This is a genomic window from Novosphingobium lentum NBRC 107847 (assembly GCF_001590965.1).
GTDB classification, from domain to species: domain Bacteria; phylum Pseudomonadota; class Alphaproteobacteria; order Sphingomonadales; family Sphingomonadaceae; genus Novosphingobium; species Novosphingobium lentum.
In genome coordinates, this window is record NZ_BCTW01000006.1 from 1 (window position 1) to 56551 (window position 56551).

Here is a 56551-nt window from a genome sequence, read left to right on the forward strand (position 1 = left end):
CGGGCCGGTGCCGTGCCAAGTCGAACGCCAGTTCGACCGGCAACGCATCCCTAAGCGATCGCGCCACGCAACAACCTGAGTCCCCGCGCAGGCGGGGACCTCAGGCGGGTAAGCGCCAATACGCGGGTAAGCGTCACTTGGCACGAGTCCCCGCTTGCGCGGGGATGCACGAACAATGCGGCGTTCAGGCTTTCGCGACCGGCGCGCCTTCGCCCAGATCCTCGAACCATGCTTCGACCGGACCGCTGAGCTTGATCGTCAGCGGCTGCCCGCGCCGGTCGAGGCTTTTGCCCGCCTGCACGCGGATCCAGCCTTCGGAGATCGAGTATTCCTCGACATTGGTGCGCACGGTGCCCTTGAAGCGGATGCCGATGCCGCGCTGCAGCTTGTCGCCATCGAAGAACGGGCTGCGCGGCTGGATCGCCAGCCGGTCGGGCGGAACGTCAGCGCCGGTGGTGATTGCGGCGCTGGTAGTGATTGCGGCTGGGGCGGCCGGGGTCTCGCCTTCGGGCGGGGGAGCGTCGTTCTGGTCGGTCATGCCTGCCGCCCTTAGATCGCTGCCACCACTTGTCAATTCGCCGCGACCCCCGCTGAACACTTGTCAACGCCCCGGCAGCATGGCAAAGGCGCGCCCCTGTCAGGTTCGGACTACGACCGAACACCGACGGGCGCGTAGCTCAGTGGTAGAGCACACCCTTCACACGGGTGGGGTCGCAGGTTCAATCCCTGCCGCGCCCACCATAAATCCCTTTGAAATATAGGGAATTTATGGATGGACCCACTTCCATTCCTCGGGCGCTTACGCCGTTTGACGGCAAAAAATGGGTCGATGCGACCCTCTCTCGTACAAAATCCGTACAACGTCAGGGCTCCTTTCTGAGCTTGAGCTTTGTCTTGATCTCAGCCTTCACCAGACCTCGCCTGAGGGCCTCGTTGATCTTGGTCTCGGTGTCCTCGGCGTGGGTGTAAGTGTTGCGCATCAGGTTCAGGTCGGACCAACCACCAAACGCGCCGGCGGCTTTTTCATCGACCTTCTCGCGGACATTCATCTCCTGACCAAAGCCATGTCGGCCCGCCGGATGGAACGGAATCTGCTCGATGCCTGCAGCCTTGCATGCCTTGGCCCAGAGTTTCCGTGGGCCGCCACGGTCAGCATAGCCAAATAGTCGAAGGTTCTCGGGCTTCCGCGGCCAATCGCGTGGGCAGATCTCGGGAAGCGCCGTGAGCTCTGCCATCACTTCGTCGGGCACCCGCAGCCAGCGGTCTCCGTGGCCCTTGGCTCCGGGAATGCAGACCATGCCCTTGCCTTTGTTGATGTGCTTGCGGGGATGCATGGAGACGGCTTGGCTGATCCGCGCGCCGGTAACGAACATCAGCAAAGCCAAGGCTCCGAGGCGGGGCGAGGCCTTCTGCCGAAACTTCAGCAGCCATTCCCAGCTGCCCGGAGGGTACTTCTTCCGGCCCGTGCTCTTGCGCTTGATGTCCTGCGCGACTTTCTCTTTTTGAGTGTAGCCCCGGACACGGAATGCGATCCCGCTCTCGCTGTCGTTGATGTTGTTTAGAACAGCCCGAACCGGCGTCACGACCTGACGGGTCCAGGTGTCTGTCGAGCAATCCGGATAAATCTTTGGTCCAAGCTCGCGGACAAGTCTTGGGCTGATGTCCTGGATCGCCGTGGAGCCGATCTCTTCCGTTATCGGGACGAGGTAAGCAGCCTCTTTGGGCTTGGCATCATATTGGAGGACAGCATCGGCGAAGGTGATGGTCTTTTCTTCCGGATCCTCGCCTAGCAGGTGGATGCGGATGACCCTTTGCTCTTCCTTCCGGCACCAGTCCCAAGCGCCCGGTTCCTCAGATGCGCCAGTGCTGCATCGGTAGTATTCGGTGATCGGCGCGCCATTGTATTCGACACGGCCGCGCGCCCACCAGACCGCGCCGCGGGGATAAGGTTCGAGGGGCATTTCTTCTGGCTTTCGATGATGTGATCAAGCTGCTCGGGGGTGATCAGCATGACCCGGCCCATTTTGTGGCAAGCGCCCCAGCGGTGTGCCAAGTCGCGGAGTGTGCGCGGTGAGAGGATGATGCCTTTCTCAGCAAGCAACTCGATCCAGGCTTCCGGCGTTTTCGCGCGGTCGAGGATTGGTGTCAGGTTGGTCACAGCAGGAATCCTTCCGCTTCAACGGCACATCGAACTTCACCGCCAGACTCCGGCTCCACCATGTTTGCGTCGAGAAATTCGTCGATCGCATTTTGGGGGATCAGGTAGCGATTGCCGCGCTTCAGGTGCCTGATACGGCGTTCGGCCAGCAATTTGCGGATCGACTTGACCGACCAGCCTGACTGATGAGCCATCTGGCGGGGCGTCAGCAGGTTAACGGACGTACTTCTCATTGCAGAAAACTCCCGCGAACGAGTCCAATGGGGTAAGAAGTGGTAACCGACTCGCCATATAGGGAACGTTTGAACACTTTTGGGGAACGATTGTCAACATGACAGATGTAGTCGGCATCGGCGCGCGCATGGCGGCTGCACGAGCGAAAAAGCAGGCATCGCAGGTTAAGGCCGCGGCGATGCTCGAAATTTCCGACAAGTCGTACAAGAACTACGAAGCCGAAAAGCGGGAACTCCCCCTCGCGGTCGCTGTCGGCTTTTGCGAGGCATTTGATGTCGAACTCGAATGGCTAGTCTACGGGACACAGGCCAATGCGGGGGAGAAGACGATTGCGGTCGTCTCAGAAACCATCGAGGCGCTTGTCTCAGAGGCTCAGGCTCGCAAACTGGTCCTGACCCCCAATCGAGCCGCCAGGATTGGCAGCTTTATCTTCCGCAATTGCACCCAGAAGGGAACGAGCCCCAAAACCGAGGCAGGGCCGATCTTCGACATATTTCTCGACGACTGAGGGGATGATTTGACATGGGCCAGCGACCGACACTCGAAGCCAAACTTGCGGAACTGGCCAACAGGTTTCGCTTCGTCGGCATCTGCCTCATGGCTCTGGGTGCAATCGCGTTTCTGTTCAGCCCCCAAGGGGCTGACTGGCCCTTCGATCCCCTTTCAGACATATTCGCCGTGATCTTCGCTGTGGGATGCACACTGCTTGTTTGCGGCCAGCTCGTGGTGCGCAAGGTCGTCGGGTTCGGCTCGATAGAACCACCCCCCGTCACGATACCGCAGACCAAGGGTTGAACCTTCGGGCGCTTTCCAACCCGTTTTGCTCACTGCGGCCGGCTGCAGCCTGAAACCATTCGCATCGCCGCACGCATGGCAGCGCTTCAGGCGTTGCCGCACCCCACGAAACGTCATTCGCTCGCCAAAGCGCCGCGCCAATGAACTGGGCTGAACCGTGATCGATTGGCAGCCACCGCGACACCTGACCTGAAGGCCAAGCCCAACCCGGTCGGCCTCGTCTAAAGTCAGCGCGAACAGCCCCACGCGCTGCATGCGCCGAACGCTCGATCGGGTCAGGATGCGAGACTGGTCGGGAGAGGTGTTGAGCAGCTGCGCCTTCGACCTCAACAGACGCTGCGCCCATGTCGTTTCGGCGACGAGGCACTGCGCGCGCGTCCGATGGACCTGCAATATCCGGAAGATCGGCATGGACCCGGCATGGATGAGCGCCGCCATCCTGGCATAGAGCTGACCGCGATCAGGCGGGACGACCGCCGCATGCCGCAGATGCGCCAGGATGCGCTGTGCGATATCGGCCGACTGCCCGGTGTAGATCGGCACGCCAGGGAACACGCCTTCCGGATCGGGCACGGTCGGATCGATGATGACGTAATTAGCGTGAGATCCCTTCGGCACGAGCGCCATGACATCGACGACAATAGCCTTGAACTGCGCCCTGAGGCTTTCGGAGATGAACGGTGGTTTTCTGCGCATGCGATGATCCTATTCGAGTTGCTGAACTCGACCTCATCATCGCCCCCTCCACTCTCTCACGGTCCAGATGGTCCGCGCAAATTGGAGGGCAGGATTGCCCCGGTTATTCTGCAGTCTTTACTTAGGAGTGTGAAATTTTCATGTTTGCAGAAAGAAGGTTCTGCTTATAAATCAACATAAAGGCAATGCCTGCATTCGGGTGCGACGTCGCGCGGCCCCGCTCCTTCCGCCATTTTTCACAGCGAAGTTTAGGGGTGCATCACATTTCGTCGCCCAAGGCTCTGCACACGAATCTGTCAACGACGCGCAAAAAAGGAGAGAAGTCCCGACTTTCCAACTTCGGGAGTCCGACCACAGGCTGATTCCAACCATAAGTGGCCATATACGGCCCCTTATCTTGACATTTTATGGACTATGGGCCATATATGGCCTATGATTTTCACCCTCCATGATCAGATGACAGGCTTGGGAAAAAGGATCAAAGCGCGACGCTTGGCCTTCGATCTTAGTCAGGAAGCTGCTTCTGCCAAAGCTGGCGTAGCCCATCGAACCTGGCGACGGATGGAGGCCGAAGGAAAGGCCTCCATCGAGGATTTGATCCGCGCTGCCATTGCCCTCCGATGTGATGATGGCATTGTCGGGCTGTTCCCGGAGATGGCTGCAAACAGCATGGACCAGCTGCTTGCGCAGCAACGCAAGGCAACCAAAACGCAACGGCAGCGCGCTGGGGGGGCGAGGCCATGAAGCTTGTTCCGGGCACTCCACTGGCTGTCGGACTTCTGAGCGATGAGAAGTCCAAACCGCGCTCGGTTGGCAGGCTCGCAATGGCCAGCGGATTAGCACAGCTCGAATGGTCGGCAGAAGTTATCGCCGAGGGCCTGACGATTTCCCCTCTGAGCTACCCAGTAGAGCCCGGCCTGCATCCTGCTCGCAGCCGGACGTTCGACGGCCTTCATGGCTTCCTCTCGGACTGCCTGCCTGATGCTTGGGGCATGCTGTTGTTGAAGCGAAGGCTCCAGCGTTTGGGGTACCGGTTCGAAGATCTGGATGCAGTTGACCGGCTCGCCCTGGTTGGCACGAAAGGCCGTGGTGCCCTCGTCTTCCAACCGGAAACACTCGCAGGCGAAGCATCGGGCAGTATCGATCTCGATCTTCTTGCCGATGAGGCCCGCCATGTGTTGCTGGGAGAGGAAACCGAATTAGACGCACTTTTGGTTCGCTTGGGGGGAGGTTCAGGAGGCGCGCGGCCGAAAGTCCATGTCGCGATCACAGCGGACGGTCGACTGCGCGCCGGAGATGAACTGGCTATAGACGGTGAGGCGCTCACCTCCGAGGAATGGATCGTCAAGTTTGCGGCGAACAATGACCCGGTTGATATCGGGCCGCTGGAAGAAGCTTACGCCAGAATGGCCCGCGCCGCATATGTCGAAATGGCGGAGACGAGGCTGATCCCATCGGCAACCGGCTCAGGCCATTTCGCTACCAGACGGTTCGACCGACCTGCTCCGGGCAAACGGCTTCACATGGTCAGCTTGGGCGGCGCACTCGAGGCGTCACCGCATACTCCGAGCGTCGACTACAACGGCTTCCTGAAAGCGACGCTGGCGATAACACGCAGCCTGGCAGACGTTGAGCAGGCCTTCCGCCGCATGGTCTTCAACGTACTGTCGCGAAATCGCGACGATCATGTCCGGCAGCATGCCTACCTGATGGACGATCGCGGGAACTGGCGTCTCGCACCAGCCTTCGACCTTACCTATTCCAGTGGTCCCGGTGGCGAACACTACATGGCAGTTCAAGGCGAAGGCCGTACCATCACGCGTGCGCACGTCGAAAGTCTTGGAAAGAACCACGGTATTCCGGCCAAAAGCATGGCCGCAATCATCGAAGAAGTTCGGTCCTCCTTGGCCGATTGGCCGCTACATGCGCGGGAAACCGGGGTTAGGCAGTCGCTGCCTTTAGTGAGCGAAGGTCTGGACGAAGTCGCGCGCCAATTCGGCTGAGTTAGCTGTCCAGAACATCATATTCGTTGCGCAATGTGGCAACCTCGTCTTGGCCGAGAAAAATTTGCTGCATTAACTGATGAATTGCCCATTATGCCCTATTGAAAATAACCATACGTTGGCTGGGATAGTCGGAAATTCCTCATGGAACTCAATCAGTCATCGTTTCTTCAACATCTGGCACAAAAAGCCGTCGGCGTGCGCGCTTCATGACGCCAGCCAGAACCCGATCACTCGAATTGATGACCGAAGAAGAGAGAGCTTTCCACACTTGTCGCGATCGCGAGATGCTGTCGGCGACGGATGAGGCGGGGCGCACCTTGCTTCATATTGCAGCGCAAGGTGGAAAGGCCGCAATTTGCCGACTGTATCTTAATGCCGGGATAGACCCATCAAAAGTCGACAATGCCGGGCGCACCGCAGCCGACGCGGCCAAGCTTGCTGGATATGCATCCCTGTCCCGTTCGCTGGAAAATGCCATTGCCGACCAAACTGCGGCGGCAGATCCAGCGCCTAACACGGGATACGATCACCCACTCGACGTCCGTGAGCAAAGAGCGCTGATTGCTGGAGATGCTGAAGTCCTGGTCGGATTGATCACTGCCAAGCGGCTGGACTCCCGGAACGCAAAGGGAGATGCGCCGCTGCACCTCGCGGCAGCCGGAGGTCATTTGCTTCTATGCAGCCAGCTATTCGAGGCTGGTGCCGACACTTCGAGCCGAAACAACAATGGGCAGACTGCGGCAGACATGGCCTCCGAAGCAGGTCATCGGCAATTGGCGGAGATGCTTCGTGGTCTGAACCACGAAAGGCTTGAACCGGGAGCTCAGGCCGAACCACCTGTTGCCGGAGCAGAGGGCGAATATACCGATGCCCCCAATCCGGAAATCGATGCGCTTGGCGAGCTTGATTTCGACACGGAAGAGGAGCCAGTCGCATTTCATGCTCGGCAGGGCATCGATGCTGTGTCCGCTACCTTCGTCGCCATTCCCTCAGGTTCGGGGTTGCGGGCAGGAGATTCTGCGGACAGCGAAGATTGGGAACTTCCGAGCAGCCTTGTGAAGGTCCGGGCGACTGATCATGTGGCCGATAGTGCGACGGAAAAGCTTGCCGGTGCGACCGCAGGGCTACCAGATTTCTCGTCCCCCAATGGCCGCTCCAGCCGGCGGCCGCGCAAACTCAAAAGCACGCGCTTTGCGATCGACGAATCTGCATGCCGCCGTTGGGTTCGCGATACGCTTGCCACCGGCGAAGCTGATGACCAAGCCATACGAGACTTGGTTGGCGAGTGTCGCGGGAACCAATCTCCCGATGAGCTTACTGTGAATGTCCACAAGGCTCTTGCGGCTGCCGGTATCCGTACTGAGGAATCGGCCGAGCCTTTCCTGCAGCTTCCTTCGCCTTCGACGATCTTCGTAGACGAGGATGATCTCGTTGAAGCAATCGTAGCTGCTTGCACGAGAAATACGGTAGTTCCAGGGCGCCAGGTCTTCAGCGTTGATCGAGCGACCGAAGAACGCCTCGTTCGGGAAATTTCGAACGCCCGGCACGAATTGCTGAACGCGATCCTCGACGATCCAGCATTACTTGCCGCGATCGTCCTGCGCGGCGAACAAGTACTCGAGGGTGAAGTCGTAGTAGATGCGTTTACCGATCTTGAGATCGAGGTTGCCGACGACGAAGACGTTGACGAGAGATTCTTCGCCAACCTGGAAACATTGCGGGAAGCGGGAAAAACGGGGATAGCCATCGGCGGGCGCGCACGTAGAAAGGCCATGGAGGCGCTCGACGGGCTGGAGCTGGCCAGATCCTGCCTGAACGATCTGGCACAGGGAGCCGGAGAGAAAACCGGAAACGCGATTGGCCACCTTCTCGTTGCCTGCGATCGTTCAACCGAGACGTTTCTGCTGGCCCATCTTCCATTCGCGAGACGCGAAACAGCCAAGATGGCATTGCCAGACGAAGATCCGGAAGAGCTGTTTCAAGAAGCTTACTTCGCACTCAGACGTGCAGTTGAGCGGTTCGATCCTGATCGCGGCGTACGCTTCTATCTCTATGCTCTCTTCTGGATCCGGCAGCAGATCAGCCGATGGCGTATGAATAATATGTCATTGATTCGGGTGCCCGTTCACCGTTACGAACTTAACTCAAAGATCAGCGCCTTCAGGGAGGAATTTTCAGGCCAATACTATCGCGACCCTACCGATCTTGAAATATCGGAACATCTTGAATGCGAAGTGAAAGCTATCAAGTCGCTGGCACTAGCGCTGTCAAAGCCTTTGGACTTCCATCAAGTCATGTCGGTCCGCGCGGACACTGCAGATTCACCTGAAGAACTGGCGAGACAACACCAATCGGAAAGATTGATCAGGCATGAGCTGGAGGAACTCGATGAACGTCAGAATAAAATTCTCCGAATGAGGTTTGGTATCGGGCGTGATGATGACATGACCCTGGAAGAAATCGGACAAATTTACGGAGTCACCCGGGAGCGAATTCGCCAAATTGAAGCAAAAGCTTTGAAAAGGCTCGGCCACCCCGGACGTGTGCGTTTCCTCCGAGAGTTGCTGTGATGGGTCATCCAAGAAATGTGCCTCCCGCCGCCGGGGCGATGCTCGAGTCTCTGCGCGGTCTTGGATATACGACAGCGACAGCCATCGCAGACTTGATTGACAACTCGATCAGTGCGGAAGCAACGCTGGTCGATATCCATTTTGCATGGGCCGGTGCCGACAGCTGGATCAGAATAGCTGACAACGGCAAGGGCATGGCCGACGCCGATCTGGAGTCCGCCATGCGGCTCGGCGCTCGTGACCCGAGAGAAGCTCGAACCCCGGGTGATCTTGGCAGGTTCGGAATGGGGCTGAAAACCGCCTCGTTTTCGCAGGCAAGAATTCTGACTGTTGCAAGCCGCGCACAAGGCCAGGACAAGGTCTGCCTTAGATGGGACTTGGACAACCTTGGGGGCGAAGCGGGCCATTGGTTGCTGCACGAAGGATGCAGGCCTGGCTCGGAGGAGCGTCTCGCAATCGAATGCGCCTCTGGCAACGGTACAGTCGTGCTTTGGGAAAATCTCGACCGCATTGTGACAGATGGATTTTCGGCTCAGGACATGATCGATCTCGCTGATGAGGTCGAAGCTCACCTGGCCATGACATTCCATCGGCTGCTCGATAGCGGATTGACACTCCAGCTCAACGCGCGACGAATTCGAGGGTGGGACCCTTTCCTTACCGGACACCCAGGAAAGGCCTTGGAAAGTGTGGAGTACAAGTTCCTCCATGCCTCGGGCGTCGTCGCGCAGTGTCATGTTCTCCCGCACAAGGATCTGCTCAAGCCGGGCGAACACGAGGCAGCCGCCGGTCCAGGCGGTTGGGCTGCACAGCAGGGGTTCTACATCTATCGGAACAAGCGGCTGCTACTCGCTGGTGGCTGGCTTGGATTGGGGGAGCGTGGTCGGCGCTGGACTCGCGATGAGCCTCATCGACTTGCCAGAATTCGCTTGGACATTCCGAACAGCGCGGATTCGGATTGGAAGATCAATATCCTGAAGTCGACGGCGAGCGTTCCTGTCCGGCTACGAAGCCAGTTCGTGAAGCTGGGTTCCGAGACCCGCGACGTTGCAAGACGTGTTTTTGCGCATCGCGGCCGGCTCATCACAACAGGCGGCCAACCCGGCGGAAGCTTGCCCGATGTATGGGCAGCCCGGCATTCGACCAAAGGTATCTCATACCGCATCTCAAGGGACCATGATCTTGTAGCCGCACTTCTTGAACGAGCAGGCCCGATGAAAGCTGACCTGCTATCGCTGCTGCGCCTGATTGAAGAAACCGTGCCCGTACAACGCATCTGGTTGGATACAGCCGAGCAGAATGACACCCCGAAGGGCGGTTTCGTTGCAGCTCCGACAGCAGAAATCGTGGACACACTGACCAGCATGTTCGAGGCGCTGGTCGAATTCAGAGGCATGGATCCGGACGAGGCGCGACAACGGTTGGCAAGAACACCGCCGTTCGATCAGTACCCGGAAATCGTCGCCGAAATTGGCAGGAAGAATTGATGTCGACAAATGACCAGCGCGCGTTTGATGCGATCCTCAGCATGGCGCAAAATCTCCTGCGCCGCACATCGACCAAGACTGGCTTGGCGATCACTCCAGAAATGATCGATGCGGAGCTGAACAAGCTCGAGATGCTGATGGAGGACGACTTTGCGGTCGTTGACCGCGAGCAGCTCGTCGACGAGTTGATCCGGCGCTACAGCCATACGGTTGGCCGGAACGCCACCCTGTCGGACGACTCCGATCACGTCCCTTGGCTTACAGCCGAACGGAAGAGGGATTGGTTATATTGGCGCCGCTACTCGGAATACATGGAAGCCAAGATACCTCTCGTAGCCCTCGACGCTCTCGACGAGGCGACGGATGAGGTACTGGGACACTTGGAAGACCCGAACCGTGAAGGCGACTGGGATAGGCGCGGCCTCGTCGTCGGTCACGTCCAGTCAGGCAAGACCGGGAACTACACCGGGCTGATCTGCAAAGCGGCAGACGCCGGCTACAAGATCGTCATTGTTCTTGCGGGGTTGCACAACAACCTCAGAGCCCAGACCCAGATCCGCCTAGACGAAGGATTCCTTGGATTTGCAACGCTGGCGAATGTGGAAGACCTGCCAGCGGTTGGGGTTGGATTGATCGACGCGGATCATTCGATCCGGCCAAATTACGCCACAAACCGCACGGAAAATGGCGACTTCACCAAAGCGGCGGCGGCCAAGCTTGGGGTGACCCCCGAACAGCGCCCTTGGCTGTTCGTGGTCAAGAAGAACAAGACTGTACTGGAGCGGCTGCTAGGCTGGATCCGCAACCGTGTGGCCGATTACACGGATCCTGTGACCGGGCGGAAGATTGTTACCAATCTGCCGATTCTGGTCATCGACGACGAGTCCGATCACGGATCTGTCGATACTGGGGAAGATGTCGTCGATGAAAACGGCAAGCCTGATCTCGAACATCAGCCGACCACGATCAATCGGCTCATCAGGTCCATCCTGAACCACTTCGCCCGTTCAGCCTACGTTGGCTATACCGCCACGCCCTTCGCCAACATCTTCATCCACGACAAGGGGACGACAGAGGAACACGGACCGGATCTCTTCCCGGCCGCGTTCATCACGAACCTGGCAGCGCCATCAAACTACATCGGCCCTGGCCGGGTGTTTGGTTCAGCATCATCGACTGCCGCAGACCTGCCACTGACCCGCCCCCTGGCCGAGGCAGAATACGCACCCTGGGTTCCTCCGAAGCACCGCAATGGCTTTCGGCCAAAGTGGAATGGCAGCGCAAAGATTCCTGTTTCGCTCGAGGAAGCCATCAGGTCCTTCATCTACGCCTGCGCCGTTCGGAAGCTGCGTGGCCAAGGCAATCGTCATTCGTCGATGCTTGTGCATGTGACCCGATTTACGTCGGTGCAAAACGAAGTGGTGGGCCAAATCGCCGAGTATGTCCGCGAACTCAGGGGCCGCTACCAGCGCGGGATAGATTTGGCCGAGACCGAAAGCCTGATGCATTCGGAGTACGAAGAAAAGTTCAGGCCAGGAATGGCCCGAATCCGCACTGAGCTGGTCGAGGACGAAAAGCTGGCCGATTTCGCCTGGGCTCAAATCCGCGAGGTGCTTCCTGACGTCATCGCCGACATCAAGGTCCGGGAAATCAACGGATCGGCAAAAGACGCACTGGATTATGTAGACAACGAGGGGACCGGCCTCAAAGTCATTGCTGTCGGCGGAGACAAACTTGCTCGCGGACTGACGCTCGAGGGCCTTTGCACCAGCTATTTTCTGCGCACAGCCCGAATGTACGACACTCTCATGCAGATGGGCCGGTGGTTCGGGTATAGGGACGGCTATCTCGATGTCTGCAGACTCTACACCACGCATGAGTTGATAGAGTGGTTCGGCCATATCGCCGACGCTGCCGAAGAGCTGAGGCAGGAGTTCGACAACATGGTCGCTGCGGGCGCAACTCCGAAGGATTTCGGGTTGCGGGTCAAGTCACATTCGGTGTTGACCGTCACCTCGCGCGCAAAGATGCGCAATGCGCGTCCCATGTCGTTCACCTATTCCGGGGATCTGCTGCAGACGATCGTCTTCCCAAATCGAGCCGACGAGATCGGACTCAACTTCAAGGCCGCCGACCGCTTCATTTCAGGGCTGGGGACAGCGCATGACCTGAACGAGCAGCAGCACCTTGTCGAAGGTCAGAAATGGTCAGGCCACCTGTGGCGCAACATTCCGGCACAGCAGGTAACGACCTTCTTGAGAGCCTACAGGACCCACCCTGCGAGCTTCCGGATCATGAGCCCGTTGATCGCCGATTTCATCGACGAAATGAACAAGGACGGGGAGCTGACCAGCTGGACAGTGGCCCTGATTGGCAAGGACTCTGCCTCTGCTGAGGATGAGGCCGTTATTGCAGGTCTCAAGCTGGCGATGCTGACCCGCCGCAAGACCGTCGATCATGATGACCGGTATTCGATCAAGACCCTGATTTCGCCTCGCGATCAGGCCATTGACCTCACCGAAGGACAATGGAAGGCGGCTCTCGAACTTAGCAGGGAGACTTGGCGACGGGATACCGAACGAAACGAGGGCAAGGAACCTCCGACGGAACCTCGCGGCCCTGCCACCCGCAAGGTGCTTGGCGAAGGATGGTCCAAATCAGGAGTGCCCGCTGTGCCCAAGCGAGGCCTGCTGATGCTCTACCTGCTTGATCCCGCAGCCAGCGAAATCCCGGCACTGAAAGGTGCCGATCCGATAGTCGCATTCGCCATCAGTTTTCCGGGGAGCAGCTCCGAGCGACGTGTAAGCAACGCAGCCTATATGGCCAACAGCGTAATGTGGGGGGCGTTGAATGACTGGGTGGACTGAGGAAGGGCTGATCAGCTCTTGGCGCGCTCTTGCTGCGCGGCAAGGCGACGAAGAATGGCGCCTTGTCAATTTGGCCGCGATCGATCTAGTGACAGTTCAGGCCGGGCGGCATTTTCCTGACAGCCGTGAGGCGCTCGTTGTGGCGTTTCCGGCCGGATGGTTGGGCAAAGTCTCGGGCCTTCCAGATGGCAAAGGGTTTGAAGCAACTCTGATTGAGGGAAATCCAGCCTTTCCGGGAAAGGATGTCATCGCCTTGATCAGGCGGCTTGAAGGCGCATTCGACATCTTCGCCATCATGGTCGTCGATCTGCTTCGCTTTCTTGAAGATAGCCGATCCAAGGACGCAAGAGCGCTTGTTGCTGGTTTTCTCGAGCGCGTCAGGGAATGGCAGAGCTTCATGTCCCGTGGGATCAGGCCGCTCTCTCAGGAGGCGCAAGCGGGACTCTATGGCGAGCTTGCCGCACTCCAGGTACTCCTCGACGTGATGCCCGGGGGGTCGGCGTTCGATGCGTGGAAGGGGCCGATGCATGCCGCACAGGATTTCCATCTCGGATCGGGCGCCTTGGAAGTTAAGAGCACCACCACGACCGACGTTTTCAAGGCTCGCATAAACAGTATCGAGCAACTGGATTCAGAGCGGCAGCCGATGTTCTTGGGTGCAATCCGTCTCAAGGAGGATACTGGCGGCTCCAGCCTCAATAACTTGATCAGGATGCTGCGTGACCTTGCAGATGATCGCGGCCGCAGGCGAGGATTCGACGCACTCCTGATCATGGCCGGTTATTACGACGAGCACGCGGCCCATTATGAACGTCCTCTGTCTCTCGACGAGTTCAGATGTTTCAAAGTGGATGATGAGTTTCCGGTCCTTCGTCGGGCGCAGTTGCCGGCTCAGGTGACAGCAGCAACCTATACACTTGATCTGAGCTCGATCCCGCAGCCTGACTTGGGCATCGACGGGGCATTGTCGGCACTGGGGATTTCTGAATGAGTATCGAAGAATTTCACCGGGGTATCCGTTCGGAAATTCAGGCAATCGTAGCCGAACGAATATTGAGCGATGACGGCACGTTTCCGTCGGAAGAACTCATTTACGCCGAACTCGCCATGGAGCAGGTCGCAAATGCGAACATTTGCGATTCGCCGACCATTTGTCACTGGACAGGCACCATTGGAAACGCTCGCCTCCGGATCACTGGTTACGCGCTATCGAACGATGAAACCTGCCTCGATCTGTTTGTGACCCGCTATTTCGGGACGGATGAGATCGAGAACCTCCGCGACTCCGAGGCGACCTCGACTGCGAAGGAAGGCATAAAGTTTCTGTTCGAAGCCGCCGGTGGCCGCCTCGCATCCCGGATGGAGGCCAGCGGCGATATCTATGAGCTGGTCCTGTTCATCAAAGAACACTGGTCCAGCTTGGAGCAATTGCGTGTTTTCGTCGTCACCGATGGTCAGACGAAATCAAAGCGGTTCGCCCCTAAGGAAGTTCAAGGCAAGATCGTCGCAATCGAGGCTATGGATATCGAGAGGCTCTATCGTCACACGACGGGCAAGCCTCGTGACGAAGTATCGATCAGCTTCGAACAGACACTGGGGCGCCCACTCCCGTGCATTCACGTGCCCGACCCGGATGCGGACTATGAATACGCACTTACAGCAATTCCTGGCGAGGTAATCCGGGAGCTTTACCTGCGATACAATTCCAGATTGCTCGAAGCCAACGTGCGGACCTTCCTTGGCTACCGGAGCAGAGTGAACTCCGGCATCGCAGAAACCTTGTTGAAGGAGCCCGAGCATTTCATGGCCTTCAACAACGGGTTGGTCATCGTCTGCGACAGTGCCGAACTCAGCCGGTGCGAGGATGGCGGCTTGGGATTCTCGTTGATCAAGGGGCTGCAGATCGTCAACGGCGGCCAGACCACGTCATCCATCTTCTTTGCGTCGCGCGACCGGAAGGAAATCGACCTCAGTCATGTGATGGTACCGGCAAAGGTCATCATCTTGAAAGGTGACGACGACGATGCCCGCGAGCGGTTGATTTCCAACATTTCAAAGTTCGCAAACAGCCAGAATGTCGTGAAGACCTCCGATCTTTCGGCAAACCGCCCCTTCCACGTTCAGTTTGAGAAACTGTCAGAGGAAGTCTGGTGCGCTGACGGGGCAAGCAGATGGTTTTACGAGCGCGCGGCCGGCGCCTACCAGGTGAGGCTGCTCCGCGAGCGTACCGACGCCAAGCGGCGTGAATTCCAGAAAATCGCTCCCACAAAGCACAAGCTTTCGAAGAACGACGTTGCGAAGTTTCACGAAGCATGGCGCGGAAAGCCTGCCCAGGTTGCCTTGGCGGGTGAAAAGAATTTCGCCGCCTTCATGGCAGCACTGGATGAAAACCCCGAACTGGTGCCCAATCCGCTTACACCGGAGTGGTACCGGGCGCTGATTGCGAAAGTGGTTATCTTCCGGGCCATCGAAGGTATGATCAAGAAGAAGGATGCGAAGGAGACGTTCCGGCAGGGCTGGGTCAATATTGCAACCTACACGGTCGCCGCACTGGCTCAGAAGATGCCGGGGCGGATCGATTTCGAACTGGTCTGGCAGCAGCAGGACATCTCCGAAAGCTTCGGAAAGCTGCTCTGGGAATGGGCCAAGGTTGTGAACGCCACGTTTGACCGGATTGCCCCGGGGCGGCAGTTTTCGGAAGTCGCCAAGCGCTCCGATACTTGGAAGGCTGTCCAGAATGCCGACTTCCCTGAACCGAAGGATCGCATTCCCGAAATCAAGGCATGATGGCGTTGGGCCGGATATTGGCCCGGCACGGCCGTCGGCTCCCACTCGGTCTTTTCAAGTGATGAGATCGTGCACGATGTGCGCAATCTGCTTGGCGAGGAAGCAGGGAACGGCATTGCCCACCTGTTTGTACTGTTCAGTACGCGGGCCGCAGAAGTAGTAGTTATCAGGAAATGTCTGCAAGCGTGCGGCCTCCCGGACGGTCAGCGATCGGCACTGCTCCGGGTCGGGGTGGATGAAGTAGTGGCCATCCTTCGAAATATGGCTGGTCACAGTCGTTGATGGAGAGTCTGCAAGCTGCACCCTGAAGCGATCGGCAAATGCCCCGCTCTCCCGGTTCGCGTGATTTGGCTGTAAGATGGCCGGAAATTCGTTCAATTTTGGAGAGTAACCATACGTGTGAGCAAAAGCCGCTGCGTAAAGGTAACGTCCCAGATCTCCTTTGATGTGACCCCGCGTTTCGTGTTGCACAGAGACTTTCAGTCGGGGATCTTCAAGCCAGTCGGCAAGCACCTTCGATGAAATCGGCATTGCTACGTCCGCCGAGATTCGCGGTCGACTGCCCAGCACATTGAGTTTCGAAATATGCCTCAATGCAGGGATGACCGAACGTGGCAGCGTACTATCGGCCGCTAGTTTCGCAGCCCAATCCGTAACGGCTTCCTGCCAATTCGTGGTAGCATCATTCTTACTGAGTCCGCTGCGCAACTTGGGCATGCCGCCGATCACGGCGATGACAGAGTTGGATTGCGATGGTTCTGATTTGACCAGTAACGGCCCTGTGAGCTTCCTTTCTTTCGCCACATCCGACCTGAGGCCAACAATGAAGACCCGGTGCCGGGCCTGTGGAACCCCGTGCTCCTCAGCACGGACCACGAATTCCTTCGCCTTGCGGTCGACCAACAGGTCACCCTCCGCCGTAAGCGGAATGAGGACATATCCGTCGCCTGCCGACCGGAGGTCTTCGAAAACCCGTTCAAAGATAGGACCTCCGTGTACGTGACTGGACAGCATGCCCTTCACGTTTTCCATCACGAAGGCCGCCGGCTTCAGCCGATCAAGGATTGCGACATATTCCCGGTACAGAAAATGACGCCCATCGCTCTCCGCCACGTAGTCCTTTTTTCCCGCGTTCCGCGACCGACCAGCCAGCGAGTATGCTTGGCAAGGAGGGCCCCCAATCAAAACGGTACGTCCGCCGCAACGTTCGCGGGCACTATCAAGAATGGGGGCTATATGCTCGAAAACACCAGCAGTCCCGAGCTCAAGTTGCTGCGCCTCCTCAACCGCTACTTTCCAGTTGGCTGGATAGGACAAGGCCCAGTCGGGCAGCGAGCGGGAATGATTCAACGTCTCGTAATACGCCGCGGGGAACCCGCCCTCAAAGCTGCGGAGAAAAGCGCGAAGACGAAGTGTCTGGATGGCAAAATCATCCTTCTCCACCGAGAGCCTGATCGACATGGGCGTGGTGGTTTCCCCGCCAGCGGCAGAGAATCCCTCACCCAGCCCGCCAGGTCCGGCGAACAAATCGACAATTTCAATCTTGCTGCTCAAGTGGCCTCCGTCAGAACCATTCCTATATGGTCTCTGACGATTTTGACCAGGCCGAAACCTGACAAGGAACCGATTGATTGACCGACGTCGTATCGCCTGAGGTCCGTTCACGGATGATGTCCGGTATACGAGGCAAGAACACGCGACCTGAACTCATGCTACGGCAGGCCCTTCACGCGCTCGGCTTCCGATATCGCCTTCATGCGCCAGAATTGCCAGGCAAGCCCGACCTCGCGTTCCCGAAACATCAAGCCATCATACAAGTCCACGGCTGCTTCTGGCATCGCCACGGCTGCGACAAGACATCAATACCGTCGAGCAATTCCGAATTCTGGCAGAAGAAGTTTGAGCGCAATATCGAACGCGATCGCGAGGTAGAGCTGCAGCTTCGTGAACTTGGCTGGCGCGTTGGCGTGGTCTGGGAATGCGAAATCGGAAGGAGGCTGGATCCACTGTTGATAGACAAAGTCAGTCATTTTCTAGTCAATCATACAGTAGATCACATACGGTAGATCTCGGTCTCACTTTGACCCACGCCTTCGGGATCCAGAACGCTGACGTTTCGGCGATTCACAATTTGATTTGAGTCGCCTGTGACGTGCCCCCCTGATTTTCCTCCAAGCATGATTAGAGTCCGGCCTGATGGAAGGACGGACGATGAAGCGATTGAGGTTCACGGAAGAGCAGATCATTGGCGTGCTGAAGGAGGCCGAGGCTGGGGCCAAGACGGGCGAGCTGGCCCGGCGCCACGGCGTATCGGAAGCGACGATCTACAACTGGAAGGCCAAGTACGGCGGCCTGGAGGTCTCGGAGGCGAAGCGTCTGCGAGCGCTCGAGGATGAGAACGCCAAACTGAAGCGCCTGCTGGCCGAGACGATGCTGGACAACGCCGGCCTGAAGGATCTTCTCGCAAAAAATTGGTGACGCCCGCTGCTAAGCGAGAGGCGGTCGCTCGTCTCCAGGCGGTCCTGGGGATGAGCGAGCGGCGGGCGTGCCGTGTTATCGGTGCCGATCGGAAGAGCATGCGCTACCGGTCGCAGCGGGAGGATGATGCCGAGCTTCGGTCGAAGCTGCGCGAGCTTGCGCAGCAGCGCCGCCGGTTCGGCTATCGTCGGCTGCACATCCTGCTGCGGCGGGAGGGCGTGGTGATCAACCGGAAGAAGACGCAGCGGCTTTACCGCGAGGAGAAGCTGGCGGTCCGGTGCCGACGGAACCGGCGCCGTGCCATCGGTGCACGCGCGCCGGCGCCCGTTCTGGCGCTACCCAACCAGCGGTGGAGCCTGGACTTCGTCCATGATCAGATGGCGTCGGGACGCCGGTTCCGGGTGCTCAACATCGTCGACGATGTGACCCGCGAGTGCCTGCGTGCGGTGCCGGACACATCGATATCGGGGCGCAGGGTCGTGCGCGAGCTAACCGACCTCATCGCCGAGCGTGGCAAGCCAGGCATGATCGTCAGCGACAACGGCACCGAGCTGACCTCGAACGCGGTCCTCGCCTGGTGCGGAGAGATCGGCATCGAGTGGCATTACATCGCGCCGGGCAAGCCGATGCAGAACGGCTACGTTGAGAGCTTCAACGGCCGCATGCGCGACGAGCTGCTCAACGAGACCCTCTTCCTCAGCCTTGATCATGCCCGCGTCGTGATCGCCGCCTGGGCCCAGGACTACAACCAGGAAAGGCCGCACTCATCCCTTGGATACGAGACCCCAGCGGCGTTCGCCGCTGAATTGGATAAGCAATGGCCCGCTTCGCTACGCCCTACGGGCTCCGCTACGCAGGCCATTGCTCAACCCGCGCTCATGCGCAACAAAGCTGCCGGGCTCTAATCCGTGCTGGTGGAAACCAGGGGGTCACGTCAGTGCCGATGGGCGTCGGCACCTGAAACCACGCTGGTAACTTCACATACAGCTTGATCCGGGCATCGTTTTCCAAGGCTTCGGCAAAGGACCGCTCGATGGTTTCGGAGTCAACGACAACACCCTCATAAATGTGAGTGCCCCCAGACAGTCCGTTGAACTGGCTCTTGACCACGTTCGCCTCGAAAGCGTCGATCAGGTCATCAAACTGGCGCTGCTCATAACAAGTGCCGTCGCGCTCATATTTGATGCCATCAACAAGCTGATCGGCCAGCCGCGTCTTGATCGCCGTCACCAGCGCCGCCGCAAATTCCTGCGGGTTGGCAAGTGCACGTTCCGGGGCAGCGAGCTTCTTCAGGATGGCCAATATGGTCTTGCGCCCAATCCGCATCGGAGGCGTGGTCGCCTCCATCAGGTTTTCGACAACTGCCTCGATATTTGGCAGGGCGAAGCGAGGGGATCAGTTCGGTCATCACTTGATCGTATGGCGGATTAGCCCCATCCGCTTCCTGTAGTTCCCTTCCGGAGTGTCCCCACACAAAGTCGATCCAAGACGGATTTTGCCCGGTCGTTAGACGTCCGCTTTCAGGCATCACTTACCTGCCGCCGTGCTCGCCCGACCTGAACCCGATCGAGCAGATTGATCAGCTCGGCGCGCCTCGACAGACCAGTCTTCCGCATATGTCGAGTATCGTCGCAGAAATTAGCATGGAAGCGAGGACGCCAGCCAACTTCCAACCGCTGGAAACGTCCATGTTGAGGACGGTATAAGCCGGCAGCGATCCGAGCGCGTGGAACATCAGCACTTGTGCGGCCATGAAGGGCACCAGCAGCCACTGTCGGCTTCCGACCAGCCAGTCGCGCGCGAGGTGGATGGTGGTTGCGGCAGGTACGAAGACGAGCAGATTTGCCGGCACCCACCATATCGGGAAACGTGCAATGGTCAGCGGTGTATCGCCATAGTAGCGCCAGAGGCCCAGGCTGATGCCGAGATAATCGTAGCCAATGACGAACAGCCCGAGCGTGCCCACGAGTACGCGATAGCCACGCACGGTCATGCCGTTGCCGAAGCGATCGACCAGGAACACGATCCCCGGCGCAAAATAGAAGCAGTAGGCGAACCCGACGAACAGCGGGATCGTGCGACCTTGCGCGGTGAACAGCGTGAGCTGGCCAACGGGCGGGTAAAAGCAGTGGCCCAGCATCGTGACGATAGGCTCGCAAACCATCGACAGCGCGCTGCCGAGGAAGATCGCAAGCGGAATGGCTGAACGGGTCGTTCGCGCAGCAACAATCGCGAACAGCGCCGCGCTCAGCGCCAGGAGCCCGAAAACGATCGTCACAGGATACTGTGCGGCGGGCATTACTGCGTCGAATGGTGGTTGCGGAACGCCCTGGCCCAAATCGAAAGCGGTCGGCTGCCCGGTCATCGGGCGATCATCGGCAGCGCGACGACGGCCAGCACGAACACCAGCCAGCTGTAGGCCGCCACTCGCAGACCGCGTGGTTCTTCGCGGGCTTCCATGAATTGATCGAGGATGATCGCCGCCTTCATGCCCGCGATGGCCAGCACGGCGACACCGCCCCAGCGCCAAGATATTCCCCCATGGCCGATGCCGTAGGACAGCACGCTGGCCGCAACGAGCAAGCCAACGAGCACGACTGGATGGCGTAGCGCGCTCATGCCGCACTGCCGAGGTACAGGGTGGCGAACAGAATCACCCACAGCAGATCGACCATGTGCCAGAAAATTGCCGCGCTGCCGAACATGCGCAGCAGCGCGGACGATGCATCGCCCCGCCGGTAGCGCCAGGCGATCCAGCCGACCGCCAGAATCGATAGCACCACATGGCTGAGATGGAGCCCGGTCATCGCAAAGTAGTGCGAAAAGAACAGCTGGCTGTCCGGCCCTTGGCCCGCCGCGAACCGTTCGCGATATTCCAAGGCCTTCAGCCCGCAGAACGCGAGCGAGGTTGCCAGCGCTCCACCCAGCAAGGGGACGACGCGCACGATCGCGCCGCTGCGTGCCGCCGACAGGGCCACAACGACGAGGCCCGAACCAAGCAGCAGCAGCACCGTCTCCGCCAGCCCGCGTGTCGCATCGAGCGCTGCGTGGCCCGCCTGGAACGCCACAGGATCGCGCCAGCGGTCGATGCTGAAGGCGGTGAACAGTACCGCAAAGACGATCATGTCGGCAAAGATGAAGGCCCAGAAGCCCCGGTCCCGATCGGTCGTCGCGGCAAGTCGCTCGGGCACCGGCCCGGTAGTTCCCGCCAATGCTTCGCGTTCGAGCCGGTTCAGCGCCTTCAGGCCATAGAACGACAGCAGCACGATCCAGAAGAAGTAGATGTTCGCCTCGACCCAGAAGTTCACGAGGCCGTCGCGCGCAAACACGCCAATGCGGAAGAACGGCATCGCAAACTCGATCAGCGACCCGAACCCGATCCAGATCGAATACCAGCACACCCAGCGCGGCATCAGCGGCTCTGCGCGCCGGTCCGACAGGAGCAGCACACCGAAGGGAATTTGCTGGATCAGAACGCCGGCATAGGGAACCAGCAACATCACCCACCCGGTGTCGTACATGAATTGCAACGTGAGGGGATCGAGCGCCTCTGCTCGATAGGCCCCGAATACCATGATCATGAACGCGATCATGAACGCGACCGCCGTCAGCCCGGCACCCCACATCTGGAATTGCGACAGCACGCGGTTGCCGCCCTCCAGCGTCTCCATCAACTTGGACAGTCCGACGCCCCAGATGATGTAGAACGGCACGAAGGTCATCGCGCCGAGCATGCCGATGCGGATGCTGTTGCCGTCACTGACGAACCACGCAGCGACAACCGTCGCCGGTATGGTGGGGGCGAACGGCGGAAAGCTGTGCGCGATCACCCCCCAGAACAACGCCAGCGCCACCAGGAAGATCGGCCCGGACCACAGGCAGAAGCGCCAATAGCGATAGGGAGCGAGCGCCGCGTCCACGGTCCGGTCGTCGGTCAGAACTTGAAGCCGAACGAGGCACCGAACGTCCGACCTACCCCCGGCACCACTGTGTTGCCCACCTGGCCCTGCAACCCGGAGAACAGATATTTGGCGGCAAACAGGTTCCGTGCCCAGACGCGCACGTTGTAACGCTCATCGGGCGCAAACCAGGTCAGCTGGGTGTTGACCAGGCTGTACGACGGCTGGCGCACGCTGTTGTCGGGCGTGAAGAAGAAACCGTCGTTGTAGGCATAGCTCACGTTGGCGACGACCTTCGAAGCTCCGATCGGCACGGTATAGTCCGCCGAGATGCTGGCGGTGACTTCGGGCGTGAACACGGTGGTGTTGCCCTTGCCCTGGCCCGCCGTGACGGTGTTGCCGAACGGTGGCGCAAAGTTGGGCGTATAGAACGGCGCCAGCGGAAAATCGCCATAACGTCCGTGGGTGTAGGACAGTCCGCCGCGCAGCGACAGTTGATCGCCGATCTTGGCGTCGAACTCGATCTCCGCGCCGTAGATTTTCGCAGCGGCGGCATTCAACAGCAGCTGCTTGGCTCCGACTTGGGAGATCAGCTGGATGTTCTTGTAGTTGTAGTAGAATGCGGCACCGTTGAGATGCGCGCGGCCATTGGCAAGCGTGGTCTTGAGCCCGACTTCGTAGGCATCGAGTTGTTCGGGCAACACAGGTGCGTCGCCGGGCGAAGTGACGTTGTAGATGCCGCTCTTGAACCCGCGATTGTAGCTGACATAGCCCATCACATCGCGACTGAAATCGTGATCGAGCGACAGTCGCCAGCTGGGCTTGGAAAACGTGCGTTCGGCGTCGAACGCGCCGGGCGGTGCAAGCGGAATTACGCCGACTCCAATGACATCGCCGGTAAGCTCGCCATGATAGCGCCGCCGGTCGCTGGTATAGCGCAGTCCTGCGGTCACGCGCGTCGCCTCGCCAACGTGAAGCGTCGCCTGCCCGAAACCGGCAAGCGAGCGCGTGGACTGGAAGGAGCGATTGATGATCAGCGCGTTCAACCCCATCCCGGCCACAGCGAGCCCGCCGATCTGGAACGGATCGTAGCCGCTGCGGCTGTCGAGATAGAACGCCCCGACAATCCACTGCAGGTTGCCGCTGTCGCCGGCGAGGCGCAACTCCTGCGTGAACTGGCGGTTCTTCTCGTCGAGCGTGACGTCGAGGATCGGGAACTGCGTGCCATCGGCATCGGTGTGGGTCTTGATGCGCAGCGTGCGGTACGCGCTGATGCTGGTCAGCTTGAGGCTGCCAATGTCCTGGTCGATGGTCATCGAGCCACCGCCGCCGCGAAACTCGATCGACGGATCGAACTCGAGATTGGCGTCATAGTAGCCGCCGCTATAACCGACCTGGCCGTTGAGCAGCGCCGAGGAATCGGTCGCGCGCTGCGGCAGCGCCTCCGATCCCTTGTAAAAGACGTAATCGCCGGCCAGCACGATGCGCGTGCCTTCGCCGGGCTCGAGCAGCAACTTGCTGCGGACGGTAAAATCCTTGCCCTTGATGATGTCATGCCCGGTGGCGAGGTTCTTGCCGAAGCCGTCGCGCTGGTCGCGGTAATAGGCGGCAATGTCGAGCGCAGCCTTGGAGCCAATCCCGGCCGTACCGTAGATCGTGCCTTCGAGCGTGTTCTTGTTGCCATAGCCGATCTGGCCGCGAACCGAAGGCTCGTATGACGGGGTCAGGGTGATGATGTTGATCGCCCCGCCGGTCGCATTGCGGCCGTACAGTGTGCCTTGGGGGCCTTTTACTACCTCGACGCGCTCGATATTGTTGAGCGACATTGTCGCGGCCGATGGTGACGGCTGGTAGATGCCATCGACAAATGTCGCGACAGCGCCTTCTTGGGCCGCCTGTCCGCCGGCCGTGCCGACGCCGCGCAGGAACACCAGCGATGCGCCGGTCTGGCGCTTGATGTTGAGGCCCGGGACCGCGACCGCGAAGTCGTCGGTCGAACGGATACCCGAATTTTCCAGCGTCTTGGCCGTCACCGCACTGATCGCGATCGGCACGTCCTGAAGTCGTTCCGAACGGAACTGGGCGGTTACGACGATCTCGCCAGTCTTGCCGGTCTCACCAGCTTTGTCGGCGTCCCTGGCCGGATCGGGCTTGGCCTCCTGCGCGTGGGCTTGTCCGACAAATGCCAGCGATGCCGATGCCATCAAGGTGACGTGATGCCTCATGATCTTCTCCTGTCCCGGTGCCGGCGGCGTTGAGTCTCGCCGGTCATGCCAAATCGATTATCACGCTAATGATACGCTACCGTTTAGTTTTAACAAGTGCACTTGTTTGCCGGGCGGAACGGTCGCACAGCATCGGGCAGCGACGCTGCCAAACAAGGCGGAACGGGGACCATCCGCCTTTCCAACTCAGGGAATTATCGTGCCGGGAAGGACGATCGACACAGCGGCCGGCGGGGCGAAGGAAGCGCGACCGGCAAAGCGCAAGACCGGCCGCCCGACCCGCGACCAGGCATCGCGACTGACCGAAACGATCCTGCATGTCGCCATGGAACTGTTTCTGAAAAAGGGCTATTCGGCGACTTCGGTCGAGGCGATCGTGGAACGCGCGCACATATCCAAAGCGACATTCTACAGCCGTTTCCCTTCGAAGTCTGAGGTACTCGAAGCAGCGATCGACGCGTTGACCAGCCGGTTTGCGCCGATCAACAGCTTGGCCGAAGACGACGATCGACCGTTCGCCGAGCGGCTCTACGCGATCGGCGCGCTGTTGATGGACACGGCGCAATTGCCCGAAGGCATCGCGCTTGAACGCTTGACAATGGCCGAGTCAGCCCGCTTTCCCAGGCTAGCGCAAGCCGTGCACGAGCACGGCACCCGGCATGTAGAGGATTCGCTCGTCCGGTTTTTCGAGGACGCCCACTGCAAGGGCGAAATTGGCAAGGCCGATTTTCAACTCCTGGCCGAGCATTACACCGACACGATCCTGATGTTCAGCCGCAGAACCGCTCATGGCATTGGCTCCCGAGCGCTCGAGGGCGACCGCCATATGCGTCTTCGAGCTATTACAGTGATGCTGTGTAAATCATTGAAAAGTGATGTGGTGTGAGCGGCGCCAGTCGGGCGTCCCCCGACCGCAATTGAGCAGGCTTCGAAAAATTTGGAGACTCATTTTCACCAATCTGCGGTCTCTTGTTTGCCCATAGCGCCCTTACACGGAGGCAACTGCTGCCTGCCATTTTTTGCCGTCGACAACCGGTGAATCAACGACCGCTTCCGACGAGGCAGTTGGGGCCGGGAACGTAGGCTTTGACGGCGCCTGCTGCCCAGATGCTCAGATACGTGACGACGTCAGGTTTAGGCATAACTTGGGCTAGTGCCGAACCGATCATCGCCCGGGATGGCGTAGAGGCCGGCAGGGCAACATTCGCCGCTGCATTCGCCGCTGCGCGTCACATAGGGGGCTTCGCCGGACCGATGGCTGCGGCCATTCTCACCAGTTCCCACCGGCGCGAACTTGCGCAGCGCGAATCGGCGCGGCATAGCCCGGCGCCATGCATGACATCCGCCTGATCCGCGACGATCCCGCCGCTTTCGATACCGCCCTTGCCCGCCGCAGGGTGGCGCCGGTGGCCGCGTCCATCGTCGCGCTCGATGCGCGGCGGCGTGAGATCGCCACGCGGATGCAGGAGGCGCAGGCGCGCCGCAACGACGCCTCCAAGGCGATCGGTGCAGCCAAGGCGCAAAAGCGCGAGGACGAAGCCGCCGCGCTGATGGCCGAGGTCGCCGCGCTCAAGACCGAGCTGCCCGCGCTGGAGGACGAGGAGCGCACCCTCACCGCGCAGCTGGCCGACATGCTCGCCGCACACCCCAACCTGCCCGCCGCCGACGTGCCGCCGGGCGCGGACGAGACGTCCAATGTCGAAGTGTCGCGTTGGGGCACCCCGCGCCCGTTTTCATTCGAGCCGAAGGAACACGCCGACATCGGCCCCGTGCTGGGGCTGGACTTCGAGACCGGCGCGCTGATTTCGGGGGCGCGGTTCACGTTCCTGCGCGGGCAGATGGCGCGGCTGCACCGGGCGCTGGGGCAGTTCATGCTCGATCACCAGACCAGCGTGAACGGCTATGGCGAATGCGCGCCGCCGCTGCTGGTGCGCGATGAATCGTTGTTCGGTACGGGGCAGTTGCCCAAGTTCGCCGAGGACAATTTCCACACCACCGACGGGCGCTGGCTGATCCCCACCGCCGAAGTCAGCCTGACCAACGCGGTGCGCGAGCAGATTCTCGATGGCGCGACGCTGCCGCTGCGGATGACCGCGCTGACCCCGTGCTTCCGCTCCGAAGCCGGCGCGGCCGGGCGCGATACGCGCGGGTTCATCCGCCAGCACCAGTTCGAAAAGGTCGAGCTGGTGACGATCAGCCGGCCCGAGGACTCGGATGCGGAGCACGAGCGCATGACTGCTGCCGCCGAATCGGTGCTGCAGGCGCTGGAGCTGCCGTACCGCCGCATGTTGCTGTGCGCGGGCGACATGGGGTTCACCGCGCGCAAGACTTACGATCTGGAAGTGTGGCTACCGGGCCAGGGTGCCTATCGCGAGATTTCGAGCTGTTCCAACTGCGGCGATTTCCAGGCGCGGCGAATGAACACGCGGTTTCGGCCAGCCAAAGATGCTGGCGGCCAGAAGGGCACCGAGTTCGTCCACACGCTCAACGGATCGGGGCTGGCGGTGGGGCGCACGCTGGTCGCCGTGCTGGAAAACTACCAGCAGGACGACGGATCGGTCGACGTGCCGGCGGTGCTGGCGCCCTACATGGGCGGGATCACCCAGCTGGTGCCGGGCGGGGCGGCGTGAAGCGCGCCGTTGCCGCAGGCCTGCTGCTTGCGGTGACGGCTGGCGCCTGCCCGGCGCAAGGGCAAGGTGCCGGATCGAGCGCCCCGGTGCTGGTCTACACCGTGCGGGCGGGCGATACATTCGCCACGATCGCCGCCGGGCACGGCATCGACATGGCGACGCTGGGTGCGGCCAACGGCATCCCCTCGCCCTATATCATCCGTATCGGGCAGGAGCTGCGGATACCGTCGCACGGCTATGCCCGGCCGCGTCCGGCACCCGCGCCTGCCACACGCCCCCCATCGGTAGTGGCGCCGGTAACGCCGCCGCACGTCGTCCGTCCGGCGCCGCCGCCTACGCCCTACGCGCCGACCCGCGCGCGCGAGCTCGATGCGCCGCGCCTGGCGTGGCCGACCGACGGCGCGCTTGAAACGCCGTTTGGGCGGCCGGTTTCGGGCCTGCCCAACAACGGCATCGACCTGGTCGCCTACGACGGGATGACCGTGCGCGCCGCCGCCGCCGGGACCGTGGTGTTCGCCGGCAACGAGCCGCGCCGCTTCGGCCAGCTGGTGATCGTCGACCATGGCGGCGGCTGGGTCACCGCGTATGCCTATCTCGGCAAAGTCACGGTCAAACAGGGTCAGAAAGTGGCCCGGCGCGATCGCATCGCGACCATCGGCCGGAGCGGCGAAGCGGTGCGCCCGACGCTGCACTTCGAACTGCGCCGCAACAATATTCCGCGCGATCCTGCGCTGTATCTGCCGGTCAGACTTTAGCTTTTTGTTCAATCCGCTTGGTAAAAACCGTCCGTCCTGAGCTTGTCGAAGGACTGCACTTCGCTTTTGCCGCGCGAGGAAACAGAAAAAGCAATCCTTCGACAAGCTCAGGATGAGCGGGATTGGGGATAGCGAATCCGCCGCTCCTCACCCTCACCCTCACCCCAAGATCTTGAATACCAGCCCCATCGCCAGATACGCCACCATCCAGAACCCCGCGTCGATCAGCGCCAGCCGCGTGCTGATGCGCTGGTGGGTGTAACTGATCCACAGCGCGGGGATCACGAACGCGCCGGCCAGCCCGCCCGCCATCATGAAGTACAGCCACGGCTTCACTGCCAGCGTCGCCGGGCCGACGCGCGCGAACATGTGGCCCATCATCGTCGCGGTGACGAGCAGCAGCACGCCGGTGAGCGCCCATGTGCGGGCGGGCGAGGTGCGCGCGCCCAGTCCGCCGGGGCCGACTTCGGCCAGCTTGGCGCGGCCGAACAGCGGGCCGTACCACAGCGCCGATACCGCCATCGCCGCCAACGTCGCCGCCAACACGGCCAACCAGTTCACCGGACCCATTTATTATGCCTTTCGCGCCCCCGGATGTCGTCGCTGTAGCGCGTCGGGCGCGCGAGGTGTAGGGGGCGGCGCACGATGGCACTTGAAATACCTTCCTCCCCGCGCGTCGGCATGGTCAGCCTGGGCTGCCCCAAGGCACTGGTCGATTCCGAACGCATCCTCACCCGGCTGCGTGCCGATGGCTATGCGATGTCGCCCGACTATGCCGGCGCCGACGTCGTGCTGGTCAACACCTGCGGCTTTCTCGACAGCGCCAAGGAGGAAAGCCTGGCCGCGATCGGCGAGGCGATTGCCGAAAACGGCCGGGTGATCGTCACCGGCTGCTTGGGCAACGAAGCCGACGTGATCCGGGCGCGATTTCCGTCGGTACTCGCGGTGACCGGCGCGCACCAGTACGAGGACGTGGTCAACGCAGTGCACGAGGCCGCGCCGCCATCGCAGGGCCCGTACATCGACCTGATCCCGCAGCCGTCCGACATCGACATCAAGCTGACCCCGCGCCATTACAGCTACCTCAAGATTTCCGAAGGCTGCAACCACGCCTGCGCGTTTTGCATCATCCCCTCGCTACGCGGCAAGCTGGTCAGCCGGCGGATCGACGCGGTGCTGCGCGAAGCGGAAAAGCTGGTCGCGGCGGGCACGCGCGAACTGCTGGTGATCAGCCAGGATACTTCGGCCTACGGCGTCGACGTGCGGCACGAGGAGCGTCAGTGGAAGGGTCGCGCCGTGCGCACTCACATGACCGACCTGGCGCGCGAACTGGGCCGGTTGCGCACGCCGGATGGCGAGGCGCCGTGGGTGCGGCTGCACTACGTCTATCCCTACCCCCACGTCGATGCGGTGATCCCGCTGATGGCCGAAGGGCTGCTGACGCCCTATCTCGACATCCCGTTCCAGCACGCCAGCCCGAAAGTGCTGAAGGCGATGAAGCGCCCGGCGAACGAGGCCAAAGTGCTCGACCGGCTGCGGTCATGGCGCGAGATTTGCCCCGATATCGCGGTGCGATCGAGCTTCGTGGTCGGCTTTCCGGGTGAGACCGACGCCGATTTCCAGTACCTACTCGACTGGCTCGATGAAGCGCAGCTCGATCGGGTCGGCGCGTTCCGGTTCGAGCCGGTGGCGGGCGCTGCCGCCAACGACCTGCCCGATGCGGTGCCCGAGGCGGTCAAGGAAGAACGCTACGCCCGGATCATGGAAAAGACCGCCGCGATCAGCGCGGCCAAGCTCGCCGCCAAGGTCGGCCGCGTGCTGCCGGTGATCGTCGACGAAGTGGGCGAGCCCGACGAGGACGGCGACATCGGCGCGACCGCGCGATCGCAAGCCGATGCGCCCGAGATCGACGGCAACGTGTTCCTGCGCAACGTGCCAGCGGGCCTTGCGCCGGGCGACATCGTCGATGTGCTGGTCGAGGATGCCGACGCGCACGACCTGTTCGGGGTTATTGTCGACAACGGCTGAGGCGGTCAGCCCGGCCAGCGCCGGACCGACCTGCCCCGATCAGTGATGCTGCGCTGCGGCCTGCTGCTGCGCAGCTTTGGCGGCTTTGTGCTTGTAATAGTAATGGCCGCCCGCGCAGCCCGCCATTGCGCCGGCGATGGCGTGGTGGTGGGCATAATGTCCGGCAACACCGCCAGCAATTGCGCCACGGATGCAGCCTTTGGCCTCGGCAGCGGACGGCGCGGCGCCCAGCGCCAGCGTTGCGACAAGGGCAAGAACCAGCTTCGTGTTCATAGATCGACTCCGTGCGGACCCTCCCGCCTCGGGCTGAATCTAGGAAGCCCGTGGTCGCACCGCCAATGACGTTTCGGTAATGTTGCCAAACGCTTGTGGCACGGATACTGCGCCAGCGCGGCCTATTTCGTGAGCATCGTCCACACCCCGTCCCAGTCGGCGGGCGGCGGGGCGGCGGCGTAGGCGCGGCTGCGGCCGAGGTAGATCTCGCTCGGCGTGTCGCGCGGATCGATCGCCAACGCGGCTTCGAACGCGGTGACCGCGCGCGCCCAGTCCTGCGCGCGGTAGGCGGCGAACCCGGCGGTGTAGCGATCGAGCAGCACCTCCAGCCCCGGTTCGCCGGTGCGCCACCCCAGCGCCTCGAACACCGAGACCGGGTTGTCCTTGCCTTTCACCCGCACGCGATCGATCTCGCGCAGCAGCGTGGGCGACTTCAGCCGCTTGACCGTGGTCTCGCCGATCAGGATCTTGGTGCCGAACGCCTTGTTCGCGCCCTCCAGCCGCGAGGCGAGGTTCACGCTGTCGCCGATCACGGTGTATTCCATGCGCCGGATCGAGCCGATGTTGCCCACGATCACATCGCCCGTGGCGATGCCCACGCCGATGTCGAGCGCGGGCAGCGTCGATCCGGCGCGGCGCTGGTTCAGCTCGGCCAGTCGCAGCATCATCGCGTTGGCCACGGCAATGGCATTGTCGGCATCGCGATCGGTCGGGAACGGCGCGCCGAACAGCGCCATGATCGCATCGCCGATATACTTGTCGAGGATGCCGCCGTGATCGAAGATTACATCGACCATCTCGGTGAAATAGCCGTTGAGCAGTTGCACCGTCTCGCGCGCGCCCAGCGCTTCGGAAATGGTGGTGAACCCGCGCACGTCGGAGAACAGCACCGACACTTCCTGGTCCTTGCCGACCAGTTCGATCTCGCCCGCCTCGAGCAGCTGGTCGGCCACTTCCTTGGACATGTAGCGCGCCATGGTGGCGCGCACGCGGCGTTCCTCGGTCACGTCCTCGATCACCACCATCGAGCCGATGCGCTGATCGGCGGCGTCGATCAGCGGGGTGACGGTGAGGTTGACGGTCGCCTTGCGCCCGTCGCGAAAGCGCATTTCGGCATCCACCGCGAGGCTGCGCTCGCCGGTTTCAGCGGTGCGGCGCACGGCGGTGACGATCCACTCGTTCTCGCCCGCGATCTGCGTGGCGCTGCGCCCCACCAGCCGCTCGCGCGCATAACCCAGCAGTTCGGTGCCGGGATCGTTGACCGTGACCAGCCTTTCCTCGCTGTCGAGCGTGATGATCGCATTCGACGTGCTCTTGAGGATGCTGTCGTTGTAGTTCTTCATGCTCAGCACGTCGTCGAACAGCCGCGCATTCTCGAGGCTGACGGCGACTTGCGCGGCGAATGCGCGCAACCGCGCCTCGTCCTTGGCGGTGAAATCGCCCTCGCGCTTGTTGAGCACCTGCGTCACGCCGATGCGCCCGCCGGCCTTGTTGGCGATCGGCGCGCACAGGATGTTGCGCGTGCGGAAACCGGTGCGCGTGTCCACCGCCTGGTCGAAGCGTGGATCGGCGTAAGGATCGGCGATGCTTTCCAGCACGCCCGAGCTGAACACCGCGCCGGCGATCCCCTGCCCGGCAGGAATGCGGATCTCGCGCAGTTCAAGCCCCGCCGCGAAGACCGAGACGAGTTCGTTGGTGCGCGGATCGTGGATGAACAGCGTCGAGCGTTCGGCGCCGAGCAGTTCGGCGGTCGCGGTCATGATCCGCGCGATCAGCACATCGAGCTGCAGTTCGCCCGCCAGATCCTGACTGACCGACAGGATCTTCTGCTCCTCGCGCAGCGAATCCACCATCAGCCCGAACCCGCGGAACAGCTGCGCGTATTCGTCGGTGCTGATCACATCGAGATGGGCATCGTCCAGCCGGCCTTTCTCGACCATGCCCATCGCGTTGAGCATCCGGGCGGCGGATCGCGACACTTCGCTTGCGGTCAGCAGCGCCATCGCGAACGATCCCAGCACGCAGACCATCACCACGCCCGCGATCCACAAGTAGAACGGCAGCAACTGCGCGGACGAGGGATGCAGCCCGTTGACCACGAACAGCCGGTCGATCTTGAACACGACCGACACCGCAAAGAACGTCAACGGCAGCGAGGCGACCGCGACCGCAAGGTAGAGCAGCTTTTCCTTGAGCCGGATCGCGATCAGCTGGCCATGGCATTCGGCCGGCAGCGGCCCGCCCAGCGCGCGGCCCAGCCGCTTGATCGCGCCCTCGATGTCGCGGCTGACCGCGAAGTATTCGAAGATCGCGTGCGTCGGCGAGGCGAACAGCATCGCTGCGCCGCCGAACGCCACGATCTGCCAGGTGGCGAACATCAACCCGAAATGGTTGGCGATCAGCATCGCGCCGCTCACCACCAGCGTCGCCAGCGGCCCGTGCAGGAACGTGACCCGCATGAACGCGAAAAACGGCAGGTTGAGCGCGCGCGTGATCCCGGTGGTCAGCACCGCGCGATCGGGCATGGTTCCGGCGTCGAGCAGTTTCAGGGCGTCGGTCACCGGGCGCAAGTGGTGACGGATGACCAGGATATCGGCGGTAACGTAGATCGCGAAGCCGACCGGCACGAACCGGAACAGGTTGACCCATTGCCAGGTCTGGAATTCCAGCCCGGTGGCGATCAGCGGCAGCAGGATGGCAATGGCGGCCAGGCTGGCCATCACATAGATCCGCGTCATCCGGCGGAACAGCGCGCGCGCGGACCGTTGCCCGGGTGGGCCCAGTTCGCGTTCGGGTTCTATGCGCGGGGCATGCAGCACGGAATCTCCGCGTTGAGGAAAGTGCCGACCCGATCTGCGACAGACCACGGATCGCGGCCCTGCGCAAGGCGCGGCGCGATCATGCGCGGTTCACGCCTTCCGCTGCGTCCGCCCCGTCGCCCACGCCCGCGCGCATCGACAGGCGCAGGCCGCTGGCATCCATCGGTCGCACGAACACGCGCGCCACGATCGGATAGCTGAGCGCCACCTGGCGTTCGATGTCGGCGACGATGCCCTCCACGTCGCGCGCGCTGATCGCGTCATCGAAATCGGCGCTGATGATCACCGTGACCATTTCGGGCGCGGAATGGAGCGTAAGCACTTCGTGCACCGCAACCACGCCGCGATGCCCCTCGGCACAGCGGCGGATCGCGGCGACCAGCTTGGGATCGGCGCTTTCGCCGATCAGCAGGCTTTTGGCTTCGTACAGCAGCAGCACCGCCAGCACGCCCAGCACCAGCCCGATCAGCACCGAGGCCAGCCCATCCCACACCGGGTTGCCGGTCAACAGGCTCAGCGCCAGCCCCAGCGCCGCCAGCCCCAGCCCAACCAGCGCGCCGGCGTTCTCCAGCAGCAGGATGATCGTCGGCGCGTCCTTGGAAAACTGGATCGCCTGAAGCCACGACCGCCCCTCGCGCGCGGCGTCAAAGTCCTGCTTGGCCGCCAGCGTGGAATAGCCTTCCAGCACCGCCGCGATGCCCAGCACCACGAACGCCACCGCGGGCGAGACCGCCGGTTCGGGGTGCAGCATGTGCAGCACGCCTTCATACACCGAAACGCCCGCGCCGAGCGAAAACACCAGGATCGCGACGACGAAGCTCCAGAAATACAGCTCGCGTCCGTAACCGAACGGATGCTTCTCGTTGGCCGGCTTTTCCGCGCGCTTGCGACCATACAGCAGCAGCACCTGGTTGGTTGAATCGACAAGGGAGTGCACCCCCTCGGTCAGCATCGCCGACGATCCGGTGAACGCCGCTGCGGCAAACTTGGCCACGGCAATCCCCACGTTCGCGCCCAGCGCAATCAGGATCGTCCGTGTCGAGCCGCTAGCCATCCCTGTCCTTTCGCGTGGCCCCTTGCCCCGTGTAGTCCCCGTACCCCGAACTGCCCAACGCGCAAAGCGGCGCCTTGGCCATGGCAGCGGCGATTTTGTCAGCAGCGGCCGCTACGTCCCGTCTTGCCGTCTTCCCGAAAGCCGGCGGAGGTCGTGCCCGTCGCTTCCTACCCGAAATCGCCAGAGCTCATACCGAATTGCCGTGGGTTTCCTTGATATCCCGCCAATTTCGAGCAGCCACGCGATTCCTTCAGGAATATTTTCGAATTACAGGCGTTCTCTGCCCAGAACAAAAAACGCGGGGAAGCACCAACGATGAAAGAACGCGCACAGATTGTCGCCTGGCTGCGTCAGGCCATTGCACCGGCCGATCAACCCGATCGCCTGGCTGCGGTCATGCACTACGTCGCGCTGGCGATCGAGCGGGGCGACCATGCCCTGCCGCCAGAAGACAGCGAACCGGCTGCGCCCGCAAACGAGTGGCCGACCAGTAGCAACGTGGTGCCCTTCCCGGCCCGCCGTCGCCACGCGCATTCGACCAGCCCGGTGCCACCTGCCCTCGTGCAGCCACTGACGCCCATACAGGCTACAACCACCCGATCGACTTGAACCGCACCCACAGCCCGCCGCACACGCACACGATCAGGCCCCATACGAAGTAATAGCCGTAGTGCCAGTGCAGTTCGGGCAGGTAATCGAAGTTCATGCCATAGATCCCCGCGATCGCGGTGGGCACGGCGAGGATTGCGGCCCAGGCCGCCAGCTGCCGGGTCATTTCGCCCTGACGATGCTGTTCCAGCAGGCTGGCGGTTTCAACCACGGTGGCCAGCGTTTCCTTTAGCCCGTCCATCCGGGCGATCACGCGGCGGACGTGGTCGAGCACGTCGCGGAACCACAGCCGCGCGGCGGGGTCGATCGCGGGCAGGTCGGTCGTGACCAGACGCTCGCACATTTCCTGCATCGGGCCGATGATCCGTTCGAACCGGCGCAGCTGGCGGCGCAGTCGGAACAGGCGGCGGATGGTGACCTGTTCGGGGAACACGTCGATCGCGCCTTCCTCCATCTCGATCGCCACTTCCTCCAGCTTGTCCATGATCGGCAGGTAGCCGTCGACCACGAAATCGAGCACCGCATGGAGCACGTAGTCGGGCCCTTCGGCCAGCCGTTCGGCATTGGCTTCCAGCTCGCGGCGCAGTTCGTGGTGCGCGCGCGTGCTGCCGAAGCGGACGGTGACGACGAAATCGGCGCCGAGGAAGATCGCGGTCTGACCATAGCCGATGACCTCTTCCTCCTCCAGCGCGGCGGTGCGCGCGACGACGAACAGCTGCTTGCCGTACGCCTCAACCTTGGGCAGCTGGCGCGGGTTGAGCGCGTCTTCCACCGCCAGCGGGTGCAAATGGAACTGGCGGCGCACCACGTCCATTTCCTCCGCCGTGGGCTCGCACAGCCCGACCCAGTCGAACCCGTGCGGCGGCAGCGTGTCGCGCTCGTTCCCGTCCACGGGAATCGCGTGTTCGCTGGCGATGCCATGCAGGTAACGGCGGGCGGCGATGATCGACATGGACAGCGTGTGGCAAACGCCGCCGATGGTTGCAACGGCGGATACGGCCAACGGGGGGCGGCGAATGGGGGGCAATCGGTCTGGCATTCGCGCGCGGACTGGCTTACACCCCTGTCAATAGACGACCGGGCCTGTCATTGGCAGACCGGGAACGGGCGGGAGAGACGGATGGCCGATCGCTTGGGTAACAGCTTGTCCGGCGGGGCACCTGCCCCCGATGTCGATGTCGCGATCATCGGCGCGGGCATTTCGGGCATCAGCATGGCCGCGCACATGCAGGCAATCTGCCCCGACCGCACGTATGCGATGATCGAGCGGCGCGAGGCGCTGGGCGGCACCTGGGACCTGTTCCGCTATCCCGGCGTGCGGTCCGACAGCGACATGCACACGCTGGGCTTCGTGTTCGAGCCATGGAAGCACGAGAAGTCGATCGCCGACGGCCCCTCGATCCTCGATTACCTCAACCGCATCGTCGATGAACGCGGCATCCGCCCGCACATCCGGTTCCGCACCACGGTGCTGTCGGCCGACTGGAACGGCGCCACCGCGCAGTGGGAACTGGTGGTGGAACAGCCCGGCGCCGAGCGGCGGCGGATCACCGCGCGGTTGCTGTACCTGGGATCGGGCTATTACGATTACGACAACCCGCACGACGCGCAGTTCCCCGGGCGCGAGGACTTCAAGGGCGACGTGATCCACCCGCAGTTCTGGCCCGAAGGCTATGACTACAGCGGCAAGCGCGTGGTGGTGATCGGATCGGGGGCGACGGCCGCCACCATGGTCCCGGCGATGACTGACCGCGCGGACCACGTCACCATGCTGCAGCGCACGCCCACTTGGTACGCCGCCCGCCCCGCGCGCGATGCCATCGCCAACACGCTGCGCAAGTTCCTGCCCGAAAAGCTGGCCTACACCATCACCCGCTTCAAGAACGTGCGGATGCAGGATTTCATCTTCAAGCAGGCGCGCACCAAGCCCGAAAAGGTCAAGGAATTCCTGACCAAACAGGCGAAGCAGGAACTGGGCGACAAGTACGATGCCGCCGCGTTCACCCCGCCGTACAACCCGTGGGAACAGCGGCTGTGCCTGATCCCCGACGGCGACCTGTTCAAGGCGATCAAGGCGGGCAAGGCCGACATCGTGACCGACCATATCGATCGGTTCGATGCCACCGGCATCCAGCTGAAATCGGGCAAGCACCTCGATGCCGATACCATCATCACCGCTACCGGGCTGAAACTGGCCATCGCCGGAAAGATCGCGGTGAGCGTCAACGGCGCTCCGGTCGATTTCAGCGAGCGGTTCTACTACAAGGGCTGCATGTTCTCGAACGTGCCGAACCTGGCGGTGGTGTTCGGTTATCTCAACGCATCGTGGACGCTGCGCGCCGATATCAACGCCGACTACATCTGCCGCCTGCTCAACCACATGAAGGCCAGGAACGCGGTGGTGGCGATGCCCGTGCTGCCCGACGATCACCGCCTGCCCGAAGACAACATCTTCGATTTCTCGTCGGGCTATATCCAGCGCGGCATGCACCTGATGCCCAAAAGCGCGCAGGCCATGCCGTGGCGGCTGAACCAGGACTATGTGCGCGACCGCGTGTGGCTGAAGAACGATCCGATCGAGGACGGGATCATGCGGCTGGGCGGCCCGGCGGCGGCGGTGACGGCCGAGCCCGCGCTTGAGGCAGCGGAGTAAGTTGCGTCCCCGCGCAGGCGGTCGCGCGCCGCTGATCCTGCCATCGCCCCAGGCCCCGCCTTGCGGCCCTTGGCCGGAAGTTATCCTGAGCTCGTCGAAGGGCGGGGAAGCATGAAGGAAACACAACCCGCGTTTGCTTGGACGGCGCTTTGAGCTATCGCGGCCTACCATGACCGAACCCCAACGCATCTGGACCGCCGCGCTGATCGTCGTCGGCGATGAAATCCTCTCCGGCCGGACGCAGGACAAGAACATCGCGCAAGTCGCCACGTGGCTGGGCGTGCAGGGCATCCGCCTGCGCGAAGTGCGCGTGGTGCCCGATGTCGAGGAAGCCATCGTCGAGGCGGTCAACGCGCTGCGCGCGCGCAACGACTACCTGTTCACCACCGGCGGCATCGGCCCGACTCACGACGACATCACGGTCGATTCGGTGGCGAAAGCACTGGGCGTGCCCGTGGTGATCCACCCGGCGGCGCGCGCGATCCTCGAACACTATTACGCCACGCGCGGGGGCCTCAATGAAGGCCGCCTGCGCATGGCGCGCGTGCCGCAAGGCGCCGACCTGATCGAGAACCGCATGTCGGGCGCGCCGGGCATCCGCATCGGTCCGGTGTTTTTGATGGCGGGGGTGCCGCACATCACCGCCGGAATGCTCGACGCGCTGACCGGGCAGCTTGAGGGCGGCCTGCCGCTCAAATCGCTGACGATCGGCTGCTGGGTGCCCGAAAGCGAGATCGCCGAGCTGCTCTACCAGACCGAGAAAGCACACGAAGGCTGCCAGATCGGCAGCTACCCGTTCTTCCGCGAAGGCAAGGTCGGCGCCAATTTCGTGATCCGCTCGACCGATGATGCGGCGCTGGTGGAGTGCGGGAAAGCGCTGGAAGCCGGCCTGGCCGCGACCGGACGCGAGACGGTTGCGGGGGGGATTTAGCGTCCTTGGGAATCGCTCGTCCTGAGCATGTCTAAAGCAACTCGCTACCTTGGGCTCACTCCCAATCCCACGCGTGCAAGGCCTGCGCGCAGCTTTGCCGACAGTGTCGTCGGAGCACACAGCCGGATATTTTCGGTCCACTGCACGCCCTCGCTCAGCGAAAAGGCGCGGACCACGGCCCGTCCGTTCGGCCGCGCCGCGACCTCGATCGGCCCATCGTTGATGACCGAAAATCCATTTTCGCCTCGCCCGACATGCGACACGACTTCGGTCTCGTTGGCGGGTCCCATGCTCTGGTTGGGGCCGTAGAAATATACGCTGCCGAACCGGCCGGCGCGCTTGACGTAGGCTATGGCGGCCGTGCCGCAGGCGGTTTCGGCTTTGACCCAGATGCCGTCGGCTATGGGCAGTCGGGCGACTTGAGCGGATACCGGCGAGGCGGAAGTACCCATGGCAACGAGGAGCAGGGCTGAACGAAGAAAGGACATGGCCATGGCAACTCCTCTATGGGACGCGCACTTTCGCCATTTTTGAACAATTCGGCAACACGAAGTCGAACCCGTAACTTTCGTAGCGATAATCTGCAGACGAAATGCGCCGAAAAGACCCTCCCCTATCGGCCTTAGAATCCGCAGGTTTCGACAGCCTCACACGGCACCACGATTCCAAAGCGAATGGCGGGGAATATCCTATTTCCCGCGCGTTGCCGCGACTCGCGCCTGCGCATTTTCGAACAACCCGACAATCTGGGCTCCGTGATTCGCTTCGACATCTTCAACGCCATCGTCGAGAAAATGATCGCCCCGCTCGATTGCTTGCGCAAGATAGAGAATGACCCGGTTGAGGCTGTCGTGATTTTCGGGAGGCGGCGCTGCAGCACGCAACCATTGCACGATTCGTGTTCGTTCGTCGGCCATAGTTCCTCCGAGGAGCTATCCGAAAGGGTTACACCATTATCGCACTTGCGAAAGCCTGAACGGCCTCACTTCGGATCATTATAAATCGCCGGGCTGCGGTGGGCCGCCGCAGGCATACGAAAAAGGCCGGAAAGGTTTCCCCTCCCGGCCTCTTCAATTCGGTATGTCGGCTAAGCCTTACCCAGCGTGGATCAGCGCCACGTCGAGTTTGAGGCCGGGGCCCATCGACGACGAGAGCGCGACCTTCTGGAGGTACTTGCCCTTGGCGCCGGCCGGCTTGGCTTTGACGATCGCATCGACGAAGGCGTCGAAGTTGGCGCGGATCGCGGCGTCAGTGAAGCTCATCTTGCCGATGCCGGCGTGGATGATCCCGGCCTTTTCGACGCGGAATTCGATCTGGCCGCCCTTGGCGGCCTTGACCGCTTCGGCCACGTTCGGGGTGACGGTGCCCAGCTTGGGGTTCGGCATCAGGCCCTTGGGGCCCAGCGTCTTGCCCAGGCGGCCGACCACGCCCATCATGTCGGGCGTGGCGATCACGCGGCCGTAATCGAGGTTGCCGGCCAGCATGTCTTCCATCAGGTCTTCGGCGCCGACCTTGTCGGCACCAGCGGCCAGAGCGGCTTCGGCCTTGTCACCGCGTGCGAACACGGCAACCTTGACGTCCTTGCCGGTGCCCGAAGGCAGCGTGACCATGCCGCGGACCATCTGGTCGGCGTGGCGCGGATCGACGCCCAGGTTCAGCGCGACTTCGACGGTTTCGTCGAACTTGGTGGTCTTGAGGTCACGCAGCGTCTGCAGCGCCTCGTCGACGCCATAGAGCTTCATGTTGTCACCCAGCTTTGCGGCGAGCGACTTCTGCTTCTTGCTTTGCATGGTCATCGGATCAGCCCTCCACAACCGACAAGCCCATGGCGCGGGCGGAACCTTCGATGATCTTCACCGCTGCGTCGAGGTCGTTGGCGTTGAGATCGACCATCTTCGCCTTGGCGACGTCGGCGAGCTGCGCGCGCGTGATCGTTCCCGCGCTGACCTTGCCCGGCTCCTTCGAACCGGCCTTGAGGCCCAGCGCCTTCTTGATCAGGAATGTGGCGGGCGGGGTCTTGGTCACGAACGTGAAGCTGCGGTCGGCAAACACGGTGATCACGGTGGGCAGCGGCGTGCCCTTTTCGACTTCCTGCGTGGCAGCGTTGAACTGCTTGCAGAATTCCATGATGTTGACGCCGCGCTGACCCAGCGCCGGCCCGATCGGCGGGGCGGGCTTGGCTTCGCCTGCAGCAACCTGCAGCTTGATATAGCCTTCAATCTTCTTGGCCACGGGGGCCTCCTTTCGTCCTGTCGGGCCGGTAGCAACCGGAACCCTCAGAGTGAGCGGTCAGACAGCGCCGAGGCGCCTCCCGCACGGAATTTCCGCCAGGGAATCCTGCCGGAAGCGCGCGCCCCTAACGGTTCGGGGCGCGAATTGCAAGGACGGTGACCTCTCTGCCCCGAAGGGGCGAGGGATTACTTCGCCAGTTCGACGTGTTCGAAATCCAGTTCCACCGGGGTGGCGCGGCCGAAGATCGAGACCGAGACCTTGACCCGGTTCTTGTCGAAATCGAGTTCTTCCACGATGCCGTTGAAGCTGGCGAACGGACCGTCGAGGACCTTGACCGAATCGCCGATCTCGTAGTCGACCGACACCTTCTGGCGCGGCTGCGCGGCGGCCTGTTCGCGCGCGCCAAAATAGCGCGCGGCCTCACCTTCGCTGATCGGCTGCGGCTTGCCGCTGGAGCCGAGGAAGCCGGTGACCTTGGGCGTGTTCTTGACGAGGTGATAGACATCGTCGTTCATCGCCAGCTTGGCCAGAACGTAGCCCGGCATGAACTTGCGCTCGACCTGGATCTTCTTGCCGCGCTTGACCTCGGTCACGGTTTCGGTCGGCACTTCGACCGCTTCGACCAGCTGCGAAAGCCCCATGCGCTCGGCATCGGACAGGATCGATTCGCGAACCTTGTTCTCGAAGCCGGAATAAGCGTGGATGATGTACCAGCGGGCCATGGAATGCTCTTGCCTTTGTAAACTTGCAGATCGGTCAGACGCGCAGGATCAGACTAGCGACAGCAGCCATCGGACGATAGCGCCAAACAGCGTGTCGACGCCCAGGAAGAACACCGACAGGATCACCATCATCAACCCCACGAAGATCGCGGTGGTGGTGGTTTCCTTGCGCGTCGGCCATACGACCTTGGACGCTTCGGCGCGCACCTGGCGGATGAATTCACCGGGGCTGGTCTTGGCCATGTTTCCTGCCGTCTTCCGTCTTGAAAAATGCGTGTCGTCTTCCACCATGGCCCCATCGCCGCCCCGGCGGGACCGGGAGGGGCTTTGGCGTTTCCGATGTCGGAAGTGGGTGGCATTTAGGCAAACATCGCACGAAACGCAAGGGCGCGGCTGGAGCGGGTCGAGGCAAACGCCCCCCGGCGGTCAATCCTGCCCGTCGGGGCGGGGACCGGTGCGGATCCATTCCTGGTCGTAATCGACCTCCGCCGCGATCTGTCGGCCGGTGGCATCGGTCGCCGGGCGGAAGCGGAAGCGCTGCAACACGAGCCGGCAGGTCGTCTCGTCCAGATCGCGATCGCCCGACCCGTGGGTCACGCGGCAGCCGGTGGGGCGACCTTCGGCCGAAACGGCGACTTCGGTTTCGACCGTGCCCTGCGCCCCGCGCAGCCGCGCGCCTTGCGGCAGGTCGGACTGCTTGATCTTGCCGCCGATCCATTCGGGATCGCTGCCGCCGCCATCCCCGTCACCGCCCCCGCCGGTTCCGTTGCCCGCGCCGCCGGCACCGCTGCCGTTGCCGGTATCGCCCGCGCCGGCGCGTGCAGCGGAGCCCGAGCCCGGCTGCGGCGCGGTGGGGATGGTGGGGGGCAGGATCGTGCGCACGGCGAACACCGGCGCGGCCTCAGCCTTCTTCGCCTCGGGCGCGGGCGCGTTGCGGGCCGCGCTGGCGTGGTGTTCGGGCGTGGGCGGCGGCGTGGGTGTCGGCGTTGGCGAGGGCGTGGCAGCAGGAAACGCCACCGCGACGATGTCACTGGTCTTTTGCAGGACCATGCCGCCGCTCAGCCCGTTGAGCAGAACCAGAAGCAACCCGACGTGAATCGCCGCCGTCGCGACAAGCGCAACTACCCGCGACCTGTTTTCGGTATCATCCGGTCCAGTTGCGCTGGTCGCCATAGGCAGCGAAGCCACCGGGCGCATTGCGGCACCCGGCGGCGTTCCGCACGCGATCAGCGGCGCTGGTACGTGCAGCGCTTCTTGGCGGTGATCGAACGATCGATCGCACGACCGCCCAGCGCACCGCCGACCGCGCCCACTGCCGGGCCCAACAGGCCATGGCCGATCACCGCGCCGCCCAGCACTGCGCCGCCAACGCCGCCCGCGACGAGCCCGGCCGTGCCGCTGGAATGGCGGCACGACTTGTACACGGTGGTGTTGCTGTAGTGGCGACGCGTTTTCGCCATCGAATCGGTGGCAAAGGTCATCGACACCGGCATCGCCAGAGCGACGGCGGCAAGCGTGGCTAAAGTCTTACGCATGGGGTTCCCCTTCATCGTGTACAAAGTTTAATGTGCTCCGCTGAACGGAACGCAACCGTCGGGAAATGGTTGCATGCCCTTCGTGGCACAATCTGGCGCACATGGCCTGAACTTCGCGCAACACAAATGAAAGGGAAATGGCAGGAGTGGAGGGATTCGAACCCCCGGCCCTCGGTTTTGGAGACCGATGCTCTACCAGCTGAGCTACACTCCTGTGCGCCGCCGCCCTTAGTGGGTTGACCCGCGCAGCACAAGCGACGGAAAGCACAAGTCGACACATGACGGTTACCTCGCCTCCGAATCGCCCAGCGATCATCCCGCCGGACCTGCTGCTGAAGGCCTATCGCGCCGGGATTTTCCCGATGGCGGACAGCCGCGAGGATCCCGACGTCTACTGGGTGGAGCCCAAGCAGCGCGCCATCCTGCCGCTGGACGGATTTCACTGCTCGCACTCGCTGGCGCGCACGTTGCGCCGCGAACGGTTCCGGGTGACGTGCAACGCCGCGTTCGATTCGGTGATCGACGCCTGCGCCGCGCCGCGGGCCGAGGCCGAAGACAGCTGGATCAGCACCCGGATCAGGGACAGCTACCGCACGCTCAACCGGCTGGGACAGGCCCACTCGATCGAGTGCTGGCAGGGCGAGGTGCTGGTGGGCGGGCTGTATGGCGTGGGATTTTCGCGCGTGTTCTGCGGCGAAAGCATGTTCTCGCTGCTGCCCGATTCATCCAAGGTGGCGCTGGCGTGGCTGGTGGCGGCGCTGCGCCGCGCGGGCGCGCGCCTGCTCGATTGCCAGTTCATCACGCCCCATCTGGCCTCGATGGGCGCGGTGGAAATTCCGCAGGCGCGCTACCTCGCGCTGCTCGACCAGGCCCAGCATGCAGGACTGGCCCAGCGCGACGAACCGGGTCAGCGAACCGGCGCGGGCGGCACGGCGGCGGCCGGGGTGGGTGCGGCCGTGGGGGTCGTGGCCGGTGCGGGGGTACTGGGGCGCGCTGCCGAAGGGGCCGCAGCGGATTTGCCCGAAGGCTTCGCCGCGCTGCTCGACGATGCCCTGGCATCCTCTTCCTCGCCGGGGAACTTCATCGCGCAGTCTTTCACCCACACGTCATAGACGGGGTGCTCGACCACGTTGAGCGACGGCGAGTTCCTGAACAGCCAGCCCGAGAAGATCTTGTGCCAGGCAAGGCGCTCCTGCGTGGTCGCGCGCTCTTCCACGAACAGCTGCACGAACGCGCCCGTTTCCGGCGGATCTTCCCACGGCGCGGTCCGCTCGCACGTGGACAGCTTGACGATGGCGTTGCCGATGCGGCGCGATTCGCCGGTCTTGAGCACGATGTCCTGCGTCAGGTTGTTGCGCTTGTTGAGGAAGCCCAGCGTCGCCACGCGATCCTTGACCGGGGTGCCGTAGTTGCTTTCGACGATCGCGCCCGACCCTTGCGCCACGGGCGCGCCGCTGCCGGCCGTTTCAGGCGGCGGCGCAGGTTCTGCGTTGCGGTTGCAGCCGGCCAGCGCGAGCATGCCCGCGCAACCCAGCGCCATCGCCACCCCGGGGCGCATCGACGTCATGGCCCGGGTCATCAATCCTCGGGCGACCAGGCCTGGTAATCGCCGGTGGCGGCCGCGCGCTTGCCGCCGCGTTCCAGCGCGCCCTGCGGGCGATAGGCGGCTGCGGTGCCGGTGGCGTTGGGGGTGTAGTCCACTTCCCAGATCCGCGCGGGCGGCAGGTTGCTGTCGGGCACGCCGGGATTGTCCTCGTCGGCAAAACTGCCGTGGAGCCAGCCGTGCCATTCCGCCGGCACCCGGCTGGCGTCGTTGGCGCCGTTGTAGATCACCCAGCGGCGCTCGCGCCCGGCGAACGGGCTGCCCGCCGCCTGCCGCTTTTTCGCACGATAATACGTGTTGCCTTGCGCGTCGGTGCCGACCTTTTCGCCCGACATCGCGCTGCCCAGCAGCGTGCCGATCGTCGCGCCATCCCACCAGGTGAAGATCTTGCCCAGGAAGCTCATCGGATCGCCTTGTTAGATCGTGCCCCGGTCGTCGCGCGGGTTCTTCGTGACCGGGCGCTTAGCGCCAGTGGCGGGGTCGGGGCAAGCACAGATGGCGCGCCGGCGCACGGTGCCGGCAAGGCGGCGCGCATCGCAACGCTCACCAGTCGACCCGGTCGCCCGCCTTGATGCCCAGTTGCGCCGCGCGCCCGCCGTTGAGTTCGAGCACACCCATCACCTCACCCGCCGAAGGAATCGGCGCGAGCGAATACGGCACGGCATTGGCGGCGATGTTGGCGATGCGATGGTCGGGCGCGATGAACACGATGTCGAGCGGGATCACCGTGTTCTTCATCCAGAACGCAGCGTCGCGCGGCGGGCTCATCGGAAAAATCATGCCTTCGTCCGCGCCCATTTCGGTGCGGAACATCAGGCCGCGCGCCTGTTCAGGCTCGGTCCGCGCCACTTCCACGCGGAACGCGTGGGGCTTGCCAGCGGGCGCGATCGTCAGCGGGATGACCGGCAGGCCCGAGACTGGATGGGTCGTGGGCGCAGCGCTTTGCGTCGCTTTCTGCCCGGCATCGGCGGCCATCGGCGAACACGCCGCCACCGCGCCGAGGACCGCGAGCGTGAACGTCCGGGCTTTATTCATCGGCATCGCCTTCCTGCGCTTCACCGGCCCAAAGTTCGGCCGCCTCGATGCTGGCTGCATCGACCAGTTTGCGCGCGGATTCAAGCGGGTGTCCCGCGCGCAGCATCGCCATGACCTGTTTCTGCCGCTGCGCCGGATCGGGCAATTCGGCGCCACGCGATCCGCCGGTAAACGGGCCGCGGGCAAACGGGCCGAACCCGCGCTTGCGCGCCATATGCAGCGCCGCGCTGCGTCGTTCGGCGGCATCGCCGGTGGCGCCCGCACGGTCCGGTTCGGCGATCCCCGCCGCGCCCAGCGCCTGCGCGATCCGCCGCTCGCCATAGCCGCGCCGCAGCAGGCCGCCACCTTTGGCGCGGGCATAGACGGCATCGTCGACATAGCCCGCCGCGACCATCCGCTCCACGATCGCCGCGATGTCCGGCGGGGCGCTGCCATCGTCCCGCCCTTCCCAGCCCCGCTCGCGCAGCTTGCGCTTGAGGTAGTCCGCCAGCTTGCCGGAACTGGTGGCGAACCGTGCGACATAGGCCAGCGCCAGCTCGTTCAGCCGCGCACCGTCGATCGGTCGGGGAACGCGCCGGGCGCGGTCAGTGGGGCGGCTTTCGTCCATCGCGCCACATTCGTGCCACAGTCGCGCGCAAATGAGAACGTACGGACCCGCATCTGCAAATAGGTGCGCAAGTCATCGGCCATTCAACCGCCCGCGCGCACGTTGCGGGTCGGCAAGGAAAGACCACGGTAATCGCATGACCGCAACCGCCGCCATCCTCGAAGACGCCCAGACCGCGCCTGCCGCGCCCGTGGCCACGCCCAACGATGACACGCTGCCGCGCCGTTATTCCGATTTCGCGACATTCGGCGATGCGCTCGATTATGCTGCGAGCGGGGCCAAGGGCTTCAACTTCCACGATCCGCGCGGCGGATTGACCCACCCTTACCCATTCGCCGAACTGCGCGTGGATGCGCTGGTGATGGCGCGCCGCCTGATCGGTCGCGGGATCGTGCCGGGCAGCCGCATTGCCCTGATTGCCGAGACCGGGCCCGAATTCGCCGCGCTGTTTTGCGGCGCGATCTATGCCGGTGCGTGGCCCGTGCCGCTGCCGCTGCCGACCAGCTTCGGCGGCAAGGACAACTACATCGATCAGCTGGCAGTGCAGCTGGGCAGCTCTGATCCCGCCATACTGTTCTATCCCGCCGAAATCGCCGACATGGCGACCGCCGCTGCCGCACGACACGGTTGCGAAGCGCAATCGTGGCAGGATTTCGCGCAAGAGCCCGCCCCGCAGGTCATGTTGCCCGACGCCGATCCCGACGCGATCTGCTATTTGCAGTATTCCAGCGGATCGACCCGCTTTCCGCATGGCGTCGCGGTGACCCACCGCGCGCTGCTCGCCAACCTGGCCGGCCACGCGCACGGCATGAAGATCGACACCGGCGATCGCTGCATCAGCTGGCTGCCGTGGTATCACGACATGGGGCTGGTCGGCTGCTTCCTCTCGCCGATCGCCAACCAGGTTTCGGTCGATTACCTCAAGACCGAGGATTTCGCCCGCCGTCCGCTGGCATGGCTCGACATGATCAGCCGCAACCCGGGCACCACGCTCAGCTATTCGCCCACGTTCGGCTATGACATCTGCTCGCGCCGCATTTCCAGCCAGAGCCACGTGGGCGACCGGTTCGACCTGTCGCGCTGGCGCGTGGCGGGCAACGGCGCCGACATGATCCGCCCCGACGTGATGCAGGCGTTCGTCAACGCGTTCGCCGATGCCGGGTTCAAGGCGTCCGCCTTCCTGCCCAGCTACGGCCTGGCCGAAGCGACGCTGGCGGTCACGATCATGCCGCCGGGTGAAGGCATCCGCGTCGAACTGGTCGAGGAAGAACGCCTGTCGGGCAGCCCCCGCGACCTGTCGCGCCCCGCGCGCTACCGCGCCATCGTCAACTGCGGCGTCGCGGTGCGCGGCATGGAACTGGAAGTGCGCGGCGAAAGCGGCCACGCCTTGTCCGACCACCACATCGGCAAAGTGTGGTGTCGCGGCTCCAGCGTGATGCACAGCTATTTCCGCGATCCCGAATCGACCGCCGCCGCGCTGGTCGATGGCTGGCTCGATACCGGTGACATGGGTTACCTCGTCGATGGCTACCTGTTCATCGTCGGGCGCGCCAAGGACATGATCATCATCAACGGCAAGAACCACTGGCCCCAGGACATCGAATGGGCGGTGGAACAGCTGCCCGGCTTCCACCAGGGCGACATCGCCGCGTTTGCCGTCGAAACCGAAACCGGCGAGGAATCCGCCGCCGTGCTGGTCCACTGCCGCGTGTCCGACCCGGAAGAACGCGTGCGCCTGCGCGAGCAGATTCGCGAGAAGGTCCGCTCGATCACCGGCATGAACTGCGTGGTCGAACTGGTGCCGCCGCGCACCCTGCCGCGCACCAGCTCGGGCAAGTTGAGCCGCGCCAAGGCCCGCACGCTGTATCTCTCCGGCGCGATCGAGCCTTACCGCCTCGCGGCCTGAGCCGGCCGGCCTGCAGGCGTCTCGGAGCGGGTCGCCCCAGCGGGCAAAGCACACGCACTCTTGACGGACGCGCGATAAAAGCATTTCTTCGGCCCAAACAGAAATGGTGGGCGGAGGAGAAATCATGATTGCGGACACGCTGGAGCGCACGAAGACGCCCGCGAAGTCGAACAGCGAGGATTACGGCGTGCTGGTCGGCTGGACGCACACCCCGTTCACCAAGGGCATCGACTTGTGCGTGCAGAGCACTGCCAAGTCTTCGCTGCGCGACCACGGGGTCGATTCGCGCCACTTCCTGATGACGCGCAACCAGGCGCTGATCCTGGCCAAGTACCTGCTCGACGTGACCGGGCAGACCCTGCCCGAACCGCCGCGCGCCGGGCGCCTGCGCACGCTGGGACGCCGCCTGCTGGGCGGTTGAGCCGAACGGGGTCGATCAGAACGGGATCGCCGCGCCATCCCACGCAAACAGCCCGCCGCTGTCTGCGGGTTGCAACCCGTCGATCACCTGCAGCAAATGCCCCGCCGCATCGGCCGGGCCGAACAACCGCTCTGCCGAAACGCCTTTCTGGAACGGCCGCGACAGCCCGCTGTCGACCGTGCCGGGATGGAGGCTCACCGCGATCGCCTGCCGGTTCGTGCGCGCCAGTTCGATCGCGAAGTTGCGCACCAGCATGTTGAGCGCGGCCTTCGACGCGCGATAGGCGTGCCATCCGCCCAGCCGGTTGTCGCCGATCGACCCGACCCGCGCGGACAGCGCCGCGAACACCGCGCGGCGATCCCGTGGCAACAGCGGCAGCACATGCCTGGCGATCATCGCCGGCCCGATCGCGTTGACGGCGTACAATTCCGCCAGCGCGCCCGCTTCGAGCGCGCGCCAGGATTTCTCCGGCCCGCCGCCGTCGGCGCGGTGGAGGATGCCGGTGGCGACGATCGCGAGGTCGATCGGTCCGCTCGCGCCCATCCGCGCTGCTGCCGCCGCGATGCTGGCCTCGTCGGCCAGGTCGAACGCGAGCGGCACCGCCTTGACGTGGACCGGCACGTCACCGCTGCGGCTGGCGGCGTAGACTTCGGCCACGTCATCGCGATTGCACAGCGCGCTTGCCAGCGCCGCGCCGATCCCGCCCGACGCGCCGAACACCGCGCAGCGCAACGGCGCGTCAGCCAAGGAGCAGCGGCTTCAGCACCATCACCAGCCCGACCACGCTGGCCAGATACACCAGCGTCCGCACCTTGGGCACGCCGGCCCAGTACAGCGGCAGATAGACTGCCCGCGCGCCCAGCCAGATCCACCCGCCCAGCGCCGTGCCCGCGCTGGACTTGCCCGCCACCACCACACCCAGCAGCGCAATGATCGCGATCGGCAGTGTTTCGAGAAAGTTGTCACGCGCGCGTTCCAGCCGGCCGGCCACCGGGTTCAGTGGCGGCATCGTCTCGTCGCGCGCGCCCATGTTCCAGTCCGACCCGTACTGTATGGTCTTGACCCCCACGGCGGTGAAGATGTGCACGAACAGCAGCACGGCGGCCCAGGCGAGGATGGTCAGTTCTACAGGCATGATGCGTTTCCCCCGTTATGATTGTGTCCAGTCTGCAGGCACGCGGGCCCACTGTCGAGAGCGGTGTCGAGAGCAGTGTCGAGCGCGGTCTGCGCGTCGGTCACGCGCATCCATCCCGGCAGCACCACTTGCCGGGCGTGTCTTACATCCCTAATACAGCTTGCCACGACACGCGCGGCACACCACATAGCGCGTCAGGATATGCGAAGGACGCAAGGGACCATGGCCACCACCCCCGAAACCGCGACCGGCTTCAAGCTGGAGCTGACCCCGCCCGATCCGGTGCCCGTGGTGGCGCCGTCGCAGGCTGCCGGGCTGGTGCCGGTCAGCGACGACAACCGCTCCAAGCTGGAAGCCAAGGCCGATGCTTTCGTCGCCGACCTGATCGCGCAGGACGCCGCCAGCCCCGAATTCGGCAAGCGCGTGGACCAGTTGACCGCGATGGGGCGCAAGGAAATCGCCGCCGCATCAGCCATGTCGAACCGTTTCCTCGATCGCCCGATCCGCTCGATGGACAAGGACAGCGGCGTCGGCGCCAACCTGGCCGAACTGCGCCGCACGGTGGAAGAGCTCGATCCGGGCCGGCAGGGCAACCTGTCCTCCACCCGCAAGTTCCTCGGCATCCTGCCGTTCGGCAACAAGATGAAGCGCTACTTCGACGGCTACACCTCGGCGCAAGGGCACATCCAGGCGATCCTCGCGCGGCTGTCGTCGGGCAAGGACGAACTGCTGATGGACAACGCCGCGATCGACGTCGAGCGCGGCAAGCTGTGGGAGGCGATGGGCAAGCTGGAGCAGATGATCCTGATCTCGCGCACGTTGGACCAGAAGCTGGAAGATGCCGCGCTCGATCTCGATCACAGCGATCCGGGCAAGGCCAAGGCGGTGCGCGAGAGCGCGCTGTTCTACACCCGCCAGCGCACGCAGGACCTGCTCACCCAGATGGCGGTGACGGTGCAGGGCTATCTCGCGCTCGACCTGGTCAAGAAGAACAACGTCGAACTGGTCAAGGGCGTCGATCGCGCCAGCACCACCACCGTCGGCGCGCTGCGCACGGCGGTGACCGTGGCACAGGCGATGACCAACCAGCGGCTGGTGCTGCAGCAGATCACCGCGCTGAACACCACCACCGCAGGCCTGATCGATTCGACCGGCAAACTGCTGCGCGAACAGACCGGCAAGATCCACGAACAGGCCGCCGCCAGCACCATCCCCTTGGAAACGCTGCAGCGCGCGTTCCAGAACATCTACGACACGATGGACAACATCGACACGTTCAAGCTGAAGGCGCTGGATGCGATGAAGCAGACGGTCGAGACGCTGTCGGGCGAAGTCGAGAAATCGCGCGGTTACATCGCGCGCGCCGAAGGTGCCGCGCAAGCCAAGCTGACCGGCGGTGAAGCGCCGTCGATCCTGAGCCTGGAGGGCTGATGCCGAGCCCCGCTCACGACAGCAGCCGTACGCTGGCCGAAGCGCGCCAGACGCTGGCGCGCCAGCAGGCGGGCGGGCGCCGCTCGATCGGCCAGCGGTCGGCCGATCTGAAGCGCCAGCATTATGCGGGCAAGCTGGCGCGGCTGGCCATGGCGATCGGTGCGATCGTGCTGGCCACGATGGTGGCGGGGATGGTGATCAACGGCATCGGCCTGACCGGGCTGTTCGTGGCAGTGCTGGCAGTGATCGCCGCCAGCTTCGTGTTCGGGCGCTATCCCCGGATGAAAGTGCCCGATCTCGCCACGCTGAACACCGGCGACGTGCGGCAGATGGTCGGCCGCACCGAACTGTGGCTGGAGGCGCAGCGCCCCGCGCTGCCCGCCCCTGCGGTCCAGCTGGTCGACCAGATCGGGGTGCAGCTCGATGCGCTGGGGCTGCAGTTGCAGGGCATCGACCAGGCCCAGCCCGCCGCGCAGGAAGTGCGCAAGCTGGTGGGCGAACACCTGCCCGGCATGGTCGCCAGCTATCGCCGCATCCCGGCGCACTTGCGCTCCGAACAGCGCGAGGGGCGCAGCGCCGATCAGCAGCTAGCCGACGGCCTGGGCAAGATCAGCCGCGAGATCGACGACGTGACGCGCCAGCTGGCGGCGGGCGATCTCGATGCGCTGGCGATCCAGGGTCGCTTTCTCGACTACAAGTACGGCGGCGCGATCGAAGGGCCGCCCGCCGCAGGAGCCGGCTGATGCGCATCGCGATCCCCCAATCGCTGCCGCGCGAGGAAGTGCGCCGCCGCCTGAAAGCACGCAGCGGCGAGATCGTCGATTTCCTTCCCGGTGGCGGGCTCGCCAATGTCGAGAACGACTGGATCGACGAGGACCACATGACACTGGGCATCACCGCGATGGGCCAGTTCGTCGGCGCCGAAGTCGCTGTCGAGGAGCACCAGATGGTGGTCACCGTCGACCTACCGCCGCAACTGGGCTTCGTCGGCAAGATGATCGAGGGCGGAATCCGCGACAAGGGCACGAAGTTGTTGAAGTGAATAATTTGATCACGATCATTGAACAGAATTCTTAGATGTTGTCTGCCAAGCAACGATCAACATAACAAATAAAATAAGATCAAATCCGATCATCAATTTGATGTTTATGGGATCGTACATCATCGCAAATCTGTGCTCTTTGTGATATGCGACCACTTTGATCAATCGGTTTACTGACTCCCTTCTATCTGCGTAATTCATGTACACGATATTTCCGGCTTCCGATCGAACATCCATCAACAAATCGTATTTTGGCCAGAATTCGACTCTGATCCGATCCTTTTGGGAAATTTTATCTGAAAGGCAATCGAACGTGCCTCCTCTGCGCGGCGGCCAGCTGCAGATTAGATTGAGCGGCCCCCCATTGGCGTCAAATGAGTAAGTCCCGCGATACCGATCGGTCAATTTTCCGACGAAGCCACTCAACTCTTTTTCTTCGGGAACTCGACCGACCACTCCGTCAACTGGAAAAATGCACCCCCCTAAAAAAACTAGCGGTCCGAAAATAGTGATAGCAAAAAGTAGCAGCAAGGCTTTGCGAAAGCCTATCGCTTCTAACCCGAAAAACCGCCGCGAATAATAAGCCGGATTCTTCTTTTCTGTATACCGGACCATTCCGCCCCCGAATGCAATGCTTCGTCTTGCTACCGGACCCGTTGCTTCGGCGCAATAGTTTGCGCGGAAACCATCGCCAACGGCCAGATTAAACCGATTTCGTCATCCCGAACTTGTTTCAGGATCCATTCCTCCGCCCGTATCGCGAATGGTTCAATGGGCTTTTCGGCGCGGTTTCCAGCAATTCTGCCAATGTCGGTCAAGCTGCCCGATGGATCCTGAAACGAGTTCTGGATGACGATAAAAGGACAGGTTTGTTCATAGGCGACAGCCCCTACCCTCCGCCCAGCCTCTGCGTGCACTCCGAAACGAGGCGGCAAAACTCGCAGGACGCCACCATCGCTGAAATTGCCCCGTTTCGGGGAACCATAGACGCCCGCCGACATTGGAGTTCTAGGCGGGATCGTTTTTCCGGTTTCGCACTGAATCGGGTGGGATTTCGAATGATGCACGGTGCCTCGCTCGCCGGATCGATCCACCACCATCTGCCGCACCGATCACCCGGGGAAGTTGCTTGACGCGAATGACAGACCGTACCGCATTCCAGCCTGCGGACGTCGTGGCCGGTCCTTCGCTGCGCGACACGCTGCGCAGCGCCACGCGATCGGCGCACCAGACGCTGGACGATGCGATGGCCGCGCTCGACATGGCGAGCACCCGCGATCTGTGCACCTTCCTGTCGTTCCAGCACATGGCCCGCGCCGGGATCGAAGCATGGCTGGCCAGCCATGCCCCTACCGGCGAGATGCCGCCGCCGCAGCTGCCGCTGATCGCGCGCGATCTTGTGGCGCTGGGCGCAAACCCTCCCGCGCTGGCCCCCGCGTTCGTGCCGCGTGCCAGCGACGACGGGCTGGACAGCGAGTGGCTGGGCGTCGCCTATGTCGTAGCCGGATCGCACCTGGGCAACCGCGCGATCCTGGCGCAACTGGGCGCGGCCGCGCCTGCAACGGCGCGCCGGTTCCTGTCGGGCGAGGCCATGGCGGGCTACTGGCGCAAGCTGCGCCTGCGGATCGGCCAGCCCGCCGAAACACCCGCCGACATGCTGGCCCAAGCCTCGGCGGTGCGCGGAGCGCAGGCCGCGTTTGCGCATTTTTCGGCGTGCGCGACGATGCTCGATCTGCTGCCCGCCGGTGTCGCGGCGTGAACATGGTCGAATTTCCCACGGTCGATCTCACCAGCTGCGCGCGCGAACCGATTCACATCCCCGGCCGGATCCAGAGCTTCGGCGCGCTGGTCGCGGTGACGGCGGACTGGTTGATCGCGCACCGTTCGGCCAACCTCGGCGAGTTCCTGGGTCTTGCGCGTCAACCCGAACCGGGCGAGGCGCTGACCGGTTGCATCGGCATCGACCTGATCGACACCTTCCGCCAGCGGTTGCAGCAGATCCATGGCAACGATGGGCTGGAGCGCCTGTTCGGGGTGCAGCCGCTGGCCGGCGGCGCGCTGTTCGATGTCGCGATGCACGTGTCCGGCCGCTTGATTGTGATCGAATGGGAGCGGCACGGCGCGGAGTCGCCCGATCGCCATTTCGGCCTGCTGCGGCCGATGACGAGCCGGCTGGAACAGACGCAGTCGGTCGAGGCGCTGTGCGATGCCGCCGCGCGCCAGCTGCGCCTCCTGCTCGGGTTCGACCGGGTGATGGTCTACAAGTTTCACGCCGATGACACTGGCGAAGTCGTGGCCGAAGCGCGGCTGCCCGAACTCGACAGCTTTTTCGGCCTGCGTTATCCCGCCAGCGACATCCCGCCGCAGGCGCGTGCCCTGTACTTGCGCAACATCCTGAGGATCATCAGCGACGTCGATGATCCGACCGTGGCTGTAGAACCCACGATCGGCCCGGCCGGCGAGCCGCTCGACATGAGCCTGGGCACGTTGCGCGCGGTCTCGCCGATCCACATCGAATACTTGCGCAACATGGGCGTAGGCGCATCGATGTCGATCTCGATCATCCTGCGCGGCAAACTGTGGGGGCTGTTTGCGTGCCACCATTACAGCCCGCGCGTGCTGGATTATGCGCTGCGCACCACGTCGGAGCTGTTCGCGCAGATGTTCGCGCTGCTGCTCGACCAGCAGATCGGCGACCGCCAGCGCGAGGACATCCGGCTGGGGCAGGAACTCCACGACCGGCTGATGGCGCAGATCAGCGAATCGCGCGGGCTGCTCGAAAATTTCGACCGGCTGGTGCCGCTGCTGGGGCAGGTGATCGCGCACGATGGCGTCAGCCTGTTCGTTGAGGGCGAGTACGTCGCCCAAGGCACGGCACCCACCCGCGAGCAGTTCCTGGCGATGGTCCCGTTCCTCAACACGATCGCCACCAGCAGCGTGTTCGCCACCGATTCGCTGCAGCGCCAGTTGCCCGCCGCCGCCGCGTTTGCCGCCATCGCGCCGGGTGCGCTGGTGATCCCGGTGTCGCGCCGCCCGCGCGACTACATCGTGCTGTGGCGCCGCGAACTGGTTCACGCCGTGCGCTGGGCCGGCAATCCCGAAAAGCCGGTGGAATACGGACCCAACGGCGCGCGGCTGACTCCGCGCAAAAGCTTCGAGGCGTGGCAGCAAGTGGTCAAGGGCACCTCGGCGGCGTGGTCGGACGAGAACCTGCGCTCGGCCGAAGCGTTGCGCATCACGCTGCTCGAGGTGATCCTGCGCATCACCGACAACGCGATGCAGGAACGCGCCCGCGCGCAGCAGCAGCAGGAACTGCTGATCGCCGAACTGAACCACCGCGTGCGCAACATCCTCAACCTGATCCGCGGGCTGGTGAACCAGTCGCGCCACGAAGCCATCGACATCGCCGATTTCACCGACCTGGTCGCCGGGCGGATCGATGCGCTGGCGCTGGCGCATGACAACATCACCCGCAACCACTGGGGCGAGACGTCGCTGCGCGAACTGCTCGACAGCGAGGCGCGCGCCTATCTTTCGAACAAGGCGGATCGCGTCATGGTGCTGGGCTCGGACGTGCTGGTCGCGCCCGAGGCGTATGCCGTGCTGGCACTGGTGGTCCACGAGCTCATGACCAACAGCGCCAAGTACGGCAGCCTGTGCGATCGGCACGGCATGCTGGAGATCGGCTTGTCGCGCACTGCCGTGGGAGAACTGGCCATCGCCTGGCGCGAGCGTGGCGGGCCGCCGGTGCGCTTTCCGGCGCGCAAGGGCTTCGGCACGACGATCATCGAACGTTCGATACCCTACGAATTGAAGGGAGCAGCGGTCGTGCGCTACAAAGTAAGCGGAGTGGAGGCAGATTTCGTGATACCGGCGCGTTACATCAAGGATGCACCAGAAGGCGAACATGTGAAGGCCAAAGACCCCTCGGGCGATGACGCGGCGCAGCAAGCGCCTGCGCCCGCCGGCGCCGGGTTGCCGGCCAACGTGCTGGTGCTGGAAGACAACATGATCATCGCGCTCGACGCGGAGGAAACACTGCTGGAACTGGGCGTGACCCGGGTGCAGCTGGCCAGCAGCAACGATGCCGCGCTGGCGATCCTGCGCAGCGATGCGCCCGATTTCGCGCTGCTCGATTTCAACCTCGGATCGGAAACCAGCGAGCCGACCGCGCGCGCGCTGGCGCAGGCCGGGATCCCGTTCGCGTTCGCAACCGGCTATGGCGAGATCGACGGCCTGTCCGGCGGTGCGCTGCACAAGGTCCCGGTCATCCAGAAGCCTTATTCCAAGGCCGACCTCGAAAACGCGATGGCGCAAGCCTCCGAAACCTGAGGGGGCCGACGTCAGGCGGGGTGGACGATCACGCTTTGCCCCGCCGGATCGAACGTCACCGCTGCTATAGAGGGTGCCAGACCGCACTGGCCAACCTCGGTCGTGCCGCCGTCGATTCGCACCGTGCCCCGGCGCGGGATCACCAGCAGCGGGCGATCGTATTGCGCCAGCAGCGCCGCATCGGGCATCCCGTCCAGCCGGTGCGCGGTAAAATAGCGACCGCGCGCCAGTTCGACCGTGCCCGTATCGGGAATGTGGCGGCGCAGCGCCGGATCGTGCACTTCGCCACGCGCCACCGCCATCCCCGCATCGAGATGCAGTTCGCGCGGGCGGCCATAGTCGTACAGGCGATAGGTGATGTCGCTGTTCTGCTGGATCTCGATCAGGCTGACGCCCGCACCGATCGCGTGGACGGTGCCCGCCGGGATATAGAAAAAATCGCCCGGCTGGACCGGATGCCACACCAGCAGCTGCTCGATCGAGCCATCGAGCGCGGCGGCGCGCATCGCGTCGGCGGAAGCCGCGCGCGAAAAGCCCACGCCCAGCGTCGCGCCGGGATCGGCGGCGATCACCAGCCAGCACTCTTCCTTGCCCTG

56 protein-coding genes, 2 tRNA genes and 1 pseudogene (1 of these 59 cut by a window edge) are annotated in these 56551 nt (G+C 63.1%); 26 read left to right on the forward strand and 33 right to left on the reverse strand.

The genetic code is table 11. The annotated features are described in order from the left end of the window. Positions 1-184: 184 nt before the first annotated feature. A complete protein-coding gene (locus NL2_RS06345; protein WP_084355937.1) occupies positions 185-538 on the reverse strand; it encodes a DUF3297 family protein in 354 nt (117 codons plus the stop codon). Positions 539-666: 128 nt separating this feature from the next. Between NL2_RS06345 and NL2_RS06350 the strand changes: the two genes are divergently transcribed. After that, positions 667-741, forward strand: a tRNA-Val gene (locus NL2_RS06350). A gap of 122 nt (positions 742-863) precedes the next feature. Here the strand turns inward: NL2_RS06350 and NL2_RS06355 are convergent. Together NL2_RS06355 and NL2_RS06360 are read right to left on the reverse strand one after the other, a co-directional pair. Then, a complete protein-coding gene (locus NL2_RS06355; RefSeq protein WP_068073111.1) occupies positions 864-1961 on the reverse strand; it encodes a tyrosine-type recombinase/integrase in 1098 nt (365 codons plus the stop codon). Positions 1962-2154: 193 nt separating this feature from the next. Then, a complete protein-coding gene (locus NL2_RS06360; protein ID WP_084355938.1) occupies positions 2155-2391 on the reverse strand; it encodes a helix-turn-helix domain-containing protein in 237 nt (78 codons plus the stop codon). A 98-nt stretch (positions 2392-2489) separates the two neighbouring features. On the opposite strand from NL2_RS06360, the gene NL2_RS06365 reads away from it, so the two are divergent. Continuing rightward, a complete protein-coding gene (locus NL2_RS06365; RefSeq protein WP_068073113.1) occupies positions 2490-2900 on the forward strand; it encodes a helix-turn-helix domain-containing protein in 411 nt (136 codons plus the stop codon). A gap of 155 nt (positions 2901-3055) precedes the next feature. Here NL2_RS06365 and NL2_RS06370 read toward each other — a convergent pair whose 3' ends face one another. Then, positions 3056-3883, reverse strand: coding sequence for a hypothetical protein (locus NL2_RS06370; protein WP_068073114.1), 828 nt, complete (start codon positions 3881-3883; stop codon positions 3056-3058). Between the two features lie 432 nt (positions 3884-4315). Here NL2_RS06370 and NL2_RS06375 point away from each other — a divergent pair, with 432 nt between their 5' ends. The 7 genes from NL2_RS06375 (at position 4316) to NL2_RS06420 (ending at position 15600) form a co-directional block, all read left to right on the forward strand. Further along, positions 4316-4627, forward strand: a complete 312-nt coding sequence (locus NL2_RS06375; RefSeq protein WP_084355939.1) for a helix-turn-helix domain-containing protein — start codon at positions 4316-4318, stop codon at positions 4625-4627. After that, the gene (locus NL2_RS06380) at positions 4624-5886 is read left to right on the forward strand and encodes a type II toxin-antitoxin system HipA family toxin (RefSeq protein ID WP_068073118.1); all 1263 of its coding nucleotides are present in this window, start codon (positions 4624-4626) and stop codon (positions 5884-5886) included. Before NL2_RS06375 ends, NL2_RS06380 begins: the two co-directional genes overlap by 4 nt. A 242-nt stretch (positions 5887-6128) precedes the next feature. Continuing rightward, entirely contained in the window at positions 6129-8459 is a 2331-nt protein-coding gene (locus tag NL2_RS20670) for a sigma-70 family RNA polymerase sigma factor (RefSeq protein WP_169799479.1), read from the forward strand. Positions 8460-8497: 38 nt separating this feature from the next. Further along, positions 8498-9946 (forward strand): ATP-binding protein, encoded by a 1449-nt coding sequence (locus NL2_RS06405; protein ID WP_218006096.1) that lies wholly within the window; start codon positions 8498-8500, stop codon positions 9944-9946. Then, entirely contained in the window at positions 9946-12813 is a 2868-nt protein-coding gene (locus NL2_RS06410) for a Z1 domain-containing protein (RefSeq protein ID WP_068073130.1), read from the forward strand. The genes NL2_RS06405 and NL2_RS06410 overlap by 1 nt, the downstream gene beginning before the upstream one ends. Then, the gene (locus tag NL2_RS06415; protein WP_068073132.1) at positions 12797-13804 is read left to right on the forward strand and encodes a PD-(D/E)XK motif protein; all 1008 of its coding nucleotides are present in this window, start codon (positions 12797-12799) and stop codon (positions 13802-13804) included. Before NL2_RS06410 ends, NL2_RS06415 begins: the two co-directional genes overlap by 17 nt. Next, positions 13801-15600: an AIPR family protein gene (locus tag NL2_RS06420; protein WP_068073134.1), complete on the forward strand. Its 1800-nt coding sequence runs from the start codon at positions 13801-13803 to the stop codon at positions 15598-15600. The genes NL2_RS06415 and NL2_RS06420 overlap by 4 nt, the downstream gene beginning before the upstream one ends. 54 nt (positions 15601-15654) lie before the next feature. Here NL2_RS06420 and NL2_RS06425 read toward each other — a convergent pair whose 3' ends face one another. Next, a complete protein-coding gene (locus tag NL2_RS06425; protein ID WP_068073136.1) occupies positions 15655-17154 on the reverse strand; it encodes a DNA cytosine methyltransferase in 1500 nt (499 codons plus the stop codon). A 77-nt stretch (positions 17155-17231) separates the two neighbouring features. Here NL2_RS06425 and NL2_RS20675 point away from each other — a divergent pair, with 77 nt between their 5' ends. Further along, the gene (locus NL2_RS20675) at positions 17232-17666 is read left to right on the forward strand and encodes a very short patch repair endonuclease (RefSeq protein WP_084355942.1); all 435 of its coding nucleotides are present in this window, start codon (positions 17232-17234) and stop codon (positions 17664-17666) included. A gap of 145 nt (positions 17667-17811) precedes the next feature. After that, a protein-coding gene (locus NL2_RS06435) for an IS3 family transposase (protein ID WP_157083087.1) occupies positions 17812-18983 on the forward strand; the annotation gives its coding sequence in 2 pieces (ribosomal slippage) (positions 17812-18064 and positions 18064-18983; 1173 coding nt in all). Here NL2_RS06435 and NL2_RS06440 read toward each other — a convergent pair. The 5 genes from NL2_RS06440 to NL2_RS06460 all read right to left on the reverse strand — a co-directional run bounded on the left by NL2_RS06440 (position 18955) and on the right by NL2_RS06460 (position 24202). Then, entirely contained in the window at positions 18955-19425 is a 471-nt protein-coding gene (locus NL2_RS06440; RefSeq protein WP_068073140.1) for a restriction endonuclease, read from the reverse strand. The genes NL2_RS06435 and NL2_RS06440 overlap by 29 nt on opposite strands. A 232-nt stretch (positions 19426-19657) precedes the next feature. Then, positions 19658-20443 carry a hypothetical protein gene (locus tag NL2_RS06445; RefSeq protein WP_068073142.1) on the reverse strand — a complete coding sequence of 262 codons (786 nt, stop codon included), beginning with the start codon at positions 20441-20443 and terminating at the stop codon, positions 19658-19660. After that, the gene (locus tag NL2_RS06450; protein ID WP_068073144.1) at positions 20440-20697 is read right to left on the reverse strand and encodes a cytochrome C oxidase subunit IV family protein; all 258 of its coding nucleotides are present in this window, start codon (positions 20695-20697) and stop codon (positions 20440-20442) included. The genes NL2_RS06445 and NL2_RS06450 overlap by 4 nt, the downstream gene beginning before the upstream one ends. Continuing rightward, positions 20694-21998, reverse strand: coding sequence for a cytochrome c oxidase subunit 3 (locus NL2_RS06455; RefSeq protein WP_068073146.1), 1305 nt, complete (start codon positions 21996-21998; stop codon positions 20694-20696). Before NL2_RS06455 ends, NL2_RS06450 begins: the two co-directional genes overlap by 4 nt. Positions 21999-22012: 14 nt before the next feature. Then, positions 22013-24202, reverse strand: a complete 2190-nt coding sequence (locus tag NL2_RS06460) for a TonB-dependent receptor (protein ID WP_084355943.1) — start codon at positions 24200-24202, stop codon at positions 22013-22015. A 199-nt stretch (positions 24203-24401) separates the two neighbouring features. Here NL2_RS06460 and NL2_RS06465 point away from each other — a divergent pair, with 199 nt between their 5' ends. From NL2_RS06465 to NL2_RS06480, 3 genes are all read left to right on the forward strand, one after another. Next, on the forward strand, positions 24402-25088 hold the full coding sequence (locus NL2_RS06465) for a TetR/AcrR family transcriptional regulator (RefSeq protein ID WP_068073150.1): 687 nt from the start codon (positions 24402-24404) through the stop codon (positions 25086-25088). 445 nt (positions 25089-25533) lie between these two features. Continuing rightward, positions 25534-26832: a serine--tRNA ligase gene (serS, locus tag NL2_RS06475; RefSeq protein WP_068073155.1), complete on the forward strand. Its 1299-nt coding sequence runs from the start codon at positions 25534-25536 to the stop codon at positions 26830-26832. Then, positions 26829-27587, forward strand: coding sequence for a M23 family metallopeptidase (locus tag NL2_RS06480; RefSeq protein WP_068073157.1), 759 nt, complete (start codon positions 26829-26831; stop codon positions 27585-27587). Before serS ends, NL2_RS06480 begins: the two co-directional genes overlap by 4 nt. Positions 27588-27746: 159 nt before the next feature. Here NL2_RS06480 and NL2_RS06485 read toward each other — a convergent pair whose 3' ends face one another. After that, positions 27747-28157 carry a DUF1761 domain-containing protein gene (locus tag NL2_RS06485; RefSeq protein WP_068073160.1) on the reverse strand — a complete coding sequence of 137 codons (411 nt, stop codon included), beginning with the start codon at positions 28155-28157 and terminating at the stop codon, positions 27747-27749. 75 nt (positions 28158-28232) lie between these two features. Here NL2_RS06485 and rimO point away from each other — a divergent pair, with 75 nt between their 5' ends. After that, positions 28233-29615, forward strand: coding sequence for a 30S ribosomal protein S12 methylthiotransferase RimO (gene rimO, locus NL2_RS06490; RefSeq protein WP_068073163.1), 1383 nt, complete (start codon positions 28233-28235; stop codon positions 29613-29615). 39 nt (positions 29616-29654) lie between these two features. Here rimO and NL2_RS06495 read toward each other — a convergent pair whose 3' ends face one another. From NL2_RS06495 to NL2_RS06505, 3 genes are all read right to left on the reverse strand, one after another. Further along, complete coding sequence (locus NL2_RS06495; RefSeq protein ID WP_068073165.1) at positions 29655-29888, reverse strand: hypothetical protein; 234 nt, start codon at positions 29886-29888, stop codon at positions 29655-29657. Between the two features lie 122 nt (positions 29889-30010). Then, entirely contained in the window at positions 30011-32707 is a 2697-nt protein-coding gene (locus NL2_RS06500) for an adenylate/guanylate cyclase domain-containing protein (RefSeq protein WP_068073167.1), read from the reverse strand. Positions 32708-32786: 79 nt separating this feature from the next. Next, positions 32787-33761: a cation diffusion facilitator family transporter gene (locus tag NL2_RS06505; protein WP_084355945.1), complete on the reverse strand. Its 975-nt coding sequence runs from the start codon at positions 33759-33761 to the stop codon at positions 32787-32789. Between the two features lie 315 nt (positions 33762-34076). Between NL2_RS06505 and NL2_RS21040 the strand changes: the two genes are divergently transcribed. Continuing rightward, complete coding sequence (locus NL2_RS21040; protein ID WP_157083066.1) at positions 34077-34370, forward strand: hypothetical protein; 294 nt, start codon at positions 34077-34079, stop codon at positions 34368-34370. Here NL2_RS21040 and NL2_RS06510 read toward each other — a convergent pair. Next, on the reverse strand, positions 34348-35322 hold the full coding sequence (locus tag NL2_RS06510; RefSeq protein ID WP_068073169.1) for a magnesium and cobalt transport protein CorA: 975 nt from the start codon (positions 35320-35322) through the stop codon (positions 34348-34350). The two genes, NL2_RS21040 and NL2_RS06510, sit on opposite strands and share 23 nt — an antisense overlap. 168 nt (positions 35323-35490) lie before the next feature. On the opposite strand from NL2_RS06510, the gene NL2_RS06515 reads away from it, so the two are divergent. After that, the gene (locus NL2_RS06515; protein WP_068073171.1) at positions 35491-37023 is read left to right on the forward strand and encodes a flavin-containing monooxygenase; all 1533 of its coding nucleotides are present in this window, start codon (positions 35491-35493) and stop codon (positions 37021-37023) included. A gap of 169 nt (positions 37024-37192) precedes the next feature. Beyond that, positions 37193-37954, forward strand: a complete 762-nt coding sequence (locus NL2_RS06520) for a competence/damage-inducible protein A (protein ID WP_068073173.1) — start codon at positions 37193-37195, stop codon at positions 37952-37954. Between the two features lie 44 nt (positions 37955-37998). Here the strand turns inward: NL2_RS06520 and NL2_RS06525 are convergent, their stop codons facing one another. From NL2_RS06525 to NL2_RS06565, 9 genes are all read right to left on the reverse strand, one after another. Next, positions 37999-38448, reverse strand: coding sequence for a hypothetical protein (locus NL2_RS06525; RefSeq protein ID WP_157083067.1), 450 nt, complete (start codon positions 38446-38448; stop codon positions 37999-38001). Positions 38449-38643: 195 nt separating this feature from the next. Continuing rightward, positions 38644-38871 carry a hypothetical protein gene (locus tag NL2_RS06530; RefSeq protein ID WP_068073177.1) on the reverse strand — a complete coding sequence of 76 codons (228 nt, stop codon included), beginning with the start codon at positions 38869-38871 and terminating at the stop codon, positions 38644-38646. Between the two features lie 177 nt (positions 38872-39048). Next, positions 39049-39750, reverse strand: a complete 702-nt coding sequence (gene rplA / locus NL2_RS06535; protein WP_068073179.1) for a 50S ribosomal protein L1 — start codon at positions 39748-39750, stop codon at positions 39049-39051. 4 nt (positions 39751-39754) lie between these two features. Next, positions 39755-40186: a 50S ribosomal protein L11 gene (gene rplK, locus NL2_RS06540; RefSeq protein ID WP_068073181.1), complete on the reverse strand. Its 432-nt coding sequence runs from the start codon at positions 40184-40186 to the stop codon at positions 39755-39757. Positions 40187-40371: 185 nt separating this feature from the next. Then, positions 40372-40908: a transcription termination/antitermination protein NusG gene (gene nusG, locus NL2_RS06545; protein ID WP_068073183.1), complete on the reverse strand. Its 537-nt coding sequence runs from the start codon at positions 40906-40908 to the stop codon at positions 40372-40374. Between the two features lie 48 nt (positions 40909-40956). Beyond that, positions 40957-41151, reverse strand: coding sequence for a preprotein translocase subunit SecE (gene secE, locus NL2_RS06550; protein ID WP_068073185.1), 195 nt, complete (start codon positions 41149-41151; stop codon positions 40957-40959). 183 nt (positions 41152-41334) lie between these two features. Beyond that, positions 41335-41994: an energy transducer TonB gene (locus NL2_RS06555; RefSeq protein WP_157083068.1), complete on the reverse strand. Its 660-nt coding sequence runs from the start codon at positions 41992-41994 to the stop codon at positions 41335-41337. Between the two features lie 140 nt (positions 41995-42134). Next, entirely contained in the window at positions 42135-42443 is a 309-nt protein-coding gene (locus NL2_RS06560; RefSeq protein ID WP_068073189.1) for a hypothetical protein, read from the reverse strand. A gap of 138 nt (positions 42444-42581) precedes the next feature. Then, positions 42582-42657 (reverse strand) — tRNA-Trp (locus NL2_RS06565). A gap of 64 nt (positions 42658-42721) precedes the next feature. On the opposite strand from NL2_RS06565, the gene aat reads away from it, so the two are divergent. After that, complete coding sequence (aat, locus tag NL2_RS06570) at positions 42722-43555, forward strand: leucyl/phenylalanyl-tRNA--protein transferase (RefSeq protein WP_068073191.1); 834 nt, start codon at positions 42722-42724, stop codon at positions 43553-43555. Between the two features lie 35 nt (positions 43556-43590). On the opposite strand, the pseudogene NL2_RS20680 reads toward aat, so the two are convergent. From NL2_RS20680 to NL2_RS06590, 4 genes and pseudogenes are all read right to left on the reverse strand, one after another. Continuing rightward, a pseudogene (locus NL2_RS20680) lies at positions 43591-44022 on the reverse strand (DUF2155 domain-containing protein); the annotation flags it as partial. Beyond that, positions 44022-44450, reverse strand: a complete 429-nt coding sequence (locus NL2_RS06580; RefSeq protein ID WP_068073195.1) for an NADH:ubiquinone oxidoreductase subunit NDUFA12 — start codon at positions 44448-44450, stop codon at positions 44022-44024. The pseudogene NL2_RS20680 and the gene NL2_RS06580, both read right to left, overlap by 1 nt. Before the next feature lie 139 nt (positions 44451-44589). After that, the gene (locus NL2_RS06585) at positions 44590-45081 is read right to left on the reverse strand and encodes a DUF192 domain-containing protein (protein ID WP_245647596.1); all 492 of its coding nucleotides are present in this window, start codon (positions 45079-45081) and stop codon (positions 44590-44592) included. After that, positions 45074-45688: a regulatory protein RecX gene (locus NL2_RS06590; RefSeq protein ID WP_068073200.1), complete on the reverse strand. Its 615-nt coding sequence runs from the start codon at positions 45686-45688 to the stop codon at positions 45074-45076. The genes NL2_RS06585 and NL2_RS06590 overlap by 8 nt, the downstream gene beginning before the upstream one ends. Positions 45689-45824: 136 nt before the next feature. Between NL2_RS06590 and NL2_RS06595 the strand changes: the two genes are divergently transcribed. Continuing rightward, positions 45825-47594 (forward strand): fatty acyl-AMP ligase, encoded by a 1770-nt coding sequence (locus NL2_RS06595; RefSeq protein ID WP_068073202.1) that lies wholly within the window; start codon positions 45825-45827, stop codon positions 47592-47594. A 124-nt stretch (positions 47595-47718) separates the two neighbouring features. Then, the gene (locus NL2_RS06600; protein WP_157083069.1) at positions 47719-48015 is read left to right on the forward strand and encodes a hypothetical protein; all 297 of its coding nucleotides are present in this window, start codon (positions 47719-47721) and stop codon (positions 48013-48015) included. Between the two features lie 15 nt (positions 48016-48030). Here the strand turns inward: NL2_RS06600 and NL2_RS06605 are convergent, their stop codons facing one another. Continuing rightward, positions 48031-48762 carry an SDR family NAD(P)-dependent oxidoreductase gene (locus NL2_RS06605; RefSeq protein WP_245647597.1) on the reverse strand — a complete coding sequence of 244 codons (732 nt, stop codon included), beginning with the start codon at positions 48760-48762 and terminating at the stop codon, positions 48031-48033. Next, a complete protein-coding gene (locus NL2_RS06610) occupies positions 48755-49150 on the reverse strand; it encodes an MAPEG family protein (RefSeq protein WP_068073208.1) in 396 nt (131 codons plus the stop codon). Before NL2_RS06610 ends, NL2_RS06605 begins: the two co-directional genes overlap by 8 nt. A gap of 222 nt (positions 49151-49372) precedes the next feature. Here NL2_RS06610 and NL2_RS06615 point away from each other — a divergent pair, with 222 nt between their 5' ends. The 3 genes from NL2_RS06615 to NL2_RS06625 are packed head-to-tail and all read left to right on the forward strand — an operon-like array spanning position 49373 to position 51623. Continuing rightward, positions 49373-50581 carry a toxic anion resistance protein gene (locus NL2_RS06615; protein ID WP_068073210.1) on the forward strand — a complete coding sequence of 403 codons (1209 nt, stop codon included), beginning with the start codon at positions 49373-49375 and terminating at the stop codon, positions 50579-50581. After that, on the forward strand, positions 50581-51324 hold the full coding sequence (locus NL2_RS06620) for a hypothetical protein (protein ID WP_068073212.1): 744 nt from the start codon (positions 50581-50583) through the stop codon (positions 51322-51324). Before NL2_RS06615 ends, NL2_RS06620 begins: the two co-directional genes overlap by 1 nt. Further along, positions 51324-51623 (forward strand): hypothetical protein, encoded by a 300-nt coding sequence (locus tag NL2_RS06625; protein ID WP_068073214.1) that lies wholly within the window; start codon positions 51324-51326, stop codon positions 51621-51623. The genes NL2_RS06620 and NL2_RS06625 overlap by 1 nt, the downstream gene beginning before the upstream one ends. Positions 51624-51638: 15 nt before the next feature. Here NL2_RS06625 and NL2_RS21045 read toward each other — a convergent pair whose 3' ends face one another. After that, complete coding sequence (locus tag NL2_RS21045; protein ID WP_157083070.1) at positions 51639-52238, reverse strand: hypothetical protein; 600 nt, start codon at positions 52236-52238, stop codon at positions 51639-51641. A gap of 29 nt (positions 52239-52267) precedes the next feature. After that, complete coding sequence (locus tag NL2_RS21050) at positions 52268-52441, reverse strand: hypothetical protein (RefSeq protein ID WP_157083071.1); 174 nt, start codon at positions 52439-52441, stop codon at positions 52268-52270. 320 nt (positions 52442-52761) lie between these two features. Between NL2_RS21050 and NL2_RS06630 the strand changes: the two genes are divergently transcribed. Further along, on the forward strand, positions 52762-53382 hold the full coding sequence (locus NL2_RS06630; protein WP_157083072.1) for a biliverdin-producing heme oxygenase: 621 nt from the start codon (positions 52762-52764) through the stop codon (positions 53380-53382). A 2-nt stretch (positions 53383-53384) separates the two neighbouring features. Continuing rightward, positions 53385-55955 (forward strand): HWE histidine kinase domain-containing protein, encoded by a 2571-nt coding sequence (locus tag NL2_RS06635; protein ID WP_068073217.1) that lies wholly within the window; start codon positions 53385-53387, stop codon positions 55953-55955. Positions 55956-55966: 11 nt separating this feature from the next. On the opposite strand, the gene NL2_RS06640 is transcribed toward NL2_RS06635, so the two are convergent. Continuing rightward, positions 55967-56551 carry the 3' portion of a class I mannose-6-phosphate isomerase gene (locus NL2_RS06640; RefSeq protein WP_245647598.1) on the reverse strand. The gene runs 258 nt beyond the window's last position, so only the last 585 of its 843 coding nucleotides appear in the window; the start codon falls outside the window, past its right edge; the stop codon is at positions 55967-55969.

Coding starts and splice junctions, on each gene's coding strand:
- NL2_RS06630 (WP_157083072.1), top strand. CDS start 52,762: ATGACAGACCGTACCGCATTCCAGCCTGCGGACGTCGTGGCCGGTCCT.
- NL2_RS06375 (WP_084355939.1), top strand. CDS start 4,316: ATGATTTTCACCCTCCATGATCAGATGACAGGCTTGGGAAAAAGGATC.
- NL2_RS06595 (WP_068073202.1), top strand. CDS start 45,825: ATGACCGCAACCGCCGCCATCCTCGAAGACGCCCAGACCGCGCCTGCC.
- NL2_RS06620 (WP_068073212.1), top strand. CDS start 50,581: ATGCCGAGCCCCGCTCACGACAGCAGCCGTACGCTGGCCGAAGCGCGC.
- NL2_RS06505 (WP_084355945.1), bottom strand. CDS start 33,761: ATGGCTAGCGGCTCGACACGGACGATCCTGATTGCGCTGGGCGCGAAC.
- secE (WP_068073185.1), bottom strand. CDS start 41,151: ATGGCCAAGACCAGCCCCGGTGAATTCATCCGCCAGGTGCGCGCCGAA.
- NL2_RS21045 (WP_157083070.1), bottom strand. CDS start 52,238: ATGGTCCGGTATACAGAAAAGAAGAATCCGGCTTATTATTCGCGGCGG.
- NL2_RS06460 (WP_084355943.1), bottom strand. CDS start 24,202: ATGAGGCATCACGTCACCTTGATGGCATCGGCATCGCTGGCATTTGTC.
- NL2_RS06370 (WP_068073114.1), bottom strand. CDS start 3,883: ATGCGCAGAAAACCACCGTTCATCTCCGAAAGCCTCAGGGCGCAGTTC.
- NL2_RS06510 (WP_068073169.1), bottom strand. CDS start 35,322: ATGTCGATCATCGCCGCCCGCCGTTACCTGCATGGCATCGCCAGCGAA.
- NL2_RS06560 (WP_068073189.1), bottom strand. CDS start 42,443: ATGCGTAAGACTTTAGCCACGCTTGCCGCCGTCGCTCTGGCGATGCCG.
- NL2_RS06445 (WP_068073142.1), bottom strand. CDS start 20,443: ATGACCGGGCAGCCGACCGCTTTCGATTTGGGCCAGGGCGTTCCGCAA.
- NL2_RS06515 (WP_068073171.1), top strand. CDS start 35,491: ATGGCCGATCGCTTGGGTAACAGCTTGTCCGGCGGGGCACCTGCCCCC.
- NL2_RS06440 (WP_068073140.1), bottom strand. CDS start 19,425: ATGGAGGCGACCACGCCTCCGATGCGGATTGGGCGCAAGACCATATTG.
- NL2_RS06405 (WP_218006096.1), top strand. CDS start 8,498: ATGCTCGAGTCTCTGCGCGGTCTTGGATATACGACAGCGACAGCCATC.
- NL2_RS20670 (WP_169799479.1), top strand. CDS start 6,129: ATGACCGAAGAAGAGAGAGCTTTCCACACTTGTCGCGATCGCGAGATG.
- NL2_RS06415 (WP_068073132.1), top strand. CDS start 12,797: ATGACTGGGTGGACTGAGGAAGGGCTGATCAGCTCTTGGCGCGCTCTT.
- NL2_RS06525 (WP_157083067.1), bottom strand. CDS start 38,448: ATGGCCATGTCCTTTCTTCGTTCAGCCCTGCTCCTCGTTGCCATGGGT.
- NL2_RS06360 (WP_084355938.1), bottom strand. CDS start 2,391: ATGAGAAGTACGTCCGTTAACCTGCTGACGCCCCGCCAGATGGCTCAT.
- NL2_RS21040 (WP_157083066.1), top strand. CDS start 34,077: ATGAAAGAACGCGCACAGATTGTCGCCTGGCTGCGTCAGGCCATTGCA.
- NL2_RS06380 (WP_068073118.1), top strand. CDS start 4,624: ATGAAGCTTGTTCCGGGCACTCCACTGGCTGTCGGACTTCTGAGCGAT.
- NL2_RS06365 (WP_068073113.1), top strand. CDS start 2,490: ATGACAGATGTAGTCGGCATCGGCGCGCGCATGGCGGCTGCACGAGCG.
- NL2_RS06410 (WP_068073130.1), top strand. CDS start 9,946: ATGTCGACAAATGACCAGCGCGCGTTTGATGCGATCCTCAGCATGGCG.
- serS (WP_068073155.1), top strand. CDS start 25,534: ATGCATGACATCCGCCTGATCCGCGACGATCCCGCCGCTTTCGATACC.
- NL2_RS06615 (WP_068073210.1), top strand. CDS start 49,373: ATGGCCACCACCCCCGAAACCGCGACCGGCTTCAAGCTGGAGCTGACC.
- NL2_RS06495 (WP_068073165.1), bottom strand. CDS start 29,888: ATGAACACGAAGCTGGTTCTTGCCCTTGTCGCAACGCTGGCGCTGGGC.
- NL2_RS06585 (WP_245647596.1), bottom strand. CDS start 45,081: ATGAATAAAGCCCGGACGTTCACGCTCGCGGTCCTCGGCGCGGTGGCG.
- NL2_RS06345 (WP_084355937.1), bottom strand. CDS start 538: ATGACCGACCAGAACGACGCTCCCCCGCCCGAAGGCGAGACCCCGGCC.
- NL2_RS06485 (WP_068073160.1), bottom strand. CDS start 28,157: ATGGGTCCGGTGAACTGGTTGGCCGTGTTGGCGGCGACGTTGGCGGCG.
- NL2_RS06610 (WP_068073208.1), bottom strand. CDS start 49,150: ATGCCTGTAGAACTGACCATCCTCGCCTGGGCCGCCGTGCTGCTGTTC.
- rplA (WP_068073179.1), bottom strand. CDS start 39,750: ATGACCATGCAAAGCAAGAAGCAGAAGTCGCTCGCCGCAAAGCTGGGT.
- nusG (WP_068073183.1), bottom strand. CDS start 40,908: ATGGCCCGCTGGTACATCATCCACGCTTATTCCGGCTTCGAGAACAAG.
- NL2_RS06635 (WP_068073217.1), top strand. CDS start 53,385: ATGGTCGAATTTCCCACGGTCGATCTCACCAGCTGCGCGCGCGAACCG.
- NL2_RS06520 (WP_068073173.1), top strand. CDS start 37,193: ATGACCGAACCCCAACGCATCTGGACCGCCGCGCTGATCGTCGTCGGC.
- NL2_RS06625 (WP_068073214.1), top strand. CDS start 51,324: ATGCGCATCGCGATCCCCCAATCGCTGCCGCGCGAGGAAGTGCGCCGC.
- NL2_RS06530 (WP_068073177.1), bottom strand. CDS start 38,871: ATGGCCGACGAACGAACACGAATCGTGCAATGGTTGCGTGCTGCAGCG.
- rimO (WP_068073163.1), top strand. CDS start 28,233: ATGGCACTTGAAATACCTTCCTCCCCGCGCGTCGGCATGGTCAGCCTG.
- NL2_RS06355 (WP_068073111.1), bottom strand. CDS start 1,961: ATGCCCCTCGAACCTTATCCCCGCGGCGCGGTCTGGTGGGCGCGCGGC.
- NL2_RS06450 (WP_068073144.1), bottom strand. CDS start 20,697: ATGAGCGCGCTACGCCATCCAGTCGTGCTCGTTGGCTTGCTCGTTGCG.
- NL2_RS06590 (WP_068073200.1), bottom strand. CDS start 45,688: ATGGACGAAAGCCGCCCCACTGACCGCGCCCGGCGCGTTCCCCGACCG.
- NL2_RS06580 (WP_068073195.1), bottom strand. CDS start 44,450: ATGAGCTTCCTGGGCAAGATCTTCACCTGGTGGGATGGCGCGACGATC.
- NL2_RS06600 (WP_157083069.1), top strand. CDS start 47,719: ATGATTGCGGACACGCTGGAGCGCACGAAGACGCCCGCGAAGTCGAAC.
- NL2_RS06420 (WP_068073134.1), top strand. CDS start 13,801: ATGAGTATCGAAGAATTTCACCGGGGTATCCGTTCGGAAATTCAGGCA.
- aat (WP_068073191.1), top strand. CDS start 42,722: ATGACGGTTACCTCGCCTCCGAATCGCCCAGCGATCATCCCGCCGGAC.